A 56,791-nucleotide genomic window follows, 5' to 3' on the forward strand; every position below is an offset into this window, starting at 1 on the left:
CTTTCGGGACCGTAGGCGACATGGATGTCGCCTACGAGCCCCCATGGATGGGTTCACGGCGTGTCCCGAAAGGGCCCCGCCCCCGCAGACCGTGCACGAAACCCAAGCAGCCGACCCACATCGAAGGCCATCCCACAACCAAACGCACAGCACCCCCAAAAAACCGCAGGCCAAGAAAAAAGCCACGACACCCCTCCCCGGGTGCCGCGGCCTTCCCCACACACGCTATCGCGTGGCCGGCCTGGATCAGAAGCGATGCACGTACGCCACGCCGTAGACCAGCGGATCGATGTTCACCGTACCCAGCTTCTGCCCATCCAGCTTCACCTTGCTGTCGATATCGATCCACCGCACGTCCACGCGGACCGAGCTCTTGTCGGCCACCTTGAAGTCCAGGCCCGCGTGCGCCGCCAGGCCCCACGAATCTTCCAGCTTGAGCTTGCTGCCCGCCAGCGCGCCGCTCGTGTCCTCGCTGAAGAAGGTCGTGTAGTTGATGCCCGCGCCCAGGAACGGCGACACCTTGCCCTGGCTGTTGAAGTGGTACTGGATCGACACCACCGGCGGCAGGTGCTTGGTGCTGCCCACCCGGCCCAGCCCGTCGATGTTGATGTCGTGCTTGAACGGCAGCGCCGCCAGCACCTCGATGCCCACGTTGTCGGCGATGAAATATTCGCCGGTGATCGTCGGCTTCACGTCGCTGTCCACGTCCACCGCCAGCGTGCCGCCGGCCAGCTTGCCGTTGTCGGACTTCGGGTTTACCTGGTGCACGCCCACGCCGAGGGTCCAGTCGCCCTTGGACTGTGCCAGGGCGGGGGTGGCGACGGCGGCGACAGCGGCGGCCAGGGCACAGCTCAGGATCGTCTTGTTGCGCATTGTCTTGTCTTTCCGAGGGTGTTGGGGTCCGGAACGCAGTCTCCGCGCCGTCGCCCGCCCCCGCCTTGATTGGAATCAAATCCGCCCGCGCCCCCGGCGGCCGCGCGATGCCCGCCCCGCCCGGCCCACGGGCCGGGCCCCGGCGGCCACCCCTGCTAGAATGAGCGTCCCTTTCCACCCGCCGCGCTGGCGCGGCCGCAGGAGCTTGTGAACATGGCAATCAAGGTCGGCATCAACGGTTTCGGTCGCATCGGGCGCAACGTCCTGCGTTCGGCGGTGCAGAACTTCGGCAACGACATCGAGATCGTGGCCATCAACGACCTGCTGGAGCCGGACTACCTGGCCTACATGCTCCAGTACGACTCCGTCCACGGCCGCTTCAAGGGCGACATCAAGGTCGACGGCAATACCCTGCTGGTCAACGGCAAGAAGATTCGCCTGACCCAGGAGCGCGACCCGGCCAACCTGAAGTGGGACGAGGTCGGCGCGGAGGTGGTCATCGAATCTACCGGCCTGTTCCTCACCAAGGAAACCGCCGAGAAGCACCTGGCCGCCGGCGCGAAGAAGGTCATCATGTCGGCCCCGTCCAAGGACGACACGCCGATGTTCGTCTACGGCGTGAACCACGCCGAGTACAACGGCGAGACCATCGTCTCCAACGCCTCGTGCACCACCAACTGCCTGGCCCCGCTGGCCAAGGTCATCCACGACAAGTGGGGCATCAAGCGTGGCCTGATGACCACCGTGCATGCCGCCACCGCCACGCAGAAGACCGTCGACGGCCCGTCCAACAAGGATTGGCGCGGCGGCCGCGGCATCCTGGAGAACATCATCCCGTCCTCCACCGGCGCGGCCAAGGCCGTGGGCAAGGTCATCCCCTCGCTCAACAAGAAGCTGACCGGCATGAGCTTCCGCGTGCCGACCAGCGACGTCTCGGTGGTCGACCTGACCTGCGAACTGGAAAAGCCGGCGACCTACGCCGAGATCTGCGCCGAGATCAAGGCACAGAGCGAAGGCGCGCTGAAGGGCATCCTCGGCTACACCGAGGACAAGGTGGTGGCCACCGATTTCCGCGGCGAGACCTGCACCTCGGTGTTCGACGCCGACGCCGGCATCCAGCTCGACGACACCTTCGTCAAGCTGGTGAGCTGGTACGACAACGAGTGGGGCTACTCCAACAAGTGCCTGGAGCTGGCCAAGGTCGTGGCGGCGAAGTAAGCCGCGTGTAGTGACCGAACGAAAAACCCCGGCCGATGCCGGGGTTTTTTGTGGGAGCGCGCAGGCCTCACACCGCCTGCAGGATCAGCGAATGCCAGCCGGTGCGATACGTCTCGTATCCCGGCGAGGCCGCATGCGCGATGCAGTGCGGCCGCCCGCCGTACTCCACCACCTGCGCCGCGCGCGGCTGCCGCAGCAGCTGCTCGCGCCCGGCGAAGTCGATCACGTCCTGCAGCACGCGCCCGGCCGAGTCGGCCAGCACGCGGCCCTCGTCGTCGACGATGCACACGCGGCTGCGCGCCCATTCCTGTTCCGAGAGCGGCGTGCGCTGCACCACCGTTTGCGCCAGCGCGTCCCAGCGAAACACGATGCCGAGCACGCCGAGCATGCGCCCATCCACGCGGCCGCCTTCGCGCACGCTGCAGGCATACACCAGCACGCGCTCGCCGCCGGCCAGCGGCGTGGCGTGCACGGTCTGGAAACTGAACTCCTCGCCGCTGGCGGTGCGCAGCGCGCCTTCGAACCAGTCGGTGTCGCGCACGTCCAGGCCGGCCGAGGCGTACAGGCCCGGCCGGCCATTGGCCAGTACGCGCCCATCCAGCCCCACCAGCACCAGGTCGAAGTACACCGTGTACGAATCGAGGATCTGCCCCATGCGACGGGAGGCGTGGGCCAGTTCGTCCGGCGTGCGGCTCTGCCGCGCGGCCGCCACCACCGCCGCGTCGGTCGCCCACCAGCGCACGTCGCAGCTGCGCTCGTAGAGGTTGCGGTCGATCAGGTCGATGTTGACCAGCGCCAGCTCGCCCAGGCGGGTGCGGCGCACGTCGTCCTCCAGCCGCGCCAGCGTGTCGTGCATCTCCCCGCGCGTGGCCTCGGCGCTGCGGTCGATGTCGCGCGTGGCATCGGCCACGCGGCGCGAGAGTACGTCCATCTCCTGGGCGATCACCGCAAAGCCGCGGCCGGCCGCGCCGATGCGCGCCGACTCGATGCGGGCGTTCATCGAGATCACCTGCGTGGTGCGGTTGATCTCCTCGATGCGCTGCAGCGACTGCCGCAGCTGGGACAGCAGGCGTGAGGACAGGCCGGCGACCGAACGGATGTGGTCGTCGACGCTGGCCTCGGCGGGCGCGGCGGGCAGGTTCATGCGGGACATCCTTGGAGGGGGAGGGGCGGCGCTTCTTGCACCCCGTCAAGCGCTCATCGGCCTGCGGCGGCGGGACTTTAGCGGCGGGGCCCGGAAGGCGGCCGCAACCTCCGGTAGCATGCGGGCACGGCAGGCCGCCGGTCCCGGCGGCGCCCCCGAGGGATCAAGGAGCAGGACGCTTTGGAATCGATCATCGTGCTGGTGGTGCTGGCGATCCTCGCCGTGCCGGTGTTGTTGCTGGTGCTGTGGCTGTCCTTGGCGGGCCTGCGCCGCCGCGTGGGCGAACTGGAACGCGAGGTCGCCGCACTGCGCACCCGCCCGTTGGCAGAGGCTCCCGCCGCCCCGGCACGGGCGACGCCGGCCGCCGCGGCATACCCCGAGGCCGCGTCGCCGCCCCCGGTCGCCGCGCCGGCAGCGCAACCGCCGGCCTTGCCGCCCGCGCCCTGGGGGGCGGAGCGGGCTGAACCGGCCGCACGGCCCGCGCGCCCCGCCGCGCCCCAGCCGTTCATGCGCGGGCCCGGCCCGCTCGACCACTTCCTGGCGAGGGCCAAGCGCTGGTTCACCGAAGGCAACGTGCCGGTCAAGGTCGGCATGCTGGTGCTGCTGGCCGGTGTCGGCGCATTGCTCAAGTACGCCAGCGACCAAGGCTGGCTGCGCCTGCCGGTCGAGCTGCGCCTGGCGGGCATCGCCGCGGCGGCGCTCGGCGGGCTGGTGTTCGGCTGGCGCCAGCGCGTGGCACGGCCCGGCTTCGGCAAGGCCTTGCAGGGCGGGGCGATCGGCGTGTTGTTGCTGGTGGTGTTCGCCGCGTTCAAGCAGCACGGGCTGATCCCCGCCGGCGCCGCGTTCGGGTTGAGCGTGCTGCTGGTGGCCGGCATGTGCGTGCTGGCGGTGCTGCAGGATTCGCGCACGCTGGCGGTGCTCGGCACGTTGGCCGGCTTCCTCGCGCCGCTGTGGTTGTCCACCGGCAGCGGCAACCACGTGGCGCTGTTCTCCTACTACGCGCTGGTCAACGCCGGCGTGTTCGCCATTGCCTGGTGGCGGCCGTGGCGCGTGTTGAACCTGCTGGGCTTCGCCTTCACCTTCGGCATCGGCACGATGTGGGGCGTGCTGAGCTACAAGCCGGCGCAGTTCACCACCACCGAGCCGTTCCTGTTGCTGTTCTTCGCCTTCTATCTGCTGATCCCGGTGTTGTACGCGCGCCGCGAGGGCAGTGCGCGCTGGGTGGATGGCAGCCTGGTGTTCGGCACGCCGCTGGTCGCCTTCGCGTTGCAGGCCGGCCTGCTGCAGGGCGCGCGCTGGCCGCTGGCCGGTTGCGCGCTGGCCGCGGCGGCCATCTACGTGCTGCTGGCGATGTTCTGCCTGCGCGAGGAACGCACGCGCCTGCTCGGCCAGGCACACGCGGTGCTGGCGGTCGGCTTCGCCACGCTGGCGGTACCGCTGGCGTTGTCGGCGCACGCCACCGCGGGCGTGTTCGCGCTGGAAGGCGCCGGGCTGCTCTGGCTGGGGCTGCGCCAGCAACGCACGCTGCCGCAGTTCGCCGGCGTGGCCTTGCAGCTGGCGGCCATGGTGGCCTTCTCGGTGGCGATGCCGGTCAACGACGAGGCGCTGCGTGCGGTCGCCAATCCGAACTTCATGAGCGGCCTGCTGATCGCCATCGCCGGTTTCGCCATCGCCTGGAGCTGGCGCGCGCATCGCCTGTCGGAGCCGGCCGCGGTGGCCTACGTGTGGGCGCTGGTGTGGTGGACGGGCGTGGTGAACCACGAGATCGAGCGCTTCGTCGCCCCCGGCGCGCGCGCCCACGTGGCGCTGGCGCTGGCCGGCGCGACCGGCTGGCTCGCCGCCGAGGTGCATCGCCGGCGCCCCGCCTTCGCATTGGCCGCGACCACGGCCGCCGCGTTCGCGCTGGGCATTCCGTTGGCGCTGGCACAGACCGGGCTCGATCGCCCGCCGTTGGCCGGGCAGGGCGCCTGGGCGTGGCCGGTGTTCGCGCTGCTCGGCGTGCGTGCGCTGTGGTGCCTGCGCGCGGCGCCGCGCAGCCGCGCCGCCGCTGCGGCGCAGTTCGCCTGGTGGCTGCTGTGGACGTGCGTGGCGACGCTGTGCCTGCGCTGCCTGGGCTTGCACTACGCGCTGGCCGGCGGCTGGCTGCTGGCGCTCGGCACGGCGCCGTGGCTGGTGCTGCTGGCCGGCGCGCTGTTGCGCGGGCACTGGTTGTCGGCGCCGCTGGGCGAGGCCTTCTCGCCGTGGCTGCCGGCCTTGCGCGGCGTCGCCGCCGCGGTGGTGGCGGTGATCTGGCTGGTGTCGCTGGGCGCGCCGCTGTCGGCGCAGCCGTTGCCATGGTTGCCCGTGCTCAATCCTGGCGAACTGACGCAGCTGGCGGCGCTCGCGTTGCTGGTGCATGCGTTGTGGCGGCACGCGCCGGCATCGCTGTCGGCGCGCCGCGTGCCGCTGGCGGCCATCGCCGCGCTGCTGTGGATCACCGCGGCCACGCTGCGCAGCGTGCACCACTGGGCAGGCCTGCCGTGGGACTTCTCGCTGCTGTCGGCCGGCGAAAGCCAGACCAGCCTGACGATCGTGTGGAGCGTGCTCGGCGTGGCCGGCTGGATCGCCGGCTCGCGGCGCCAGCAGCGCGCGCTGTGGCTGGCCGGTGCGGTGCTGATGGCGCTGGTGCTGGGCAAACTGGTGCTGGTCGACCGCCAGCACCTGGGCAACCTGCTCGGCATCGGTTCCTTCATCGCCTACGGGCTACTGTGCACGCTGGTGGGCTATTTCGCGCCGGCGCCCCCGCGTGCGCCAGCGCCGCCGCAGGAGGACATGGCATGAGGTCAGTGGTGCGTGGCATCGGGTGCTGGTGTTGGTTCGTGCCGGCCGTCGCGCTGGCGGCGGTGGCCAACCGCCCGGCGGAATACGTGCGGCAGTGGCCGTTGCAACTGGACGGTGCCGACGCTGGCGCGTATCGCGTGCACCTGGACGAGGCGGTGTACCGCACCGCGCATTCGCCCACGCTGGCCGACGTGCAGCCGTTCAACGCGCAAGGCCAGCCGCTGCCGGCCGCGCTGGCCGAAGTGGATGCCGCGGTGCCGGCGGCCGAACTGCAGCCCTTGCCGGTGTTCGTGCTGCCCGCCGAGGGCACGGCGCGAGCGGGCGACCTCGAACTGATCGCCGAGCGCGATGCCGATGGGCGCATCCGCCGCCTGCAGGCGCGCGAACCCGGCGGCGCGCCGGCGAGCGCCACGCCACGCGCCTGGCTGCTGGACGCCAGCGCGCTGCGCGCGCCGATGCAGGCGTTGCGGCTGGAGTGGGATGCGGCCGCCGCGCCGGTGCAGGCCGAACTGCGCGTGGAAGGCAGCGAGGACCTGCGCGACTGGTACCTGCTGGACCCGCATGCCGCGGTGATGGACCTGGGCAACGGCGCGCAGCGCCTGCAGCAGCGCCGCATCGTGCTCGACAGCCATGCGCGCTACTTGCGCGTGCAGCTGCTGTCCGGCAGCCTGCCGCCACTGCGCGTGGCGCGCGCCGAACTCCCTGGCCCGCTGCGCCCGGATGCCACGCGCTGGCTGGGCCTGGATGGCCAGCCGCAGGAGCGCGGCTACGTCTACACGCTGCCGGGTCGCTTCCCGGTGGGGCAGGTGGATGTCGAAGCCGCGGACAACCAGGCCACGCGCTGGATCGTGCAGAGCCGCGACAGCGAGGATGCACCCTGGGTGAAGCGCGCCGGCCCCTGGCTCGCGTTCCAGCTCGGTGCCGGCCCCGCCGCGCAGCGTTCGGCGCCGCAGGCGCTGGCGGTGCCGAGCCGCGACCGTTATTGGCGGCTGATTCCCGACAGCGGCGAAGCCGCCGCGATGCCCAGGCTGCGCCTGGGTTATCGCCCGGAGACGCTGGTGTTCATCGCCCAGGGCGCCGCGCCGTACACGCTGGCGGCGGGCAGCGCGCGCGTGCATCGCGCCGAAGCGCCGCTCTCGCAGCTGGTGGCCACGCTGCGCCGCGCACGCGGGCCGGACTGGCAACCCGCGCGCGCCACGTTGTCGGCCCAAGCGCAGGTGCTGGCGGGCGAAGCCGCGCTGGAACCCGCGCCCCGCCCGATCGACTGGAAGACCTGGCTGCTGTGGGCGCTGCTGGTCGGCGGCGCGCTGCTCGTGGCCGGCTTCGCGCTCACGTTGTTGCGCGGCCGCGGCGCCACGCCGGCGGCCTGAGCGCGCCGCGGTTTGCCCGATCCGGCGTGACGCCGGACAATGGGAATCCGTTTTCCCGCGCCGTGCCGCGATGCGGCGTGCGCGCTTCCCCATTCCAGACCCAGCGAGTTGCGAACATGTCCATCGTCCGAATGACCGACCTCGACCTCACCGGCAAGCGCGTGCTGATCCGCCAGGATCTCAACGTGCCGATCGAGGATGGCCGCATCACGTCCGAGCAGCGCATCCTCGCCTCGGTGCCCACGCTGAAGCGGGCGCTCGAGCAGGGCGCGGCGGTGATGGTGACCTCGCACCTGGGCCGGCCGAAGGAGGGCACCTGGACCGAGGCCGATTCGCTCGCCCCGGTGGCCCAGCGCCTGTCCGAACTGCTGAAGATCGACGTGCCGCTGGTGCGCGACTGGGTCGATGGCGTGCAGGTGCAGCCGGGCCAGCTCGTGCTGCTGGAGAACTGCCGCATGAACGTCGGCGAAGGCAAGGACGACGAAGCGCTGTCGAAGAAGTACGCCGCGCTGTGCGACGTGTTCGTGATGGACGCCTTCGGCACCGCGCATCGCGCGCAGGCCTCCACGCACGGCGTGATCCGCTTCGCCCCGGTCGCCGCGGGCGGCCCACTGCTGATGGCGGAACTCGACGCGCTGGCCAAGGCGCTGGCGCAGCCGGCACGCCCGCTGCTGGCGATCGTGGCGGGCAGTAAGGTCTCCACCAAGCTGGAGCTGCTGACAAGCCTCGTGGACAAGGTGGACCAGCTGATCGTCGGTGGCGGCATCGCCAACACCTTCATCGCCGCCGCCGGTTACAGCGTGGGCAAATCGCTGTGCGAGCCGGACCTGATCGACACCGCCAACAAGATCGTCGCCGCCGCCAAGGCGCGCGGTGCCGACATCCCGCTGCCGACCGACGTCGTGGTCGCCAAGCAGTTCATGCCCGACGCGGAGGCCACCGTGAAGGCGGTCGATGCCGTCGCCGAGGATGACCTGATCCTGGACATCGGCCCGCAGACCGCCGCGCGTTACGCCGGCCTGATCGCGCAGGCCGGCACCGTGGTGTGGAACGGCCCGGTGGGCGTGTTCGAGTTCGACGCCTTCAGCCACGGCACCGAGACCCTGGCCAAGGCGATCGCGGCCTCGCCGGCCTTTTCCATTGCCGGCGGTGGCGACACCTTGGCCGCCGTGGACAAATACGGCATCGCCGGGCAGGTGGGCTACATCTCCACCGGCGGCGGCGCGTTCCTGGAGTTCCTCGAAGGCAAGACCCTGCCGGCCGTCGCCGCGCTGGAAGCGCGCGGCCAGTGAGCGCGACGCCGGCCACGCTGTTCTTCGACATGGACGGCACGCTGATCGATTCCGAACCGGGGATCGTCGGCGGCATCGTGCACACGTTCGACCGCCTCGGGCAGATGCTGCCTTCGATGGACCAACTGCGCGGCTGGATCGGCCCACCGCTGCGCGACAGCTTCCATGAACGCTTCGACGGTGACGAGGCCATGGTCGAACAGGCGCTCGCGCTGTACCGCGAGCGCTACGACGCGGTCGGCTGGACCGAGCACAGCGTGTTTCCGGGCATCGCCGAGGTGATCCCGGCGTTGCGCGCCGCGGGCCACCGCCTGGCCGTGGTGACCTCGAAGAACGAGCGTTTCGCGCGCCGCATCGTCGAACACCTGCCGTTCGGCGGATGTTTCGAGGAAGTGGTAGGCGCCAGCGACGATGGTGCCCGCCGCTTCAAGCCGGACCTGGTGGCCGAAGCCTTGCGCCGCACGCACCTCGCACCCGCCGACTGCATCATGATCGGCGACCGCCGCATGGACATCGAAGGCGCGCGCGCCCATGGCCTGCGCAGCATCGGCGTGCTGTGGGGCTTCGGCGACGAAGCCGAACTGACCCGCGCCGGCGCCGATGTGCTGGCGAAACAACCCGGCGACTTGCTCACGCTCGTCTAGCCGCTCGCGCGGCACCCCCGCGTTTGATCTGCGTCCCGACGGCGATGAACCGTCGGGCCGGTGGGGCCATGCCCTTTCCGGGACCGTAGGCGACAGGGATGTCGCCTACGAGCCTCCAGGGATGGATTCACGGCGTGTCCCGGAAAGGGCATGGCCCCGCTGGCCGCGCGCAGCACCCTGCGAGCCGAAGCCAGAATCGCAAGCAATGAACAAAGGTTCGCTCCATGCGCCCCCGCATGTTGCAGCACCCATTCCACATTCGCCCGCACGCTATATCGCAAAGCCATCCAGTCGAGCCCGCGCATGTGCTAATTTCCCGGACTTTTCCGGGGGAGCCCAACGTCATGACTGAACGCCAGCGCCGCACCAAGATTCTCGCCACCCTCGGACCGGCCACCGATCCGCCCGGCGTGCTTGAGGATCTGTTCCGCGCCGGCGTGAATGTCGTGCGCCTGAACTTCAGCCACGGCGACCCGTCCGGCCAGGCCAAGCGCGCCGCCGACGTGCGCGCCGCCGCCGCCCGCGTGGGCGCCGAGGTCGGCATCCTCGCCGACCTGCCCGGCCCGAAGATCCGTATCGAGCGCTTCGCCGAAGGCAAGATCGTCCTGAAGACCGGCGACCGCTTCGACCTCGTCGCCGACCCCAACGCCCCCGCCGGCGACCACACCCAGGTCGGCGTCAGCTACCTCGGCCTGCCGCAGGATGTCGGCCCCGGTGACGTCCTGCTGCTGGACGATGGCCTGATGCAGCTGCGCGTGATCGAAGTGCAGGGCGAGCGCATCGTGTGCACCGTCCTCAACGACGGCGTGCTGTCCGACCGCAAGGGCCTCAACAAGCAGGGCGGCGGCCTCTCGCTGGGCGCGCTGACCGAGCGCGACAAGGAATTGATCGGCATCGTGGCCAAGATCGGCGTGGACTTCATCGCCGTCTCGTTCTGCCGCAACGCCGAGGACATGAACGAAGCCCGCCGCATCGCCCGCGAGCATGGCTGCGACGCCGCTCTGGTCTCCAAGGTGGAGCGCACCGAGGCGATCGAGAACCTCGCCGAGATCGTCGAGGCCTCCGACGTGGTGATGGTCGCCCGCGGCGACCTCGGCGTGGAGATCGGCGACGCCGAACTGCCCGGCCTGCAGAAGAAGATCATCCGCGAGTCGCTGGCGCAGAACAAAGTCGTCATCACCGCCACGCAGATGCTGCAGTCGATGGTCGAAAGCCCGATCCCGACCCGCGCCGAAGTGCTGGACGTCGCCAACGCCGTCATCGACGGCACCGACGCGGTGATGCTCTCGGCCGAAACCGCCGCCGGCGCCTACCCGGTGCGCGCGGTGGAGGCGATGGCGCGCATCTGCCTGGGCGCCGAGCGCCAGTTCGAGACCGACGCGGACTTCAGCAAGGCCGCGCGCAACCTGGAGCGCGCCGACCAGGCGATCGCCATGGCCACCATGTTCCTGTCCGAGCACGTCGGCGTGCGCGCCATCGTCGCGATGACCGAATCCGGCGGCACCGCGCGCTACCTCTCGCGCTTCCGCGCCAAGGCGCCGATCTACGCGGTGACCCGCCACGACGGCGCGCGCCGCCAGATGGCGATGATGCGCGACGTGTTCCCGATCAACTTCGACAGCCGTGGCCTGACCCCGCGCGAAGCCGCGCGCGGCAGCATCCGCGTGCTGGTCGAGGCCAACCAGCTCAACGCCGGCGACCGCGTCGTGTTCACCAGCGGCGAGCACATGGAAACCCACGGCGCCACCAACACGCTGCGCCTGCTGGAAGTCGGCCCGGACGGCCGCGCCTCGGGCCTGGGCGAGCTGTAAGCCCTGCGATGACACACGGCTGTCCCGTCGCGACGACGAGGCGGTCAGTGGAAGCCATAGCTGATAAATCTGTAAACGTTTGCAGCCATTCCGTGAAGGAATGGCTGTATGCGTTCATGGCTATAATTGCGGTCTCCCCCGCTGCTGCCACAGGAAACACATGAGCATCGAACAGCTTGCCGAAACCGCCCAGGCCATGGTCGCCCCGGGCAAGGGCATCATCGCCATCGACGAGTCCACCAGCACGATCGCCAAGCGCTTCGCCGGCGTGGGAATCGAGAACACCGAAGAGAACCGCCGCGCCTACCGCGAGTTGCTGCTCACCACGCCCAAGCTGAGCGACTACATCTCCGGCGCCATCCTGTTCGACGAGACCATCCGCCAGTCCACCAAGGACGGCGTGCCGTTCGCCAAGTACATGAGCGAGCACGGCATCATCCCGGGCATCAAGGTGGACAAGGGCGCCCAGCCGCTGGCCGGCATGCCGGGCGAGCTGGTGACCGAAGGCCTGGACGGCCTGCGCGCGCGCCTGGAGGAGTACTACAAGCTCGGCGCCCGCTTCGCCAAGTGGCGCGCGGTCATCAACATCGGCGAGGACATCCCCTCCGGCACCTGCATCGAGGCCAACGCCCATGCGCTGGCGCGCTATGCCGCGCTGTGCCAGGAGCAGGGCCTGGTGCCGATGGTGGAGCCGGAAGTGATCATGGACGGCGACCACGACATCGAGACCTGCTACGAAGTGACCGAGGCGACCCTGCGTTCGCTGTTCGGCGCCCTGTACGAGCAGAACGTGGTGCTGGAAGGCACCATCCTGAAGGCCTCGATGGTCATCTCCGGCAAGGACTGCGAAGAGCAGGCCGGCATCGACGAGGTGGCCGAGTCCACCGTGATGTGCCTGAAGAGCACCGTGCCGGCGATCCTGCCGGGCATCGTGTTCCTGTCCGGCGGGCAGACCGACGAGCAGTCCACCGCGCACCTCAACGCGATGAACAAGCTGGGCAACCTGCCGTGGCCGCTGAGCTTCTCCTACGGCCGCGCCATGCAGCAGGCCGCGCTGAAGCTGTGGTCCAAGGACATGAAGGGCAACTTCGCCAAGGCCCAGCAGGTGGTCTACGAGCGCGCCCGCGAGAACGGCCTGGCCGCGCTGGGGCAGTGGAAGGGCTGATCGCCGCCCCATTGCGCCAACAAAAACGCCGGCGAACGCCGGCGTTTTTTTATCGCCGAGGCGCGGATCACGCCACTTGCGGCAGTGCCTGCGCCAGTTGCTGCTGGTATGCCTTGTACATCGCCTCGTTGAACGCCACCAGCACGATGCGCCGCGGCACCTTGTGCGACTTCTCCCAGGCCAGCGTTTCGCTCACCGCCACGCGCGCGGCCAGCTGCAGCGGATAACCGTAGATGCCGCAGCTGATCGCCGGGAAGGCGATCGAATGCAGGTCCATCTGCTCGGCCAGGCGCAGCGACTGCCAATAGCAGTTGGCCAGCAACTCCGGCTCGTGGTGCGTGCCGTCGCGCCACACCGGGCCGACCGCGTGGAAGACGTGCTGCGCCGGCAGCCGGAAGCCCGGCGTGGCGCGCACTTCGCCGGTCGGGCAGCGCACGCCCGGCCGTACCTCGGGCAGGCGCGCGCAGGCTTCCAGCAGCTGCGGCCCGGCCGCACGGTGGATCGCACCGTCGACCCCGCCCCCGCCGAGCAACGTTTCGTTGGCGGCGTTGACGATGACGTCGACGGCCAGTGTGGTGATGTCCCCTTGCCAGACTTCAATGTTCATGCGGCGATCTTCAGATGGCCCCCATGAGGGCGATGTGAGGGCCGGCAGCGCGCGCCGGGCGGAAGGCGACGATAGGGGCGCCCTGTCTCCGATCCTGCGACGTGTCAAGCCGAAAACGGATGCGGTTATGCACGCAACCCGATGATCAAGAAGAAAAATCGCATTCCGGCGGACGCGCTTCACGTGAAATGTTTCCGGCTCGTTCACCGCGCGGGCGCCGGGTCGCCATCGCGCAAGCTCCGGAGACCGTGCGATGCAGACACCGTGCTACAGAAACGTCCTGGCCGCCGCGCTGCTGCACGCGCTCGCCGGCACCGCCGCCGCCCAGTCGCCCGTGCCGCCGGTGGCCGACGAGCGCCGCGCCGGGGAGGCCATCGCCGAGCGCGAAGCCTCGGTCACCCAGTTGGACCGCGTGCAGGTCACCGCCACCGGCACGCGCATTCCGCGCGCAGGGTTCGACACGCTGGAGCCGGCGCAGGTGATCTCGCGGCAGAACCTGGACGATGCCAACATCACCAACCTCGCCACCGCCTTCGACCGCACCCCGAGTTTCAGCCTCGATGCGTCCTCGGAAGGCAGCCAGTCCGCGTTCGGGGCCGGGGTGAATTTCGCCAGCCGGTTCGGCCTGGGCTCCAACCGGCTGCTGACCCTGGTCAACGGGCGCCGCTACGTCAGCGCCAACCCGCCGACCGTCTTCGGCCCGGGCGACCCGGGCAGCCAGGTCGACCTCAACGTGATTCCCACCAACCTGATCGAGCGCACCGAGAACGTCAGCATCGGCGGCGCGCCGACCTACGGCTCGGACGCCATCAGTGGCGTGAGCAACGTGATCCTGCGCGACCACTTCGATGGCGTGGAGGTGGAACTGGGCTACGGCATGACCGAGCGTGGCGACGGCCAGCGCACCAGCGCATCCAGCCTGTTCGGCACCGATTTCGCCGACGGGCGTGGTCACTTCGTGCTGTCGCTGGACTACGAAGGCACGCAGGGCGTGCCGCAGTCGGCCCGGCGCTTCTACCGCAAGGGCTATTCGCTGCAGCCCAACCCTTCCGCCGCGGCGGTGTCGCGCTACCAGCCCGGCCGCGTCGCCGCCGAGGACGGCCGCGTGCGCACGGATATCCCCTTCAACGACGGCAACGACGATGGCGTACCCGGGCAGGTCTACATTCGCGACCGCCGCCTGCAGGCGATGACCTGGGGCGGCCTGGCGCTACCGACCGGCGCCTACACCGCTGATGCGAGCGGGCGCCTGCGCGGGTTCGGCGCCAACGCCGACCAGTACCTGCAGTTCGATCGCAACGGCCAGCTGGTGCCCTACGACCCCGGCACCAACTTCGGCGTCTCCAGCGCCTCGGGCGGCGAGGGGCTGCGCCTGTGGGACACCGGCCAGTTGCTCTCGCGCCTGGACCGCAAGATCGCCTACATGACCGGGCACTTCGATTTCACCGACCAGCTGCGCGGCTTCTGGGAGGCCTCGGCCTATGGCGGCGAAGCGCGCGAGATTCGCGCGCAGAGCGTCTACAACGCGGCCGGCTTCGGCACCGCCCAGCTGGATGGCCGCGGCGGCAAGAGCGGCATGCTGCAGATTCCCGCCAATCATCCGCTGCTGACCGCGCAGGCACGCGACACCTTGCAGGGCATCGGCGCGGAGACCTTCCAGCTCTCGCGCGCCTCGCGCGACCTGGTGACCAACAACGCCGGTGCGAACAGCAACGTGTGGCGCGTGGTCGGCGGCCTGGAAGGCCACTTCAACCTGGGCGAGCGCGGCTTCGACTGGGAAGCCAGCGGCGTCTACGGACGCGGCGATTTCAGCTATGGCGGCCAGGGCCTGGTGCAGCAGAACTTCATCAACGCGCTGAACGTCACGCGCACCGCCGACGGCCGCGTGGTATGCGATGCCTCGGCGCCGGGCACCGTGGCCGATGCCGCCTGCGTGCCGCTGGATATCTTCGGCGAGGGCCGCGCCTCGCGCGAGGCGCTGGCCTACGTGACGGTGCCCACGCGCACCCGTGCGATGCTCGCGCAGACGGTGTTCAACGCCAACCTCACCGGCGACCTGCTGGCGCTGCCGGGCGGCATGATGAGCTTCAACGCCGGTTACGAATACCGGCGCGAGCAGGGCAGCTTCGATCCCGGCAGCTTCCAGCAGCAGGGGCTGGGGCGCTCGGTCGCCATCTCGCCTTCGCGCGGCACGGTGCAGAGCAACGAGTTCTTCGGCGAGGTATTTGCGCCGTTGGTGGACGGCGAGGCCGGCCTTCCCGGCCTGCATCGATTCGACGTGACCGCCAAGCTGCGGCGGGTGAACAACTCGGTCAACGGCTGGTTCACCGCCTACACCTACGGCTTCCAGTACGAACCGGTCGCCGGCGTGCAGCTGCGCGCCAACCAGACCCGTTCGTTCCGTTCGCCGTCGCTGGTGGAGCTGTATGCGGACCAGGCAGCGTTCTATTCCGTCAACGAGCCCTGCCAGGCGGCCAACATCACCAGCGGGCCGCGCCCGGACAACCGCGCGGCGAACTGCGCCGCGTTCTTCGCCGGCTATCCCGCGGTCGATCCCGCCACCTTCCAGGGCCCGGCCAGCTCCATTCCCGGCCACCTGGTCGGCAGCCAGCAGCTGCGCAACGAGCAGGCCGATGCATGGACCGCCGGCCTGGTGCTGCAGCCCGACTGGGCCGAAGGCCTGCGCATGGCGGTGGACTACTACCGCATCGACCTGAGCGACATCATCGATTCGGTCGGCCCCAGCGACATCCTGTCCGGCTGCTTCGATGGCGATGCGTTCGATGCATCCGACGTCGCCCACGCCAATGCGTACTGCAGCATGGTGCGGCGCGATCCGGTCACGGCGATGGCCGAAAGCCTCAACACCACCTTCCTCAACGGCCCCTACATCAACTTCCGCGGCTGGACCGCCGAAGCCAGCTACCGGCTGGCGCTGGAACGCCTGGGCTGGGGCAAGGGACAGCTGGACCTGGGCGTGTACGCCTACTTCCCGCAGGTGTGGGAACGCGCCGCCGCGCCGGGCGTGCCGGCGGTGGACTCGGCCAATACCGGTAGCGGCGAAAGCCGCCAGTACCAATGGACCGCGCGCTACAGCAGTGGGCCGTGGACCCTGGGCACCTCCGCCACCTACACCCCGAGCCGGCCCGTGGCGCCCAACATCACGGTGGAAAGCCGCGACTACCTGCGCATGGACGGCTACCTGTCGGTGAACGCGAACGTCGGCTACCGGTTCAATGAGCGCTGGAGGATGAACCTCTCGGTGGACAACCTCACCGACGATATCGGGCCGTTCCCCTACGTGGTCGACGCGCTGGGCCGCCGTTACATGCTCACGGCGACGATGAAGCTGTAACCCTGCAAAGGAAAAGGGCCGCGTGGGCGGCCCTTTCTTCATCGCGCGTGGAAGCGGCTTACGGCAGCCCGGCCAGCCAGTCGTCGTCCGAGCCTTCGTTGATGTCGGCGAACAGCGGCGTGCTGAAGTAGCGCTCGCCGGTGTCGGGCAGCACGGCCAGCAGCACCGAGCCCGGCGCGGCCTTGGCCGCCACGTCCAGCGCGGTGGCCACGGTGGCACCGGCGGAAATGCCGACGAAAATGCCTTCCTCGGCCGCGAGGCGGCGCGCGACCTCGATCGCGCGGTCATCGCCGACCGCGTACAGCTCGTCGTAGACCTCGCGGTTGAGTACTTCCGGCACGAAGTCCGGCGTCCAGCCCTGGATCTTGTGCGGCTTCCATTCGTCGCCCTTGAGCAGCGAAGCGCCCGCCGGCTCCGTGGCGACGATCCGGGTTTCCGGGCGCGCCACCTTCAGCACCTCGCCCACGCCGGTGAGCGTGCCGCCGGTGCCCCAGCCGCTGACGAAGTAGTCCAGGCGATGGCCGGCGAAATCGCGCAGGATTTCCGCCGCCGTGGTGTTGCGGTGGTAGGCCGGGTTCGCCGGATTGGCGAACTGGCTGGCGAGGAACCAGCCGTGCTGCTCGGCCAGTTCCTTGGCCTTGCGCACCATGCCGCTGCCGCGCTCGGCAGCGGGCGTGAGGATAACTTTCGCGCCATAGGCGCGCATCAGCTTGCGGCGCTCGATGGAGAAGGTTTCCACCATCGTGGCGACGAACTTGTAGCCGCGCGCGGCGGCGACCATCGCCAGCGCCACGCCGGTGTTGCCGGAGGTGGCTTCCACGATGGTGTCGCCGGGCTTGAGCACGCCGCGCTGCTCGGCATCCAGGATGATGGCCAGCGCGAGGCGATCCTTCACCGAGCCGCCCGGGTTGAAGGATTCCACCTTCGCGTAGAGGGTGACGTGCTCGGGCGCGATCCGGTGGAGCTTGACGATCGGCGTGCGGCCGACGGTGTCGAGGATGCTGTCGTACAGGGCCATGTGGGAATCTCCGTGGAGGCGGTCAGGCGGCGTGCGCCAGTGTGGCGCCGTCGGGCTTTGCGGAAAGTGAGGGCGGCACGCCGAGCGGCGCCTGCCCGAACCAGTGCAGTTCGTGCGCCAGCGCGGCGACCTCGCCGAGGATCAACAGCGCCGGCGAAGCCACCTCATGCTGGCGTGCCAACGCGGCGAGCGCATCGAGCCGGCCAGTGAGCACGCGCTGCTCGGGGCGCGAGCCGTTCTCCACCAGCGCGAAGGGCGTGGCGGCGTCGCGGCCGCCGGCGAGCAGGCGGGCCTGGATCGTCTCCAGCCCGGCCACGCCCATGTAGAAGGCCAGCGTTTGGCGTTCGCGCGCCAGCGCATGCCAGTCCAGCGTGTCGAGCGAATCGCGGCAGTGCGCGGTGACCAGGCGCACCGACTGCGCATGTTCGCGATGGGTAAGCGGCACGCCGGCATACGCGGCGCAGGCCAGCGCGGCGGTGATGCCGGGTACCACCTCGAAGGGGATGTCGTGCGCGCGCAGGAATTGCAGTTCCTCGCCGCCACGCCCGAACACGAACGAATCGCCGCCCTTGAGCCGCACCACCCGGCGGCCGGCGCGGGCGTGCTCCAGCATCAGCGCGTGGATGTGCTCCTGGGCGGTGCTGTGGCCGCGCGCGGACTTGCCGACCTCGATGCGCTCGGCATCGCGGCGTGCCAGCGCCAGCACCGGGCCGCTGACCAGGCGGTCGTAGAGGATCACGTCGGCTTCGTTGAGCGCGCGCAGCGCGGCGAGCGTGAGCAGGCCCGGGTCGCCCGCGCCCGCGCCGACCAGCACCACCGCGCCGCGCGCCGGCGGTGTGGCCTGCGCAAGCTGGCTATCGAGATAGCGCGCCGCGTCGTCCTCGCGGCGCTGCCGCAGCAGGCGCGGCAGCGGGCCGGCGAGCTGGGCTTCGAAGAACCGCCGGCGGGCGCCGGTGTCGGGGAAGCGGTCGCGGATGCGTGCGCGCTGGCGGGTGAACAGGGCCACCAGCCCGCCCCAGCTGTCGTCGAGCAGGCTTTCCAGCCAGCGGCGCAGGTGCCGCGCCACCATCGGCGCACCGCCACCGCTGGAGATGGCCACCTGCAGCGCACCGCGTTCCACCACCGCCGGCACCTGGAAGCTGGACAGCGCCGCATCGTCCACCACGTTGGCGAAGATGCCCCGCGCCTCGGCGGTCGCGGCCACGGCCTGGTTGACGGCCAGATCGTCGGTCGCGGCGATCACCAGCCAGGTGCGCGGCTGCAGCCAGCCCGGCTCGAACACGCCGGCCCACCATTCGATGGCGCCTTGTTCGGCCGCCTCGCGCAAGCCGTCCGTCAACGTGGGCGCGCCGACCCGGACCTTCGCGCCGGCGTGGCGCAGGGCCTGCACCTTGCGCTCGGCCACCGCGCCGCCGCCGACCACCAGCACCGGTCGGCCACGCATGTCGGCGAACAAGGGAAACAGGGCAGGGCTCACGAGGGCGCGCTGGCGGGGAGGAGGGCTGACCGTAAACCCCGCTTATAGCCGTCGGAAATGACTTCATGCATCCTTTAAATAGCCGTCGGTTATAAGCTCGGCCTCCGGATTCCCGTACATTCGTTCAGCCGCCTCCCACGCCTGCCGCGATTGCCCCGATGACGCTGACGCAACTCCGCTACCTGGTCGCCATTGCCGACGCCGAGCTCAACATCACGTTGGCGGCCGCGCGCGTGCACGCCACCCAGCCGGGCCTGTCCAAGCAGCTCAAGCAGCTGGAGGACGAGCTGGGCTTTCTGCTGTTCGTGCGCAAGGGCCGCAGCCTGGAGACCGTGACCCCGGCCGGCAGCGAGGTGATCCACCGCGCCCGCGCCGTGCTGGCCGAGGCGAACAACATCCGCACCTACGCCGCCAACCAGCGGCGCGAGGCGCAGGGCCAGCTCACCCTGACCACCACCCACACGCAGGCACGTTTCGTGCTGCCGCCGGCGGTGGCGCAGATCAAGCACGCCTACCCGCAGGTGAGCGTGCACCTGCAGCAGGCGGCCGAGAGCGCCGCGCTGGACCTGCTCAGCCAGGGCGATGCCGATATCGCCGTGGTCAGCACCGCAGGCGGGGAGCCGAGCGCGGGCATCGCCGTGCCGCTGTACCGCTGGCGCCGGCTGGTGATCGTGCCGCGCGGCCACGAACTGGACCGCGGCGGCCGCGCGCCGGACATGCAGGCGCTGGCCACGCAGCCGCTGATCAGCTACGAATCCTCCACGCGCGCCGGCTCCTCGCTGCAGCGCGCCTTCGCCGAGGTGGGGCTGGAGCCGCGCATCGCGCTCACCGCGCTGGATGCCGACCTCATCAAGACCTACGTGCGGACCGGCCTGGGCGTGGGCCTGGTGGCGGAGATGGCCATCGGGGGCGACGACACCGACCTGCGTGCCTGGGCCGCACCGGCGCCGATCGCCGAGTGCATCGCCTGGGCGGTGCTGCCGCGCGACCGCGTGCTGCGCGATTACGCGCTGGAACTAGTCCACGTGCTGGCCCCGCAGATCGACAAGCGCGACCTGCGCCGGGTGCTCGATGGCAACCAGGCGCCGAACTGGCCCGCGCCGCCGACCTGGGAATCGCTGACCCAGACCATCACCAGCTGATCGCCCTGCCCGGGGCGGATGCGACAATCCGCCGCGCCCCGGGTCTTCACGGAGAGCGCCGGGTAGCCGGCGGCTAGAATGGCCCGGTGATCCGCTCCCGGTCCCTGCATGCGCTGATGTCCCGACTCGCCTGGGTGGCGGTCGTGCTGATGCTGTGCGCGCCGCTGCTCAGCCGCGCGCTGCAGTCGCCCGGCATGCCGCGGCTGGTGGAGCTGTGCACCAGCGCCGGCATGCAGCGGGTGGACCTGGCCACGCTGGCGCCGCCGGTCTCCCCGCATGCCGGCCACGCCGCCCCGTTGCCGGGGCCGGATGCGCCCGATGGGCACGCCGCGCATGGCGGCGAGGCGGCGGCCTGCGACTACTGCCTGCTGGCCATCCGCCTGCTGCCGCTGTTCGCCTGCCTCGTGCTGATGCTGGCGTGGCGCGCGCCGACCCGGCCGCAAGCCTCGCGCCCGGCCGCCTTCGTCACCGCTTTCGCCTGGCCCGCGCACGCCGCGCGCGGGCCGCCGCTGTACGCCTGATCCACACGGAAGAACCGCCCGCACCGGCGCCGCCGGTCGCGTCCCGTCGTGTTTCATGGAGTTCCCCATGTCCCTGTTCCTTGCGCCTTCTCCGGGCGCGAGCCTCGGCCTGCGCCCGTGCGCGCCCGCCGTCGCGATGTGTTGCCTGTTGCCCTGCCTGGCGCTCGCCGCGCCGGCCGACGCCGCTGCTGAAGACGGCATCCAGCGCCTGGAGGCCGTCCAGGTGCGCGCCGACACCGAGGCCGCCGAAGCGCCCGACAGCCCCGCCCCGCGCGCACGCATCGACGCGCAGCAGATCGACCGCATCAACGTCGCCACCAGCGAGGATGCGCTGCGCTATGCCCCCAACCTGCAGGTGCGCAAGCGCTTCACCGGCGACAACAACGCGCTGGTGGCGGTGCGCGGCACCAGCAACCGGCAATCCGCGCGCACGCTGGTGTATGCCGACGGCCTGTTGCTGAGCAACCTGCTGGGTTCGGATTTTAGCTTCGCGCCGCGCTGGTCGCTGGTCGCGCCGGGCGACCTGGACAGCGTGGACGTGCTCTACGGCCCGTATTCGGCCCGCTTTCCCGGCAACGCGCTGGGCGCGACGATCCTGATGCACACGCGCATGCCCGAGCGTTTTACCGCCGGCGGCGGCGTGCAGTTCCTGCGCCAGGATTTCCGCGAATACGGCCAGCACGACACCTACGACGGGCGACATGACGACGCGCAGCTGGGCGATCGCCACGGCGTGTTCGCCTGGCGCCTGTCGCTGGACCGGCTGGACAACCAGAGCCATCCGCTCAGCTACTACAGCGCGCTGCGTTCGACCACGCCCGCGTCCGCCGCCGATACGCCGGTGCGCGGCGCGGTGGCCTACCGCGACCCGTTCGGCCGCGACGCGCTGCTGATGGGCGTCAACAGCGAAGGCGCGACCGACACGCGCAACGACCAGCTCGCGCTGCGCATGACCTACGACGTCGCCCACGACGTGCAGCTGGCGGTTTCCTTCGCGAATTGGCGCCAGCGTGCGGACAACGCGGTCGGCAGCTGGCTGCGCACGGACGACGGGCGCACGGTCGCGCAGGGCACGGTCGCCATCGACGGCCAGCGCTACGTATTGCCAGCCAACGCCTTCGCGCCCGGCCATGGCGACAGCGCACGTCGCCTGTACGGCGCCACGCTGCGTGCCGGCGGCGACAGTGGCTGGCGCTATTCGTTTGCCGCCTCGCGGCTGGAGACGCCGCGTGACCGCATCCGCACGGCCAGCGGCAGCGGCGAGGGCCCCGGCACGATCGGCGATGCCGACGGCAGCGGCTGGACCAGCGTGGACGCCGAAGCCGGTTTTGCCGCCAGCGCCGAAGCCGCGCACCGCCTGAGTGCAGGCGCGCATGCCGACCGCTACCGGCTGGACAGCACGCTGTGGCGCACCGACGACTGGCGCCACGGCGCACCGCAGGCCCTGCAGGGCGCGTTTGCCGGCAACACCCGCACCGGCGCGCTGTACGTGCAGGACGAGTGGCGCTGGGGCGCGGGGTGGCTGCTGGTGTCCGGCCTGCGTTGGGAGCAGTGGCGCGCCGACGGGGGCGTGCGCCGCGATGCGCAGGGCGCGGCCTACTATCCCGCGCGGCGCGATGACGGCTTCTCGCCGAAGCTGTCGTTGTCGCGGCAGCTCGATGCGGGCTGGAGCGCGCGCCTGTCGCTGGCGCGCGCGCTGCGCTGGCCGACGGTGAGCGAGCTGTTCCAGGGCAGCCTGAGCGGCACGAGCATCGTCAACAGCGATCCGAACCTGCAGCCGGAAGATGCGTTCTCCAAGGACCTGACCCTCGAGCGCGCGCTGGCGCAGGGCAGCCTGCGCCTGTCGCTGTACGAGGACGACGTGCGCGACACCCTGTTCTCGCAGACCGATACCACCGTGTTCCCCAATGTCACCCGCATCCAGAACGTGGACCGCGTGCGCACGCTCGGCGCGGAGGCGGCATGGGACGCGCGCGATGTCGGGCTGCCGGGCCTGGACCTCGTCGCCAGCGTGGCCTGGAACCACGCGGTGACGATGGAGAACCGGCGCAATCCAGCGACGGTGGGCAAGGCGTTCTACCGCATCCCGGAATTCCGCGCCGACCTGCTCGCCAGTTACCGCATCACGCCGTGGCTGCGCGCATCGCTCGGGGGGCGCTACTCCGGACGGCAGTACAACTCGCTCGACGAGCGCGATGTCCATCCGGATACCTTCGGCGGCACCAGCCGCTACCTCGTGTTCGATGCACGCACCGAGTTCGTGCTGCTGGCGGGCTTGAACCTGTCGCTGGGCGTGGACAACTTCACCAATGAGCGCTACTACGTCTACCACCCGTATCCCGGGCGGACGTGGAGCGCCGAACTGCGCTACCGGTACTGAGCATGGACCCGTCCCTCGACCGACGTCGCTGGCCGCGCTACCGCACGTTGTGGCGCTGGCACTTCTATGCCGGCCTGTTTTGCGTGCCGCTGGTGTTGTGGCTGGCACTGACTGGCTCGCTCTACCTGTTCAAGCCGCAGATCGAAGCCTGGCTGGATCGCGACTACGACCACCTCCCCGTGCGCGGCCCGCTCGCCGCGCCCTCGGCGCAGGTGGCCGCGGCGCTGGCGGCGGTGCCGGGCGGCACCCTCAACGCCTACGAGTTGCCGACCGCGCGTGGCCAGGCCGCGCGCGTCCTCGTGGCCCACGATGCACGGCTGTGGCGCGTCTATGTCGACCCGCGCACGCTGCGGGTGCTCGGCAAGGTGGACGAGAACCGCCGGCCGATGCGCGTGCTTTTCTACCTGCACGGCGAACTGCTGATGGGCCGTGCCGGCTCGATGCTGGTGGAGCTGGCCGCGTGCTGGGGCGTGGCGATGCTGCTCACCGGGCTGGCGCTGTGGTGGCCGCGCCATTGGCGCGGCGCCGGCGGCGTGCTGTATCCGCGCCTGGGCCGGCAGGGCCGCCTGTTCTGGCGCGACCTGCATGCGGTGAGCGGCGTGTGGGTCTCGTTGTTCGCGCTGTTCCTGATCGTCTCCGGCTTGCCGTGGAGCCAGAACTGGGGCGGCTTGCTGAAGCAGGCGCGGGAGCTGGCGGCCGGCCACGAGGTGCGCCAGGACTGGACCGTCGGCCGTCGCCAGGCATTGGCGGCGCAGCGGCGCGAGGCGGAGGGGCAGGCGCATGCGATGCACGCGGGCATGGCGATGCCCGGTGGCGCGATGGCGCCGCCGCCGGCCGACGCCTACGCGCAGATGGATCGCTTGCTGCCGCGCGCGAAATCGCTGGCGCTGGCGCCGCCGGCGCTGCTGTCGCCGCCGGACCATCCGGGTGGACGCTGGAAACTGCGCTCGGAGGCCGGCGACCGCACGCAGCGGGTGAACCTGGCCTTCGATGCCGACGGCGCGGTGGTCGATCGCGTGGACTTCGCCCAGCGGCCGTTGATCGACCGCATGGTGGGCGTCGGCGTGGCCGCGCACGAGGGGCAGCTGTTCGGCTGGCCGAACCAGTTGCTCGGCCTGTTCACCGCCACGGGCTTGAGCCTGGTGTGCGTCAGCGCGGTGCTGCTGTGGTGGCGCCGGCGCACGCCCGGGCACCTCGGCGCGCCGCCGCCGGGGGAACGCTCGCGGCTGGCACTGGGCGCGTTCGCGTTGATCGTGCTGCTCGGCGTGTTCCTGCCGCTGTTCGGGCTGAGCCTGCTGCTGGTGCGCGCGATCGAGTGGCTGTGGCTGCGGCGCTGGCCGCGCGCGGCGCGCTTCCTCGGCCTGGCCCGCGCCTGAGCGCCGGGCCGTGGCGAGGCTAGAGGTCCTCGTGGATGCCGCATTCGCGCTTGAGCCCGAAGAAGCGCGTGTCTTCCTCGCGCATCCCCGGTTCCCAGCGCCGCGTGGTGTGGAAATCGCCGATCGACACGTAGCCCTGCTCCCACAGCGGGTGGTAGGGCAGGTCGTGCGCCTTCAGGTAGCCCCACACATCGCGGTCGCTCCAGTCGGCGATCGGGCTGACCTTGTAGCGGTCGCCGCGCTGCTGGACGATCGGCGTCTGTGCCCGGCTGGCCGATTGCTGGCGGCGCAGCCCGGTGAACCACGTGCCCACGTTCAATTCGTCCAGCGCCCGCCGCATCGGCTCCACCTTGCGCAGGCTGTTGTACTGCTCGATGCCGACCACGCCCTGTTCCCACAACCGCCCGTGTCGTGCCTCCATCCACGCCCGGCTGACCAGCGGGCGGAAGACCTTGAGGTTGAGCTGCAGGCGCTCGGTCAGTTCGTCGGCGAAGCGGTAGGTTTCCGGGAACAGGTAGCCGGTGTCGATAAGGATCACCGGGATGTCCGGCTTCTGCCGGCTCAGCATGTGCAGCGCGACCGCCGATTGCGCGCCGAAGCTGGAGGACAGCGCCGCTTCCGCCGGCCCGTTCGCCAGTGCCCAGGCCACGCGCTCCTGCGCGCTGCATCGCGCCAGACGCGCATTGAGGGCGTCGAGGTCTTGCAGTGCGTCGAGCTTGGCCGAGGTGGCGGGCAGGGCGGTCATACGAGTTCCAGTTGGACTTGGCGATGGGTGGGATACGACGGCAGTGCGACCACGCCGGCGCGGTGCAGGAAATCCCCGAAGCCTTCGGCCTCGGTGCGCTCGGCCGCGTAACGGGCGAACAGCGGATCGAGCGCGGCGAGGATCTCCGCCTCGGTGATGTTCTCGCGGTAGAGCGTGTTGAGCCGCTGGCCGCGGTGGTCGCCGCCGAGCATCAGGTTGTAGCGGCCCGGGGCCTTGCCCACCAGCGCGATCTCGGCGAGGTAGGGGCGCGAGCAGCCATTCGGGCAGCCGGACAGGCGCAGCACGATGGGCGCCTCGGCCAGGCCGTGGGTTTCCAGCAGCGGTTGCAGCTTGGCATTGAAGTCGGGCAGGTAGCGTTCGGCCTCGGCCATCGCCAGCCCGCAGGTCGGCAGCGCCACGCACGCCATCGCCCCCCGCGCCAGCGCGCTCGGCGCGCGATTGCCGGCGTCCAGCCCGTGTTCTTCGACCAGCGCATCGATACGCGCGCGCTGCGTGGCCGGCACGCCGGCGATGACCAGGTTCTGGTTCGGCGTGAGCCGGAACTCGCCCTGGTGGAAGCGCGCGATCTCGCGCAGGCCGCTCAACGCGGTGCGGCCATCGGCATCGGCGATGCGGCCGGCCGGCAGCGAGAGCGTCAGGTGCCAGCGGCCGTCCTCGCCCTCCACCCAGCCATAGCGGTCGCCGTTGTGCTCGAAGGCGAAGCCGCGCGCCGGGGCGAGCGCCAGGCCGGCGCGGCGCTGGATCTCCGCGACGATGAAATCCAGCCCCTTGTCGTCGATGGTGTACTTGAAGCGCGCGCGCTTGCGCACCTCGCGGTTGCCGAAGTCGCGCTGCGTGGTCACCACGGCGGTGGCGATGTCCAGCAGCTGCTCGCGCGGGAACCAGCCGACCACGTTGCCCACGCGTGGCCACGTCTCCGCATCGCCATGCGTGGCGCCCATGCCGCCGCCGATGACCAGGTGGTAGCCGGTCAGCACGCCTTCGTCCACCGTGCCGACGAAGCCCAGGTCATTGGCGAATACGTCCACATCGTTGATGGGCGGCAGCGCGAAGCCGATCTTGAACTTGCGCGGCAGGTAGCGCTCGCCGTAGATCGGCTCGTCTTCCTCGCCACTGGACGACACGCGCTCCTCGTCCAGCCATATCTCGTAATAGGCCCGGGTGCTGGGCAGCAGGTGTTCGGAGGTGCGCGCGGCATCGGCGTACAGCTGCGCATGCACGGGCGAGCGCAGCGGGTTGGCCGCCACCAGCACGTTGCGGTTGACGTCGCCGCAGGCGGCGAGCGTGTCGATCAACGCGGCGTTGATCGCCTGCATCGTCGCCTTCAGCTCGCGCTTGATCACGCCATGGAACTGGAACGCCTGCCGCGTGGTGACGCGCAGCGAGTGGTTGCCGTAGCGCGTGGCGATGGCGTCCAGTTGCAGCCACTGCTGCGGCGTGACCACGCCGCCGGGCGTGCGCGTGCGGATCATGAACTGGTAGGCCGGCTCAAGCTTCTGCCGGCGGCGCTCGTCGCGCAGGTCGCGGTCGTCCTGCTGGTAGCTGCCGTGGTACTTGATGAGGGTCTGGTCATCCTCGCGCAGGGCGCCGGTGACCGGGTCGGCCAGGCTTTCCAGCAGCGAGCCGCGCAGCCGGCGGCTGGCGGATTTGATGTCTTCGACGGAATGCGTGCTCATGGCGATCTGGCTGGCAGCGGAAGGAGGCGGGCGACGAACGGCGCTCGGCCGTCAGTACACATCCCGGCTGTAGCGCCCCTCCTTCTGCAACGAGGTGACGAATTCGGCGGCCGCCTCGGGCGCGAGCCCGCCGTGCTCGGCGACGATGTCCACCAGCGCGGCGTGCACGTCCTTGCCCATCGAGATCGCGCCGCACACGTACACGTGCGCGCCTTCGCGCAGCCACCCGTAGACCTCGCGCCCGCGCTGGCGCAACCGGTGCTGCACGTAGATCTTCTGCGCCTGGTCGCGCGAGAACGCCAGGTCCAGCTCGTGCAGCTCACCACGCGCCAGCGCTTGCTGCCACTCGGCCTGGTAGAGGAAATCGCGGTTGAAGTGGCGTGCACCGAAGAACAGCCAGTTGCGCCCGCGCGCGCCGCGCTCGGCGCGCTCCTGCACGAAGCCGCGGAACGGCGCCACCCCGGTGCCGGGGCCGATCATCAGGATGTCGCGCGCGTCGTCGGCCGGCACGCGGAAGCGCTCGTTCGGCTCCACGTACACCTGCGCGGTATCGCCTTCGGCCAGCGCGGCGAGGAAGGCGCTGGCCGAGCCGACATGGGCATGGCCATGCGCGTGGTATTCCAACTCGTCCACCGTGAGGTGGACCTCTTCGCCCACGCGGCGGCGGCTGGAAGCGATGGAATACAGCCGCGGCGCCAGCGGCCGCAGCGCGGCCAGCAGGCCCGCGTGGTCCCAATCCGCCGGCCAGCGACGCAACACGTCGATCACCTGGTGGTCGGCGAGCAGCGTCGCCAGGCCGGCAGTCTGGGTAGGGGCGAGCAGTTCGCGCAGTTCCGCCGCGCCAGACCGTTCGGCATGCGCGGCCAGGAACGGCCGCGACAGCTTGGTCAGTTCGCGGTGGGCAGCGAGCCACTCCGACAGCGGCAGAGTCTGCTCGGCCACGGTGACGTCGGCATGACCGTCCAGTTGCAGGACATCGAGCAGCGGGGCGACCAGTGCGTCGGGGTTGCGATGGCGGAACCCGAGCGCATCGCCGGGTTCGTAGTGCAGGCCGCTGCCGGCCAGCGACAGTTCCAGGTGGCGCACGCGCTTGGACGCCACGCCATGCTGGCGATAGGCCGGGCCCTTGAAGTCGCGGCCGCTGATGACCTGGTTGGCCAGCACTTCGGCGGCGAACGGGTGGGCGTGGTCGGCCGCGTTCGGCGCCGGGCCGCGCAGCGGGGTGACCTTGGCCCCGGCCGCCGGCACGCTGGCCAGTTGCTCGCGCGCTTCGCGCAGCACGTCCTCGCGCCAGGGCTGGGCGACGCTGTCGATATCCAGGTCGGCCTCGGCCAGGGGGCGCACGCGCTGCGCGCCGAGTTCGGCCAGCCGCGCGTCGAGGCGGCGCGCGATGCCGCAGAAATCCGCGTAACTGGAATCGCCCAGCCCGAGCACGGCGTACTTCAGCTCCGGCAGCTTGGGCGCGCGGCGGCCCTGGATGAATTCGACCAGCCCGATGGCGTCGTCTGGCGGGTCGCCTTCGCCCTGGGTGCTGATCACCAGGTACAGCAGGCGCTCGCTGGCCAGCTCGCGGGTGGGATAGGTATCGGCGCGCTGCAGGCGCACGCGCAGGCCGGCGGCTTCGGCATCGGCCACCAGCCGCTCGGCGGCGCGGCGCGCGTTGCCGGTCTGGCTGCCGTAGAGCACGGTCAGGCGGCGCTCTTCGCCGCGTTCGCCGGCCGTGGCGCCGCCCGGCACCAGGGCCAGCGAGGGCGGCGCCGCGTGGCCCTGCGCCAGCCCGGCCGCATAACCGGACAGCCACCACAGCGAGGGCGCGTCGAGCCCCTCCACCAGCCGCGTCAGCAGCGCCCGCCGCTCCTCCGGGAGGGGACTGGGGGGCAAGGCAGGGCTGACGGCGGTCATTCCCGGTCCGGTGTCTGGGGTGGGGAATCCGATGCTAGGCAAGGCCTTGCGGCGACAGAAAGGAGCAGGGGTTATCGCCTTATGCCCGCCGCTTATTTCTGCGCGTGGGCCGCGCCACCCCAGACTGCGCCTCTCCCGGTCGGTGTAGGCTTGACCGGCCACTCCGATACCTGGCGGCAATGAGTCTTCCACCCCTGTCCCACCTCGACCGGCTCGAGGCCGAAAGCATCCATATCCTGCGCGAGGTCGCGGCGGGCTTCGCCAACCCGGTGCTGCTGTATTCGGTGGGCAAGGACAGCTCGGTGCTGCTGCACCTGCTGCTGAAGGCCTTCGCCCCGGCGCCGCCGCCGATCCCGCTGCTGCACGTGGACACGCGCTGGAAGTTCCGCGAGATGATCGCCTTCCGCGACCGCCGTGCCGCCGAGACCGGCGTGGAACTGCGCGTGCACATCAACCCCGACGGCGTCGCCCAGAACGTTGGCCCGATCAGCCACGGCGCCGCCGTGCATACCGACATCATGAAGACCCAGGGCCTGAAGCAGGCGCTGGAGCAGTGGAAGTTCGACGCGGCCATCGGCGGGGCGCGCCGCGACGAGGAGAAATCGCGCGCCAAGGAGCGCGTGTTCTCTTTCCGCAACGAGCGCCACCGCTGGGACCCGAAGAACCAGCGCCCGGAGCTGTGGAACCTGTACAACACCCGCGTGCACGCCGGCGAGAGCGTGCGCGTGTTCCCGCTGTCGAACTGGACCGAGCTGGATATCTGGCTCTACATCTACCGCGAGGCGATCCCGGTGGTGCCGCTGTACTTCGCCGCCCCGCGCCCGGTGGTGGAGCGCGACGGTGCGCTGATCCTGGTGGACGACGAGCGTCTGCCGCTGCGCGAAGGCGAAGTGCCGCAACTGCGTTCGGTGCGTTTCCGCACGCTGGGCTGCTACCCGCTGACCGGCGCGATCGAATCCACCGCCGACAGCCTGGAAGCGATCATCGCCGAGATGCTGGTGGCGACCAGTTCCGAACGGCAGGGCCGGGTGATCGACCAGGACCCGAGCGAGTCGATGGAAAAGAAGAAGCTGGAGGGGTACTTCTGATGGCACGCGACCCGGCCACTCTTGAAGCCAGCCCCGCCGCGCAGGCCGCCGCGCAACCGGCGGGCGAGCAGATCGCCGCCTACCTGCAGCGCCACGAGACCAAACCGCTGCTGCGCTTCATCACCTGCGGCAGCGTGGACGACGGCAAGAGCACCCTGATCGGCCGCCTGCTCTACGACAGCAAGCGCCTGTTCGACGACCAACTCGCCGCGCTGGAGCGCGACAGCCGCCGCCACGGCACGCAGGGGCAGAACATCGACTACGCGCTGCTGCTCGATGGCCTGGCCGCCGAGCGCGAGCAGGGCATCACCATCGACGTGGCCTACCGCTACTTCGATACGGACCGGCGCAAGTTCATCGTCGCCGACTGCCCCGGCCACGAGCAGTACACCCGCAACATGGCCACCGGTGCGTCCACTGCGGACCTGGCGGTGGTGCTGGTGGATGCGCGCAAGGGCCTGCTGCCGCAGACCCGCAGACACAGCTTCATCGCCTCGCTGCTGGGCATCGGCCGCATCGTGCTGGCGGTGAACAAGATGGACCTGGTGGGCTACGACCAGGCGGTATTCGACGCCATCCAGGCCGACTACCGCGCGCTGGCCGCGCAGCTGGGGCTGGCCTCGGTGCAGGCGATCCCGCTCTCGGCGCTGGAAGGGGACAACCTGTCCACGCGCTCCACGCACATGCCGTGGTACGCCGGCCCGAGCCTGCTCGAACACCTGGAAACCGTGCCGCTGCCGGACAGCGACGGCACGCTCGCCCTGCGCCTGCCGGTGCAGTGGGTGAACCGGCCGCACCAGGGCTTCCGCGGGTTCGCCGGCACGCTGAGCGCCGGCCATGCGCGGCCCGGCGATGCAGTGGTGGTGCTGCCCTCCGGACGACGCTCGCGCATCGCGCGCGTCATCGGCCCGGATGGCGACGTGCAGCACGCGCGCGCCGGCCAGGCGGCGACGCTGACGCTGGAAGACGAAATCGACGTCAGCCGGGGCGATGTCATCGCCGCCGCCGGCGATCCGCCCGAGGTGGCCGACCAGTTCGCCGCGCACCTGCTGTGGCTGGACGACGCGGCGCTGCTGCCCGGCCGCCCGTACTGGCTGAAGATCGGCGCGCGCACCGTGGCCGCCAGCGTAAGCGAGATCAAGCACCGCATCGACGTGAACACGCAGGAGCCGCTGGCCGCCAAGCGCCTGGCGCTCAACGAGGTCGGCTACTGCAACCTGGCGCTGGACGAGCCGGTCGCCTTCGCCCCGTATGCGCGCGAGCGCGAACTGGGCGCGTTCATCCTGATCGACCGCCAGACCAACGCCACCGTGGGCGCCGGCACGCTGGACTTCGCGCTGCGCCGCGCCGGCAACGTGCATTGGCAGCACCTGGACGTGGACAACGCCGCGCGTGCGCGGATCAAGGGCCAGGCGCCGAAGGTGCTGTGGTTCACCGGCCTGTCGGGCGCGGGCAAGTCCACCGTGGCCAACCTGGTGGACCGGCGCCTGCACGCGCTGGGCTACCACACCTTCATCCTGGACGGCGACAACGTGCGCCACGGCCTCAACCGCGACCTCGGTTTCACCGACGAGGACCGCGTGGAGAACATCCGCCGCGTGGCCGAAGTGGCGCGGCTGATGGCCGATGCCGGGCTCATCGTGCTGGTCAGCTTCATCTCCCCGTTCCGCGCCGAGCGGCGCATGGCGCGCGAGCGCTTCGCGCCGGGCGAGTTCGTGGAGGTGTTCGTCGACGTGCCGCTGGCGGTGGCCGAGGCACGCGACGTGAAGGGTTTATATGCCAAGGCGCGCGCCGGCCTGATCCCGAACTTCACCGGCATCGATTCGCCCTACGAGGCCCCCGAGGCGCCCGAACTGCACCTGCTGGCCGATGGCGACAACGCCGAGGCGCTGGCGCGGCAGGTGCTGGCGCACCTGGATATCGAGCGCTGACCGGGGCCGCCAGGGCTTTTGCCTGGCGGCAAGGGTCGTTGGTCATGGGGCCCTTCGGGCTGCGTTGTCAACGCCTGTCATCCGGTGTCGTTACACTCGGGATATCCCTTGGCAGGACCCCTGATTGATGCTTTCCCGATTCCGCGCGGGCGCGGTAGCCGCGAGCCTGGCCGTGCTGGCCACGACCCTGGCCGGCTGCGACCGGCCCGCTCCCTCGGCCGCCGCCGCCGCCCCGATCCCGGTGACCGTGCAGACGGTTTCCACCCAGCCCTGGAACACCACCGTGCAGTCCATCGCCACGGTGCGCGCGCGCGAGTCGGTGGCGCTGACCGCGGCGGTGAGCGACGTGGTGGAGAAGGTGTATTTCGAGAGCGGCGACGCGGTGAAGGCGGGCCAGTTGCTGGTGACCCTGCGCGGCAACTCGCAGCAGGCTGCGCTCAACGCCGCGCAGGCGACCTTCGAGGAGGCCGACCAGTTGTATCGCCGCCAGCAGGAGCTGATCGGCCAGCAGCTCGTCGCCAAGTCCACCCTGGATACCCAGCGCGCGCTGCGCGACGCGGCGATGGCCCGCGTGGCGCAGATGCGTTCGGACATCGGCGACCGCGAAGTGCGCGCGCCGTTCGCCGGCGTGCTCGGCATCCGCCAGATCAGCCCCGGCTCGCTGGTGACTTCGAGCACGGTGATCGCCACGCTCGACGACATCGAGCGCATGCACGTCGATTTCCAGGTGCCGGAAGCCCAATTGGGCCTGGTGCGCCTGGGCAACGAGGTCAGCGGCGTGGCGGCGGCCTTCCCGGGTGAGCGTTTCCGCGGCGAGGTCTCGGCGATCGATTCGCGCGTGGACGAGAACACCCGCGCGGTGACCGTGCGCGCGGACTTCGCCAACCCCGAGCGGCGCCTGCGCCCGGGCATGCTGCTGGATGTGCGCCTGTACCAGCCGGAGCGCCAGGCACTGGTGATCCCGGAGATCGCCGTGGTGCAGGTCGGGCGGGAATCGTTCGTGTACCGGGTGAAGGCCGACGACAGCGTGGAGCGCGTGGACGTGCGCACCGGCGAGCGCCGCGACGGCAAGGTCGAGATCCTCGACGGCATCCAGGCGGGCGAGCGCATCGTGGTGGACGGCACTGGCAAGCTGCGCCCGGGCCTGAAGGTGCGCGGTGAAGCCGCCGGCGCCGCCGCGCCGCGTCCGCAGGCCGCGCGATGAAACTTTCCGATATCTCCATCACCCGCCCGGTGCTGGCGGTGGTGATGAGCCTGCTGCTCGTCGTGCTCGGCGTGATGTCCTTCACCCGGCTGACGCTGCGCGAGTTGCCGGCCATCGACCCGCCCATCGTCTCGGTGGACGTGGAGTACACCGGCGCTTCGGCGGCGGTGGTGGAAAGCCGCATCACCCAGGTGCTGGAAGATGCCCTGGCCGGCATCGAGGGCATCGAGACCATCGAGGCGCGCAGCCGCAACGGCAGCTCGGACATCAGCATCGAGTTCGTGCCCACGCGCGACGTGGAGGCCGCGGCCAACGACGTGCGCGATGCGGTGAGCCGCGTCACCGACCGCATGCCCGACCAGGCGCGGCCGCCGGAGATTTCCAAGGTCGAGGCCGACGCCGACCCGATCCTGTGGCTGAACATGAGCTCCAGCGTGATGGACACGCTGCAGCTGTCCGACTACGCCGAGCGCTACATCGTCGACCGCTTCTCCAGCCTGGATGGCGTGGCGCAGGTGCGCATCGGCGGCCGCCAGCGCTATGCGATGCGCATCTGGCTGGACCGCGACCAGCTCGCCGCGCGCGGCATGACGGTGAGCGACGTGGAAGCGGCGCTGGAGAAGGAGAACGTCGAGCTGCCGGCGGGCAGCATCGAATCGGCGCAGCGCGATTTCACCCTGCGCGTGGAGCGCAGCTACCTCAAGCCGGAAGACTTCGCCCGCCTGCCGCTGGGCAAGGGCCGCGACGGCTACGTGGTGCGGCTGGGCGACGTGGGCAAGGTGGAGCTCACCTCGGCCGAGCGCCGCGCCTATTTCCAGAGCAACGGCGTGCCCAACGTCGGCCTGGGCATTGTGCGCAATTCCACCGCCAACGCGCTGGACGTGGCACGCGAGGCGCGCGCGGAGGCCGAGCGCATCCAGAAGTCGCTGCCGGCCGGCACCAACATTTTCGTCGCCTTCGATACCACCACCTTCATCGATGCCTCCGTGGAGCGCGTGTACCACACGCTGGTCGAGGCGGTGGTGCTGGTGCTGGTGGTGATATGGCTGTTCCTGGGCAGCGCCCGCGCGGCGCTGATCCCGGCGGTGACGGTGCCGGTGTGTTTGATCGCCGCATTCATCGCGCTGTACGCGTTCGATTTCTCGATCAACCTGCTGACCCTGCTCGCGCTGGTGCTGTGCATCGGCCTGGTGGTGGATGACGCCATCGTGGTGGTGGAGAACATCCAGCGCCGCATCGATTTGGGCGAACCGCCGCTGGTCGCCGCGCGCCGCGGCACCGCGCAGGTGGCTTTCGCGGTGATCGCCACTACCGCGGTGCTGGTGGCGGTGTTCCTGCCGGTGGGTTTCCTGGAAGGCAATACCGGGCGGCTGTTCCGCGAGCTGGCGGTGGCGTTGGCCGCGGCGGTGGCGATCTCGGCCTTCGTCGCGCTGACGCTGACGCCGATGATGTCCTCCAAGCTGCTCAAGCCACACGACAAGGAGAAGCCCAACCGTTTCCACCACTGGTTCAACACCCGCATGGAGCGGCTGAGCCAGGGCTACAAGCGCTCGCTGGAGCGCAGCGTGGACCGCAGCTGGGTGTTCGGCGCGGTGATGCTGGCCGCCTTCCTGCTCAGTGGCTGGCTGGCCACGCGCATTCCTTCCGAACTGGCGCCGGCCGAGGACCGCGGCAATTTCCAGGTGATGATCGACGGCCCCGAGGGCGCCGGTTTCGACTACACCGTGGGGCAGATGCACCAGGTGGAGGCGATCCTGGCGCCGTACATCGGCCCGGACAAGCCCATCGTGCGCGCCAACCCGCGCGTGCCGGGCGGTTTCGGCAGCAGCGAGGAAATGCATACCGGCCGCGTCAGCGTGTTCCTGCAGGACTGGCACCAGCGCGAGCAGCCGACCGTGGCGCTGGCCGACGAGATCCAGAAGAAGCTCGCCGTGCTCACCGGCGTGCGTGCGCGCACGCAGGTCAGCGGCGGCCTGGTGCGCAGCCGCGGCCAGCCGTTCCAGATGGTGCTGGGCGGCCCGGACTACGCCGAGCTGGCGCAGTGGCGCGACCGCATGATGCAGCGCATGGAAGAGAACCCCGGCCTGGTGGGCGTGGATTCGGACTACAAGGAAACCCGACCGCAGATGCGGGTGAACATCGACCGCCTGCGCGCGGCCGACCTGGGCGTGTCGGTCACCGAGATCGGCGGCGCACTGGAAACGCTGATGGGCTCGCGCCGCGTCACCACCTTCGTCGACAACGGCGAGGAATACGACGTGATGCTGCAATCCGGCCGCGAGGGCCGCATGTCGCCGGAGGACCTGGCGGCGATCCGCGTCCGTTCCAGCAGCGGCGAGCTGATTCCGCTCTCCAACCTGGTGAGCTTGAGCGAGGTGGCCGAGGCCGGCACCTTGAACCGCTTCAACCGCCTGCGTTCGGTGACGCTGAGCGCGAGCCTGGCGCCGGGCTACAGCCTGGGCGATGCGATCGCCTGGACCGAGCGCATCGCCCAGGAAGAACTGCCCGAGTATGCGCAGGTCGACTGGAAGGGCGAATCGCGCGAATACCAGAAGTCCGGCAGTGCGGTGCTGCTGACTTTCGCCATGGCGCTGCTGGTGGTGTACCTGGTGCTGGCCGCGCAGTTCGAGAGCTTCGCCCACCCGCTGGTCATCATGCTCACCGTGCCGCTGGCGGTGCTGGGCGCGCTGGTGGGCCTGTGGGCGACGAACGGCACGCTCAACCTCTTCAGCCAGATCGGCATCGTGATGCTGGTGGGCCTGGCGGCGAAGAACGGCATCCTGATCGTGGAGTTCGCCAACCAGCTGCGCGACGAAGGGCGCAGCGTGCACGAGGCGATCGTCGAATCGGCCTCGGTGCGCCTGCGGCCGATCCTGATGACCTCCATCGCCACGGTGGTGGGCGCGATCCCGCTGGTGCTGGCCGGTGGACCGGGCTCGGCGAGCCGCGCCACGATCGGCGTGGTGGTGATCTTCGGCGTCTCGCTGTCCACGCTGCTGTCGCTGTACGTGGTGCCGGCGTTCTATTCGCTGATCGCGCCGTTCACCCGTTCGCCGGAAGCGCTGGCGCGCGAGCTGGAGGTGCTGGAGCAGCAGACGCCTTCGGTGGGCGGGCACGCGTGAGGTGCGCCCCCGCTTGCCCTCGCGCCGCCACTCGGCGAGCATGCAGGGGTTCCCTTCGGATTTCGCCATGGACACCGCGCCCCTCCCGCGCGGCGAAGGTTTCCTGTTGCGACGTTGGCATGCCGACGATGCGCCGGCCCTCGCCACCGCGGCCAACCCTCCCGGCATCGCGCGCTGGCTGAGCGGGCGCTTTCCGCATCCCTATAGCCTGGCCGATGCCGAGCGCTTCCTCGCCGGCGAGGTGGTGAACTTGTCCGATCCGGTCTTGGCCATCGTGATCGACGGGGCCATCGCCGGCGGCATCGGCACGCATGCCGAGCAGGCCGGTCGCGCCGAGGCCGCGCATAGCGCGCTGCTCGGTTACTGGCTCACGCCGGCGCACTGGGGCCGCGGCGTGATGAGCCGCGTGGTGGCCGCATTCGCGCCGTGGGTCATGCACACGCAGCGCCTGCACCGGCTCGCCGCCCATGTGATGCCCGACAATCTCGCCTCGGCCGCCGTGCTGCTGCGCAACGGCTTTGCCGAAGAGGGACGCATGCGCTTGGCGGTGGTCAAGGACGGCCTGCCCCAGGACTTGAGACTTTTCGCACGTGTGCGCGCGACGCTGACGGAGTGAGTGCTACGCCATGCGGCGCGGGGCGCATCGCGGGACGATGCATGCCCGCCACGCGCCGCATGCCATCGCCGGCTTCGGCACAATGGGCTGGCCCCTGGCGCAGGGGTGCCGTACCGACCAACGCCAACTGAGGGGAATGCAACGCGTGGAATCGATCATCGAGTGGATCAACGGCATCATCTGGAGCAAGGCGCTGATCGTCATGTGCCTGGGCGCCGGGCTGTACTTCAGCTTCGCCACCCGTTTCATGCAGGTGCGCGGCTTCGTCGAAATGCTGCGGCTGACGGTGCGCGGGCAGAAGTCCGATGCCGGCGTGTCCTCGTTCCAGGCGTTGGCCATGTCGATGGCCGGGCGCATCGGCATCGGCAACATCGCCGGCGTGGCCACCGCCATCGCCTTCGGTGGGCCGGGCGCGATCTTCTGGATGTGGGTGATGGGCTTCCTCGGCGCGTCCACCTCGTACATCGAATCCACGCTGGCGCAGATTTACAAGGTCAAGGATGCCGATGGCCGCTACCGCGGCGGCCCGGCGTACTACATCGAAAAGGCCATGGGCCTGAAGTGGTACGCCATGCTGTTCGCGCTGGCCACCATCGTCGCCGCCGGCTTCCTGATGCCCGGCGTGCAGGCCAACGCCATCGCCGACAGCGCGGCCAACGCCTGCGCCGGCACCGGCTGGTGCAACGGCTTCGAGGGCCAGTGGCTGGGCCTGCCCGCGCGCGATGCGTTCAAGCTGGTGCTGGGCATCGGCGTGGCGCTGATGCTGGCGGTGATTATCTTCGGCGGCGTCAAGCGCATCGCCAACTTCGCCGAGGTCGTGGTGCCGTTCATGGCCGGCGGCTTCATCCTGATGGCGGTCACCGTGATGGTGCTCAATGCCGAGCAGGTGCCGGGCATGTTCGCGCTGATCTTCAGCAGCGCCTTCGGTAGCCATGCCGCGTTCGGCGCGCTGCTGGGCCTGGCGGTGGAATGGGGCGTCAAGCGCGGCATCTATGCCAACGAGGCCGGCCAGGGCACCGGCCCGCATGCCGCTGCGGCCGCGGAGGTCTCGCACCCGGCCAAGCAGGGCTACGTGCAGGCGTTCGCCATCTACTTCGACACCATGATGGTGTGCACCTCCACCGCGTTCCTGATCCTGGCCACCGGCACGTACAACGTGTATGCGCCCGATGGCGGCGCGCCCCTGTTCGCCGGCCTGGCCGGCGTGCAGGAAGGCCCGGGCTTCGCGCAGGCGGCGGTGGAATCGGTGCTGCCGGGCTGGGGCGCGGGCTTCGTGGCGGTGGCGCTGTTCTTCTTCGCCTTCACCACCATCATGGCCTATTACTACATGGCCGAAACCAACCTCAGCTACCTCAACCACAACCGCCACCGCCCACTCACCGTGCTGGTGCTGCGGCTGGGCATCGTGGGCATGGTGATCTTCGGCGCCTTCCACAACGCCGGCGTGGCGTGGGCGCTGGGCGACATCGGCGTGGGCCTGATGGCGTGGCTGAACATCATCGCCATCTTCATCGTGCGCAAGCCGGCGCTGATCGCGCTGCGCGATTACGAGCGGCAGAAGAAGCTGGGGCTGGACCCGGTCTTCGACCCGGACGCGGTGGGCATCCGCAACGCCGATTTCTGGAAGCGGCGTGACGGCTGAAAGCCGCCGAGGGTGACGGGGGCGGCGCGGGGCGGCATCATGCCCCGGCCGAAGGCCGCGCATCCGCGCGCGGCCTTCCTCTACCGGACTATGGCAGTGAACGATCCCTGGAAATCCTACCGCTCGCCGCGCCCCGCCGAACCGCGCGGCGGCTCGCGCCCTGCCGGCCCGCGTCCGCCGCGCCCGCCGCGTGACCCTGCCGAGGGCGGGGGTGCGCCGCCACGCGGCGAGGAACTGCGGCTGTACGGCCGCAACGCCGTGCTGGCGGTGTTCAAGCGGCGCCCGGCGGCGCTGCGCAAGCTGTACCTGTCCGAGGCGATGATTCCCAAGCTGCAGCCGCTGCTGAAGTGGTGCGTGGCCCATCGCGTGGGCTACCGCGTGGTGGAAGCGGGCGACCTGGACAAGCTGGCCGCCAGCCAGCACCACGAAGGCGTCGTAGCCGACGTGCAGCGCGAACCGGTTCCCGCGCTGGCCGACTGGCTCACGATCCTCAAACCCGGCCCGAAGCTGCTGCTGTGGCTGGACGGCGTGGGCAACCCGCACAACTTCGGCGCGATCCTGCGTTCGGCCGCGCATTTCGGCGTGTCGGCGATCCTGCTGCCGGAGCACTCGCCGCTGGCGCTCTCCGGCGCGGCCGCGCGCGTGGCCGAAGGCGGCGCCGAGGCGGTGCCGCTGGTGCGCCTGCCCAAGGCCGCGCAGGCCGATGAACTGCTGCACGACGCCGGCTTCGTCATGGCCGCCACGCTGGTGGAGGGCGGGCAGGATGTATTCGCCACGCGCCTGCCGTCGCGGCTGGTCTACGTGATGGGCGCCGAAGGCGAGGGCATGGACCGCAACCTGGCCGATGCCTGCGACCTGCGCCTGTCCATTCCCGGCACCGGCGCGGTGGAAAGCCTCAATGTCGCCAGCGCCACCGCGGTGCTGCTGGCCAGTTGGCGGGCGGGGCTGCAGGCGGGCTGACGCGGACGACGTAACCGCGCAACAGCACCCACAGCGCGCAGGCCGTGCTCATCGCGAACAGGATCTTCGCCTCATCACCGGTACTCAGGCCCTGCTTGAGCAGCATCAGGCCCGACAGCACCAAGTGGTAGGCCAGATATGCCTTGAGCCAACGCGCGGGCCACTGGGTGCGGCCCGCTGGCACTTCGCGCGGCGTTGCGGTGGCGCAGCCGCGCTCGTTTTCGTCGGTGGCCAGTTCGTGCATCCGCGCGCTCCCGTGGTTAGGTTCGGTTCGCCGCCGCGCGGCGAACGATCACGAATATGCAGGGCGGACTGACTTTCTTCCATTGGATAAATCGAAGCGGCGCGACGCGTGATGCGTCGTCGCCGCGCTCGACTCACTCGTTCGGCGGCACCGTCGCCTTCGCCTCGCTGCCGAAGCCGCCATCGGCCTCCGCGGCAAGATAGGCGAACACCGCATACGCGGCCACGTTCTGCGCCAGCGCCTTCGGGTCGATCTTGTCGAGCGTGTCGTCGGCGGTGTGGTGCAGGTCGAAGTAGTCGGTGCCGTCCTGCGCCAGCCAGCCCCACGCACCACCCTTGGCCGCGATCGGGCCGATGTCCGGGCCCGGGCCGCCCTTCGCTGGCATGTATTCGATGCCGAGCGGGGCGAGCACGTCGGCGATCTGCTGGGTCGCCGCGCGCGAACCTTCCGCGTTGCCCGAACCGGTGTTGAAGCCATAGATGCGGCCGGCGCCGAAGTCGCTCTCCGCGCCGATCTGGTGCAGCGGCAGCTCACCGGCCTTGGCGCGCGCTTCGGCATACGCCTTGCCGCCGTACAAACCTTGTTCCTCGTTGGCGAAGGCCACCACGCGGATCGTGCGCTTGGGCGCCTGCTTGAGCTGGCCGATCAGGTGGCCGGCGGCCATGGTGATGCCCACGCCGGCGCCATCGTCGATCGCGCCGGTGCCCAGGTCCCACGAGTCGAGGTGGCCGCCGATCACCACGACCTCCTTAGGCTTGCTGCGCCCGGTGATCTCGCCGATCACGTTGTAGGAGGTCGCGGTGCCGTCCCAGCCGCAATCCAGCGCCACGCGCACCCGCACCGGGCCGAGCGCGACGAGGCGGGCCAGCTGGTCCGCGTCGGGCGAGGACAGCGCCGCCGACGGCACCGGGGTGAGGCCGTCATCGAAGCGGGTGATGCCGGTGTGCGGAACGCGGTGCGAATCGGTGCCGGCCGAGCGCATCAGGAAACCGACCGCGCCCTTGCGGATCGCCTCGGACGGCGCGCGCGAACGCACCGCACCGCCGATGCCGTAGTCGGCGCCGTCGCGCTTCTTGCCCATCTGGTAATCGACGAAGGCGATCTTGCCGGCCAGCGAACCTTCCGGCGCGGCCTTCAATGCGGCCAGGTCGGGGAAGCGCACGATCTCGCCCTCGACGGTGCCGGCCGGGCTGCCGCCCAGCGCGGTGACGTGCAGCGGCTGCGCATGGGCGCCGACCACCTGCGCCTGCTCGCCGCGGCGTTCCCACTTCGGGAACGTCACCGGCTCCACGTACACCTTGTCGAAGCCCAGCGCCTTGAACTTGGCCTTGGCCCACGCCACGGCGCGGGCATCGGCTTCGCTGCCGGCCATGCGCGGGCCCACCTCGGTGGTGAGCGATTCGGTGACCTTCCACGCGGTGTCGTCGGCCAGGGCCTGCTCGCGCAGCTGCGTGGCGGTGGCCAGGGACTTGGCGGGAATCGTGGTGGGTTCGGCGGCGAAGGCGCCGGAGGTGGCGAGCAGCGCGGCGATGGCGACAGCGAGGCGACGCATGAAAGGCTCCGTGGCAGGGTAGACCGCGAGCCTAGCAGCGCGCGGCCAGGGAGCCCTGTGCGGGAGGTCACCCTCCCGCCACTTGGATCACTTCTTCAGCGAATCGCGGATCTCGCGCAGCAGCAGCACTTCCTCGCTGGGCGCGGCCGGGGCGGCGGCCTTGGGGTGGTGCAGGCGGTTGATCGCCTTGACCACGAGGAAGATCGCAAAGGCGACGATGACGAACTGCACGAGCGTGTTGAGGAAGTCGCCGTAGCCGATGACCACGGCCGGGATCTCCTTGCCGTCCGGCCCGACGCGCGCCGGCGCCAGCACCCAGGCAAGCCTGGAGAAATCGATGCCGCCGATCAGCAGGCCGATGGGCGGCATGATGATCTTCTCCACCAGCGCGGTGACGATCTTGCCGAACGCCGCACCGATCACCACGCCGACGGCGAGGTCGATGACGTTGCCGCGCATGGCGAAATCCTTGAACTCCTTCAACATGCCCATGGCGTCTCCTCTGTGTGGGGTAGATGACGATCCTAGCCGGTGCGGTGTCAGGAGGCGATCACGCCGTGCCGTTCGGCCACGTTCTCCAGCCGCGCGCTGAAGCGATCGCCGGGCTTGAGGGCGGCCACGCCGGCCGGCGTGCCCATGAAGACGAGATCGCCGGCCTTGAGCGCATAGAGCTTGGACAGCTCGTGCAGGATTTCCGGCACGTTCCAGATCATCTGGTCCAGCAGCGATTGCTGGCGTACCTCGCCGTTGACCTCCAGCGAGAGGTTGAGCGCGTCCAGCGCGCCGACTTCGCCGGCATGCACCAGTTCGCTCACCGGCGCGGAATGATCGAAGCCCTTGGCGATGTCCCACGGCAGGCCCTTGGCCTTCGCGTTGGCCTGCAGGTCGCGGCGGGTAAGGTCCAGGCCCACGCCGTAGCCGTACACCAGGGCTTCGGCCTGTTCGACCGGCAGCACGCCGGCCGGGGCATCCTGGCCGAGCGCCACCACCAGCTCGACCTCGTGGTGCAGGTCCTGAGTGGCGGGCGGGTAGGGAATCTCGTCGCCGTGGCCGACCACGATGGCGTCGGCGGGCTTCATGAAGAACACCGGCTGGCCGCGCTCGGCCTTGGAGGCCGGCGCCTGCGCGCCCATTTCGCGGGCGTGGTCGGCGAAGTTGCGACCCACGCAGTAGATGCGGCGCACCGGAAACGTGCCGCCGCCCACCACGGGAATGCGCGGGATTTCGGCGGCGGGAATTACATCGGAAGTCATGCGGCACGTCCTGGGTGGGGGAACGTGCGAGTCTAGCGCGCAGTCCTGCGCGGTTGGAGCCGCCGCGCGTCCCGCGTCCCGCGGCCGGCGGCCGGCGCCTCAGCGCGAGAGCGGCAGCGCGGGCTTGCGGACGACGCGGTATTCGCCCTCGACCACATCCACGCGCGCGGCCGGCGCGCGCTTGCGGCTGAGCAGTTTCCAGGCCACGCCGGCCAGGATCATGGCCGCGCCGACGAAGATGCCGAAGAAGATCAGCACCGCCAGGATGGCCAGGCCGGCCAGGCCGGCCGCGAGGCGGACCAGCGGGTGACGGGGCTTGCGGGGTTCGAACAGCGTGCGAACGTTGCCGAACTGGAAATAGGAAGTGCGCATGGGCGATGGGTTGCCGGTGAGCCAGCCGGCAGTATCCGGGCCGTGATGGCTGCGTGAGTGAAAAATGCGTTAATTCGTGGTTGATCCGTTCACGATCAATGACTTGCGCGCGGGGAAATTTTGTCGCGCGGCCGCCCCGGGCGCGCGTGCCACAATGCCGACCCGCCCGTGCAAGCCCGCTGTCATGTCCGCCGCCGAAACTGATGCCTCCTTCCTTGCCCCTCTGGACCAGCTGCCCGACGGCGGTTTCCTGGAAGTGGAGGCGCGCGTGGACGGCGATGCCGAGTCGCTGGTGCTGTACCGGGAGGGTGCGCAGGTACGGGCCTGGTTGAACGTGTGCCCGCATGCCGGGCGCCGCCTGGACTGGGCGCCGGGGCAGTTCCTCAAGAGCGCGCAGGGGCACCTGGTCTGCGCCGCGCATGGGGCCTCGTTCGAACTGCAGCAGGGCGACTGCGTGGCCGGCCCGTGCCGGGGCGACCGCCTGCGCGCGGTGGCCGTCCAGGTGGCCGACGGCGAAGTCCGGCTGGCCTGAGTCCTACAGGCCGCCCCACCACGTCATCAGGTGGATGACGCCCACCATCACCACCACGTAGACCAGCGAGAGCGGCGCACCCACCCGCCACAACTCGCGCGGGGTGTAGTTCGCCGGGCCGGTGACCATGGAGATCACCGGGTTGGAGGCGGTCATCAGGTTGTTGGAGGCCGATAGCGCCACGATGAGCGCGAATGCGGTCGGGTTGCCGCCGGCCGCCAGCGCCAGGTTCACCGCGATGGGCACCATCACGATGGTGGCGCCGACATGGCTGATCACCAGCGAGAACGCGGTGGTCAACAGCGCCAGGGCGATTTCCAGCACCCACACCGGGATGCCCTCGGGCAGGCGTTCGATGGTGTGTCCGGCCACCCACGCCGCGGTGCCGCTGCTGTCCATCGCCCATCCCAGCGGGATGAGGCCTGCCATCAGGAACACCGTCTTCCAGTTGATCGCCGCGTAGGCCTCGTCCATGCGCAGCACGCCGGTGACCAGCATGCCGGCCACGCCGGTCATCAGCGTGAGCGAGACCGGCAGGCGCGAGGTCAGCGCGATGAGGATGGTGACGGCGAAGATGGCCATCGCGATCTTGAACTTGTGCGGCCGCTGCTCGCCCTTCGGGTAGTCGGTGACCACCACGAAGTCGCGCGTCTCGGCCGCCTGGCCCAGGTCCTGCCAGATGCTGTGGAAGACCAGCATGTCGCCGGCGCGCAGTTTTTCCTGGCGCACGTCGTCGCGGATGACCTGCTTGTCGCGGTTGATCGCCAGCAGGGAAATGCCGCTCTGCTTGCGCAGGCGCAGCTCGCCGGCGCTCTTGCCGATGAAGCGCGAGTTCGGCGGGATCAGTGCCTCGGAAATGCCGGCGCGGCTCGGGTTGAACAGATCGCCCAGGTGGCGCAGGCGCGAGGACATGCGCAGGAACTGGTTCTGCGCGAAATCGGCCACGTGCTGGCGCGCACCCATCACGCCGAGCACGCTGCCCACCCAGATGCGCATGTCCGCCGGCGGCGCCAGGCGGGTGTCGTTGCCGGTCTTCAGCGCCAGCATCAGCGGCGCGTCGTGCAGCGCTTCGGCCTCGCCCAGCGTCATGCCCACCAGCGGGCTTTCGGCGCTCACTACTAGTTCGAACACGTCGCCTTCGATGCCGTAGGTCTTGGCGAAGTAGCTTTCGGTGCGTGCCGGGGTGACGCCGTCGTTGGCGAGCGATTCTTCTTCCACCAGCTTGCGGTCGCCGTAGTAGCGGAAGTACAGCAGCGCGGCCACCAGCAGCCCCACGCCGATCGGCATCGGCGCGAACATGCGCAGCGGCTCGATGGTCGCCATGCCGGAGGGCAGGTTGTTGTTGGCCGAGATCAGCAGGTCGTTGAGCAGGATCAGCGGCGAGTTGCCGACCATGGTCAGCGCGCCGCCCATCACGATGGCCGCGGCGATCGGCAGCAGCAGGCGTTGCAGGGTCAGGCCGGTGCGCGCGGCCAGCCGCGAGGCCACCGGCAGGTACAGCGCCATCACCGAGGGGTTCTGCATGAAGGACGAGTTGAGCCCGGAGATGGCCAGGGTCATCGTCATCAGCCGCTTCTCGTTGCCGTGCGAGCGGCGCAGCAGCCAGGAGGCGAGGCGGTTCAGCGCGCCGGTGCGCTCGAGCCCGGCGCCCAGGATGGTGGTGGCGATGATGCTGATCACCGCGTTACCGGAGAAGCCGCCGAAGATCTCCTCGGGCGCGATCAGCCCGGTCACGCCGAGCACCACCAGCACGATCAACGCCACCACGTCGGCGCGGATGCGCTCGAACAGGAACATGGCCATCGTGAAGCCGACCAACGCCAGCACCAGCTTCATGTCGTTGGTCAGCGTCAGCGCGGTTTCCATGTCGCGGCGGGTTTCCTTGGGCGAGCGGGGCCGGGCTCAGGTCCGATCGTAGAGCAGATCCCACACGCCATGGCCGAGTTTCTGGCCACGGGTTTCGAAGTGGGTCTGCGGGCGCCATTCGGGGCGCGGCACGTGGCCGCGAGGGCCCGCCCGGTTGGACAGGCCTTCGGTGGCGTCGAGCACGTCCCACATCTGCTCGGCGTAGTTTTCCCAGTCGGTGGCGCAATGCAGGCGGCCCCCCGGGCGCAGCTTGCGCACCAGCAGCGCGGCGAAGGCCGGCTGCACCAGGCGGCGCTTGTTATGGCGCTTCTTGTGCCACGGGTCGGGGAAGTAGATGCGCACTTCGTCCAGCGACGCATCGGCCACTTCCTTCTCCAGCACCTCGACCGCGTCGTGGTGGTAGAGGCGCACGTTGTCGCTGCCGTCCTCGGCCAGTGCATTGAGCAGGCGGCCCACGCCGGGCGCATGAACCTCGATGCCGATGTAATCGCGGCTCGGATCCTGACGCGCGGCGAAGCGCAGCGCAGCGCCATTGCCGAAGCCGATTTCCAGCACCCGCGGCGCGCTGCGGCCGAAGGCCGCGTCGTAGTCGCGCGGCGCGCCGGTGAAATCCAGGCCGAAGCGCGGCCAGGCCTCGTCGAACGCGCGCTGCTGCGCGGGCGTGAAGCGGCCCTGGCGCAGCACGAAGCTGCGCACCTCGCGGCGGCCTTCGGTGACCGTGAACGGCTTGGGCGGGGCCTTGGATCCGCTGCTGGAGAACGGGTCGGTCATCAGCCGACCAGCCCGTCCACCGGCGAGGACGCGCTGGCGTAGCGCTTGCGCGGGATGCGCCCGGCCAGGAACGCTTCGCGGCCGGCTTCCACGGCCTTGCGCATCGCGCTGGCCATCAGCACCGGCTGGCGCGCCCCGGCGATGGCGGTGTTCATCAGCACGCCGTCGCAGCCCAGTTCCATCGCGATGGCCGCGTCCGAGGCGGTGCCCACGCCGGCATCGACGATGATCGGCACCTTGGCATCCTCGATGATCTGCAGCAGGTTGTACTTGTTCTGGATGCCCAGGCCCGAGCCGATCGGCGCGGCCAGCGGCATCACCGCCACGCAGCCGATCTCCTCCAGCCGCTTGGCCAGGATCGGGTCGTCGCTGGTGTAGACCATCACGTCGAAGCCGTCGGCCACGAGCAGTTCGGCGGCCTTGAGGGTCTGCACCACGTCCGGGTACAGGGTCTTCTGGTCGCCCAGCACTTCCAGCTTGGTGAGGTTGTGGCCGTCGAGCAGTTCGCGCGCCAGCCGGCAGGTGCGCACCGCGTCTTCGGCGGTGTAGCAGCCGGCGGTGTTGGGCAGGAGGGTGTAGCGGTCCGGCGGCAGGGCGTCGAGCAGGTTCGGCTCGTTCGCGTTCTGGCCGATATTCACGCGGCGGATCGCCACGGTGACGATTTCGGCGCCCGCGGCCTCGGTGGCCAGGCGGGTTTCTTCCAGATCCTTGAACTTGCCCGTGCCGGTCAGCAATCGGGAACGGTAGGTCTTGCCGGCGATGACCAGCGAATCGGGGGAGGTCGGGGTGCTCATCGCGCAATTATCACCCATCCCACCCCCCGGCCGCTGCATGCGGGCCGGCCGTGCGGGCTTCAGCCGCCGCCGAGCGCGTGCACGATCTCGATGCGGTCGCCCTCGGCCAGGCGGTGTTCGGCGTGGCGGCCGCGCGGCACGATCTCGCCGTTGATCTCCACCGCGACGCGGCGCTCGGCCAGGCCCTCGCTGCCCAGCAGCGCGGCCAAGGTGGTGTCGGGTGCGATGTGGCGGGGTTCGCCATTGAGCTGGATGTCCATGTCATCATTGTCGCATCGCGCGCCGATCCGGCGCGCGCTTTCGTTTCATGCCGCAGTGCAGCGTGAGCGGTCGACGGCGCGGTGGAAAGATGCACCATGCGCCTGCGTACGCTCGCAGGCAGGCGGTATCCACGATCCCCCAGGATCAAACAAAAAACAGGGAGTTCCCCGATGTCCTCGTCGTTCCGTCCGATCCGTTCCCTGATGGCGGTCGCCATCGCGCTGGCTTCCGCGCCGGCGTTCGCCGATTCGGCCTTCAACCAGACCGTGTTCTTCGGCGACAGCCTGACCGACAGCGGCTACTACCGTCCGCTGCTGCCGGCGAGCGTGCAGCCGGTGACCGGCAAGTTCACCACCAACCCGGGCTGGGTGTGGGCCGAATACGTGGCCGACTACTACGGCACCAATGCCGCGGCGCACGGCAACGGCCAGACCGGTGACAACTACGCCGCCGGCGGTGCACGCGTGAACGCCACCTCGGTGAGCGCGCTGGGCCCGGCGCCTTCGCTCGTCACCCAGGTCAACAACTACCTCACCGCCAACGGCGGCAAGGCCAACCCGAACGCGCTGTACACCGTGTGGGGCGGCGCCAACGACCTGTTCGCCGTGGCCGCCGGCGCACCGGCGCAGGCCACCATCGGCGCGGCGGTCACCGCGCAGGTCGGCATCGTCGGCCAGCTCGAAGCGGCCGGCGCCAAGTACGTGATGGTCCCGACCATCCCGGATATCGGCCTCACCCCGTCCTCGCGCGCGCTGGGCGCCGTCGGCATGGCGCAGGGCACCGCGCTGGCCACCGCCTACAACAACGCGCTGTTCTCCGGCCTGCAGACCGCCGGCCTGCGCGTGATCCCGGTCGACACCTTCCACATCCTGCAGGAAATCGTCGCCGACCCGGGCACCTACGGCTTCACCAACGTCACCGGCCAGGCCTGCACCGCGGTGCTGCCGACCTGCAACCCGACCAGCCTGGCCGCGCCGAACGCGCAGAACACCTGGCTGTTCGCCGACGGCGTGCACCCGACCACCGCCACCCACCAGATCCTGGGCGAGTACGCGCTGTCGATCCTGGAAGCGCCGCGCCTGCAGCAGGTGCTGACGCATTCGGCCGCGGTCACCGGCCGTTCGCGCGCCGACCAGGTCGCCTGGCACCTGGATGGCAAGCCGGAAGCCGACGGCACCCGTTGGTGGGGCAGCGTGCGCGGCGACATGCAGCGCTACGACCACGCCGACCTGTACGACGGCATGGCCCCGGCCGGCCTGTTCGGCGTGGACTGGAACCGTGGCGACCTGGTGTTCGGCGGCTTCGCCGGCTACGGCCGCATGGATGCCGATTTCGGCCAGAGCCGTGGCGACTTCACCCAGGACGACACCACGCTGGGCGGCTTCTTCGGCTGGTACACCGGCCCGGTGTGGGTCAACGCGCAGGTCAGCTACAGCTGGCTGAGCTACGACGTGAACCGCAAGGTCCAGCTCGGCCCGGCCACCCGCGAGCACAAGGGCTCGGCCGACGGCAGCAACCTGACCGCCGCGATCAACGCCGGCTACGAGCTGGGCGAGGGCAGCTTCAAGCACGGCCCGGTGGTCGGCCTGACCTGGCAGAAGGTGAAGATGGACGGCTACGTCGAAAGCAACGAGAGCGCCACCGCGCTCGGCTACGACGACCAGGACATCGACTCGCTGGTCGGCCGCGTGGGCTGGCAGTTCCGCCTGGATGGCGCGTCCATCAAGCCGTACCTGCAGGTGACCTACGACCACGAGTTCGAGGACAACAAGGAAGCCAGCGCGTGGCTGCAATCCATGCCGGGCGTGGGCATGTACTACGTGCCGGGCATCGACTTCGACCGCGACTACGCCACCGTCGTCCTCGGCGCGCGTACCGGCGTGTGGGGCCTGCAGAGCAACTTCGGCGTGACCTCCACCACCGCGCAGAAGAGCGCGCGCGACATGACGGTGTTCGTCAACTTCAGCGGCGCGTTCTGATCCACGATCCGCTGTGCAAGACGCGAAGGGGCCGGCCATGCCGGCCCCTTTCGTTTGCACCGGCCGCATTGCGTTCGACTGCCGCGGCCCCTAGACTTGCGCCAACGCCGCGCGGGCGTAGCTCAATGGTAGAGCTGTAGCTTCCCAAGCTACTGACGTGGGTTCGATTCCCATCGCCCGCTCCATCTTCCAGGCCGCCACGCGCGCCTGAGGCTGCACTTCACCGGGCCGGGCAAGATGCGTCCGGACCGCTCCGCGACCGGCCGCGATGAAGCTCGCCATCCTTTCCCGCAACAGCAAGCTGTACTCCACCCGGCGCCTGGTGGAGGCCGCCCGCGAGCGCGGCCACACCGTGCGCATCCTCGACCCGCTGCGCTGCTACATGCGCATCGCCGCCGGGCAGTTCTCGATGCACTACAAGGGGCGGGCGATCACCGGCTTCGACGCGGTGATCCCGCGTATCGGCGCCTCCGTCACGCGCTACGGCACGGCGGTGCTGCGCCAGTTCGAGATGATGGGCACCTATACCCCCAATCCGTCCGACGCGATCCTGCGGGGCCGCGACAAGCTGCGCGCGCACCAGCTGCTCGCCGCGCAGGGCATCGACATGCCGGTTACCGTGTTTGGCGACAACCCGGACGACACCCAGGACCTGCTTTCCATGCTCGGCCCGCCGCCCCACGTGGTGAAGCTGAACGAGGGTGCGCAGGGCACCGGCGTGATCCTGACCGAGAAGGCGAGCGCCTCGCGCGGCATCGTCGAGGCCCTGCGTGGCCTGTACGCCAACTTCCTGGTGCAGGAGTTCATCGGCGAGGCGGAGGGTGCGGACCTGCGCTGCTTCGTGGTCGGCGACCAGGTGGTGGCGGCGATGCGCCGGCAGGCGGCCGAGGGCGACTTTCGCTCCAACCTGCACCTGGGCGGCAGCGCGGCGGCGGCCGTGGCCACCGAGCAGGAGCGTGACGTGGCGGTGCGCTCGGCCCGGGCCCTGGGCCTGGAAGTGGCGGGGGTGGACCTGATCCGCTCCCGGCGCGGCCCGCTGGTGCTGGAGGTGAATTCGACCCCGGGGCTGGAGGGCGTGGAGGCCGTGTGCGGGGTGGACGTGGCCGGGGCGGTGTTGGCCCGGATCGAGGCCGCCGTGGCCGCGGGCGGGGCCAAGCCGGTTCGCCCGCGTCGCCGGGCGACTTCTTAGTGAAAATTTAACGGCTGTTTAATTGCCCGGGCGGTAGCTTCTACCAGACCGCAGCTCTGCCCTCGCAGGAAACGGTGAATCGGGATGTTTCGGCCCAGGCGCGGCCAGCGCCTGGGCCTTTTTGTTGCCTGCGGGCGGCGGAAGTGGCCGGAACGGTGCGATTTACCCGGTCAAGGCCATGGATTACAGTCGGTTCTCCTTATTACATGGATGGTTGCCCTATGAAGCGGTTCGTTCGCACGCTGTTGTTCTCCTCCCTGGTGCTGTCCGCCAGTGCGTTGGCCGCGCCGGCCCAGGCGCCGCTGGACCTGCACAACGCGCCCGACGTGGTGGCCAAGCAGCTGCAGAAGATCAACCAGGACATGGCCGACGGCGAGACCTACGCCGAAATCTCCGTGGAGAACCGCAGCAAGGTGCGCGAGGCGCTGGGCCGCATTACCGGCGCGCTGGAGACCTCCGGCGGGCGTCCGCTGACCCCGGAGGCCGAAACGCAGGCGTTCAATGACCAGGAGATCGTCAACACCCTGCTGACCGGCGCCAAGGAAGACAGCCGCGTGGTCTGCGAGCGCGAGCGCCAGATGGGCTCCAACCGCATCACCTCCAAGTGCATGACGGTTGCCGAGCGCCGCCGGCTGCGCGAGCAGGGCGAGCGCGCGGCGCGCGACCTGTCGCAGCGCCAGCTGCAGTACGACCCGCGCAACGGGGGCAGCGGCCGATAAGCCGGCAGCAGTACGACCGGACGCCGCACGCGGCGCCGGTCGCGAAGTGGAGGGCAACTTTTGGCCGCCGGCCGGGTCTGAGCTGTGGAGGACCGGCGCGCCGTCAACAGGATCTTGACGAGTGCCCGGGATGATATCCGTCTCATCCGCCGGCGCGGCGGGGCCTTCGCGGCCACGCAGTGCGACGCAACCGCAAGAACCGTAAGGAACAACCAAGTGCGAATTCTGGTAATCGAAGACAACAGCGACATCGCCGCCAACCTGGGGGACTACCTGGAGGACCGCGGGCACACCGTGGACTTCGCCGCCGATGGCGTGACCGGGCTGCACCTGGCGGTGGTGCATGACTTCGATGCCATCGTGCTGGACCTGAACCTGCCTGGCATGGACGGCATCGAGGTCTGCCGCAAGCTGCGCAACGAGGCGCGCAAGCAGACGCCGGTGCTGATGCTCACCGCCCGCGATTCGCTGGACAACAAGCTGGCCGGCTTCGATTCCGGCGCCGACGACTACCTGATCAAGCCGTTCGCGCTGCAGGAGGTCGAGGTTCGGCTCAATGCGCTGTCGCGTCGTGGCAAGGGCGTGCATACCCGCGTGCTGGAAACCGGCGACCTGGAATACAACCTCGACACCCTCGAGGTGCGCCGCCGCGGCAAGCTGTTGCAGCTCAACCCCACCGCGCTGAAGATCTTGCAGGCGCTGATGGAGGCTTCCCCCGCCGTGGTGACCCGCCAGGAGCTGGAAACCCGCGTGTGGGGCGAGGAGCTGCCGGATTCTGATTCCCTGCGCGTGCATATCCACGGGCTGCGCGCGGTGGTCGACAAGCCGTTCGACGTGCCGCTGATCCAGACCCGCCATGGCATCGGTTACCGGATCGCCTCACCCGATGCCTGAGCGCGGTAGCGCTGCCCGGCCCGCGCAGAAGCGCGGGCAGTACCGCCGGCGGCTGCGGAGTCGAATCATCCTGTCCTTCGTGCTGTTGGGCTTCTGCCTGACCAGCCTGTTCGCGTTCGCCACCAAGTGGACGCGCGCGCGCGTGGAGAACCAGCTCGTCGAAGACGTGATGGAACGCAATATCGACGAGTACGTCCGCCGCTTCTACGCAGACCCCAGCCACAACCCGCCGGTGCCGATCGACCAGATCCGTGGCTGGGTGTATTCGCGCGACCGTTTGGACCGGCTCTACCAGGAACACCCCGACTGGGTGGACCTCAAGCCGGGGGTGTACCGCATCGTCAGCGGTGTGGACGAGGAGGGGCGGCCCTTCGCCTACCGCCTGGCCGTGCGCAAGACCGACGAGGCCTGGTTCTTCCTGGCCTACGACATGACACAAGCCCAGCGCGGCGAGGTGCAGCTCAACCGTACGCTGCTGATCTCGGTGCTGGTATTCAGCCTGTTGTCGCTGGTGCTGGGCTGGTGGTCGGCCTCGAAGGTGATGCGGCCGGTGTCGGACCTGGCCGCACGCCTGCGCGCGTATCGCGGCGGCACTAGCGAGCCCAAGGCGTTGGCGCCGTACTTCACCGACGACGAGGTCGGCCAGCTGGCGAGCGCGCTGGATGACTATTCCAACCGCCTGACCGAGGTGGTGCAGCGCGACCGTGAGTTCAACGCCGACGTCAGCCACGAGCTGCGCACGCCGCTGGCGGTGATCCGCGGCGCCACCGAGCTGCTGCTGACCCGCCCCAACCTGGACGAGAAGGTGCTGCAGCGGCTGCAGCGCATCCAGCGTGCCGAGCAGCAATGCAGCGACCTCATCGGCGCGCTGCTGCTGCTCTCGCGCAACGAGCGCGGCCAGGGCAGCAGCAACGTGGCCCGCGTCGCCGAGCAACTGCTCGAGGCCCATCGCGCCCAGCTCGGCGGCAAGCCGCTGGAACTGGTGCTGGAAGGCGCCACCGACCTGGTGATCGACGCGCCGGAGTCTGCGTTGTCCGTGGCACTGGGCAACCTGATCGGCAACGCGGTGAAGTACACCCAGGAAGGGCAGGTGCGCGTCGTGGTCCACGAGGATTCGGTCGAAGTGGCCGACACCGGCCCAGGCCTGAGCGAGGAAGATGCCGCCAAGCTGTTCCAGCGCGGCTATCGCGGCACCCATGCCGGCCATTCGCAGGGCGGCGGCATCGGCCTGTCGATCGTGAGCCGGCTGTGCGACCTGTACGGTTGGCGGGTGGGCGTGCGCCCGGGCGACACCCGCGGCGTGGTGGCGACCCTGTACTTTTCCAACGACGGCATGCCCGCGCTGGAAGCGCCGCGCGAGGAACCTCCCGCGGCTTCCTGAGCGGCGCTCAGCCCTGCCGGCTCAACGCGAGGTATTCGCCGGCCAGTGCCTGGGCGCGCGCTTGCAGATGCGCCGGATCACCGTCGTTGACCACCACGTCGTCCGCCAGCGCCAGCCGTTGCTCGCGGCTGGCCTGCGCCGCGATCATCCGATCGGCCAGCGCGGCATCGATGCCGTCGCGCGCCATCAGGCGTTCGCGCTGGAGGGACACCGGCGCATCGACCACCAGGATGCGGTCCAGCCACGGATAGACCCGGCGCCCGCCGGCTTCGGCGAGCAGCGGAATGGCGGCGATGGCGTAGGGCCCGGGCGCCGCCCGGCACTGCGCCTGCAGGCGCTCTCGGATGGCGGGGTGGGTAATGGCTTCCAAGGCCAGCCGCAGTTCCTCGTCGGCGAAGACCAGTTCGCGCAGCGCGCGCCGGTCGAGCGTGCCGTCGGCCTGGAGGACGTGGCGGCCGAAGCGCTCGGCGATACGCGACAGCACGGGGCCGGGCGCCACGACCTCGCGGGCGACGACGTCCGCGTCCACCACGGTCACGCCCAGCGATTCGAACTCGCGCCCCAGCGCACTCTTGCCAGAGGCGATGCCGCCGGTCAGGCCGATGACGAAATCGCTCATCGCCGCGGGCGGGCGCTTACGCCAGCCCGGCCAGATGCATGTAGCCGCCGACGATCTGGTCGCCCCAGAAGAACACGATCCAGCCGGCGATGGCCAGGTAGGGGCCGAAGGGGATCGGTGTGGCGCGGTCGCGGCCCTTGGCGGCCAGCCAGATCGAGCCGATGATCGCCCCGACAAGGGAGGAGATCAGGATGATGGGCAGGATGCCCTTCAGCCCGCACCAGGCACCCAGCGCGGCCAGCAGCTTGAAGTCGCCATGGCCCATGCCTTCCTTGCCGGTGAGCTGCTTGAACAGCCACCACACCGCCCAGAGCGAGAAGTAGCCCACCGCCGCGCCCAGCAGGGCGGGCTTGGCGTGCATGTAGAGGTTGTCCATGGAGCCGATCAGGCCTAGCCACATCAGCGGCAGGGTGAGCTGGTCGGGCAGCAGGCGGGTGCGCAGGTCGATGCCGGACAGCGCCACCAGGAAGCAGCTGAGCACGATCGCGCCGAAACCCTGCCAGCCGAAGCCGAAGCGCCAGACGCTGGCCACGACCAGCAGCGAGGTCAGCAGCTCGACCAGCGGGTACTGGATGGAGATGGGCGTATGGCAGTGCCGGCACTTGCCGCGCAACGCGAGCCAGCTGAAGACCGGGATGTTCTCGTACCAGGACAGCTTGTGCTTGCAGTGCGGGCAGTGCGAGGGCTCGACCACGATGCCCGGCGGTGGCGGCTCGTAGATGTCCGGTTCGCCGAGGATCTCGCGCGCATCGCGCTTCCATTGCCACTCCATGCGCTTGGGCAGGCGCAGGATCACTACATTGAGGAAACTGCCCAGCAGCAGTCCCAGGCCGGCCGCGGCGGGGAAGCCGAGGCCGGGGTGCTGGTCGAGAAATGCCATGTGTTCCTTATCCGACGACGGCCGCGAGCTTGAAGATCGGGAGGTACATGCCGATCACCATGCCGCCCACGATGGTGCCAATGAACACCATGATCATCGGTTCCAGCAGGCTGCTCAAGGCGTCCACGGCGTTGTTCACTTCCTGCTCGTAGTACTCGGCGACCTTGAACAGCATGGCGTCGAGGGCGCCGGCTTCTTCGCCGATCGAAGTCATCTGGATCACCATATGGGGAAACAGATTGACCTGCTTCATCGCCATGTTGACCGGATAGCCGACAGAAACGTCATCGCGCATACGCAAGACGGCCTCTTCATACACCTTGTTGCCGGTGGCGCCTGCCACGATGCTGAGCGCTTCAACCAAGGGCACGCCCGCCTTGAAGGTTACGGCAGTAGTTCGGGCAAAACGCGCGATCGAGCTGTTATGCATGATCTCGCCGATGACTGGCACTTTGAGGATCACGCGATCCATCGTGTGCTGCATCTTGGGTGAGCGTTTATATAGGAAGAGAAGGCCGAAGATGCTGCCGACACTCACCACCAGTAATGGAAACCAGTAGGAAACCATGAACCTGGACGCGGCAACGATCATCTTGGTAAAGGCGGGAAGATCTGCGCCAAAGCCAGCGAAGACTTGCTCGAACTGGGGTACGACGAAAAGCAGCAGAATTGCACTCACGATGATGGCAACAACCACCACCATGGCTGGATAAAACAGCGCCTTCTTGATCTTGCCCTTCAGCGCTTCGATGTTCTCCTTGTAGGACGCAATCGTGTCCAGCACAGTTTCCAGGACGCCAGCGCCTTCGCCCGCTCGAACGAGGTTGCGGTAGAGCTCGTCAAACTGGACGGGGTGCTTGCTGATGGCCTCGTAGAGCGACGAGCCGCCCTCGATGTCGGAACGGATATCTCCGACCAGCTTCTTCATTCGCGGATTCTTGTGGCCGCCGCCAATGATTTCTAGGGCCCCGACGATCGGTACGCCAGACTTCATCATCGTCGCCATCTGGCGGCTGAAGAACGCTATGTCCTTGGGGCCGACAGTCTTGCCCGCGCTTCCAAACAGCGGCTTGGGCTTGGGCCTCACAACGCTCGGCGTAATCCCCTGCTTTCGAAGCTCAGCGCGGAGGAAGTTTGCATTCTTGGCGGACTGCTCTCCCTTCATCTTCACGCCACGCTTGTCTGTTCCCTCCCAGACGAACGGCAGCATCTGACTGGTATTGCGGTCGACCGGTGCTTTCTTGATGGCGCTACGCGCTACGGACATGTCGTTTCCCCTACCGACCATCCCCAGGCCGGAGTATTGCCGCATGGTAACGGGTTCCGCTGGGCGATGACACGGGGAAACAGGCAACCGTGCCGAGGGTCACGCTATCTGCGGGTATGGCTCGACTGGAGGGCTGAGCCGACTGGGTGCCGCGTACCTCAAGCGGCGGGGCAGGTCGGCCTGCCTCGAAGTGGCGAAAAGTGACCTTCTGCGTCACATCGCCGTTTTGGTCGCAATTGCGGCCTCTGGGGCTTCCAATCCTTGTGCCAGCTGCGATGATGGCGCCGGGGAGTCTTTCGGGCGGCGTCAGAAACTTGGCACGTATGTTGCGTCAGCTGTTGCGCAGGACCTCCTGCCGATAGGCCAGCTCTGCTGCCAACCCGGAAGAGCGCCTTTCACCAATCCAACCTCTAGGGGATGTACTCATGAAGAAGCAGCAGGGCTTTACCCTGATCGAACTGATGATCGTCGTTGCGATCATTGCTATCCTGGCCGCCATCGCGCTGCCGGCTTACCAGGACTACGTTGTTAAGTCCCGCGTCTCCGAGGCGATGGTTCTCGCCGACGGCCTCAAGGTTGTTGTCGCTGACAATGCCGCTCAGGGTGAGGACGATTTGGGTAAGGGCGCTACCCTCACTACCGCTGCCGATGGTTCGCCGAACGTCGACAACACCCAGATTGATGCTGCCAGCGGTGTCATCAGCGTCCAGACCACCGACAAGGCCGGCAACGGCACCGTGACCTTCACTCCGCAGGCTGGCGGCGCCGCCCTGGTGGCCGGCACTCCGCCGGAAGGCACCATCGTCTGGACCTGTGCTTCGGCCGACATCAAGCAGAAGTATCTGCCGAGCAGCTGCACCGGCGCTGCGAACTAATCGCAGGCTTGCGCTTCGCCAAGAGCCTCCGCGATAGCGGGGGCTCTTTTTTTTGGGGCTGCGCTAATAATGGCACGCTACTTGCTGCCTGTTATTCGTCTAAGTTGCTTCTTGGGGGAAGCATGAAACATCGGGCCATGAAAGGCTTTACGCTCATTGAGCTCATGATCGTTGTGGCGATCATCGCCATTTTGGCTGCCATTGCTTTGCCGGCCTATCAGGA

General features: G+C 69.5%; 47 protein-coding genes and 1 tRNA gene (1 of these 48 cut by a window edge). 28 read left to right on the forward strand and 20 right to left on the reverse strand.

Annotation, left to right across the window (positions count from 1 at the left end; all coding sequences use genetic code 11):
- Positions 1-246 precede the first annotated feature (246 nt).
- Positions 247-873 (reverse strand): OmpW family outer membrane protein, encoded by a 627-nt coding sequence (locus tag P6166_RS10325; RefSeq protein WP_277764380.1) that lies wholly within the window; start codon positions 871-873, stop codon positions 247-249.
- Between the two features lie 213 nt (positions 874-1,086).
- Between P6166_RS10325 and gap the strand changes: the two genes are divergently transcribed.
- Positions 1,087-2,091, forward strand: coding sequence for a type I glyceraldehyde-3-phosphate dehydrogenase (gene gap, locus P6166_RS10330; protein ID WP_277764381.1), 1,005 nt, complete (start codon positions 1,087-1,089; stop codon positions 2,089-2,091).
- A gap of 67 nt (positions 2,092-2,158) precedes the next feature.
- Here the strand turns inward: gap and P6166_RS10335 are convergent, their stop codons facing one another.
- A complete protein-coding gene (locus tag P6166_RS10335) occupies positions 2,159-3,235 on the reverse strand; it encodes a methyl-accepting chemotaxis protein (RefSeq protein ID WP_277764382.1) in 1,077 nt (358 codons plus the stop codon).
- A 180-nt stretch (positions 3,236-3,415) separates the two neighbouring features.
- Here P6166_RS10335 and P6166_RS10340 point away from each other — a divergent pair, with 180 nt between their 5' ends.
- The 6 genes from P6166_RS10340 (at position 3,416) to P6166_RS10365 (ending at position 12,337) form a co-directional block, all read left to right on the forward strand.
- Positions 3,416-6,055: a DUF2339 domain-containing protein gene (locus tag P6166_RS10340; RefSeq protein WP_277764383.1), complete on the forward strand. Its 2,640-nt coding sequence runs from the start codon at positions 3,416-3,418 to the stop codon at positions 6,053-6,055.
- Positions 6,052-7,425, forward strand: coding sequence for a DUF3999 domain-containing protein (locus P6166_RS10345; protein WP_277764384.1), 1,374 nt, complete (start codon positions 6,052-6,054; stop codon positions 7,423-7,425). Before P6166_RS10340 ends, P6166_RS10345 begins: the two co-directional genes overlap by 4 nt.
- A gap of 116 nt (positions 7,426-7,541) precedes the next feature.
- Positions 7,542-8,717, forward strand: coding sequence for a phosphoglycerate kinase (locus P6166_RS10350; RefSeq protein WP_277764385.1), 1,176 nt, complete (start codon positions 7,542-7,544; stop codon positions 8,715-8,717).
- The gene (locus tag P6166_RS10355; protein WP_345781871.1) at positions 8,714-9,361 is read left to right on the forward strand and encodes an HAD family hydrolase; all 648 of its coding nucleotides are present in this window, start codon (positions 8,714-8,716) and stop codon (positions 9,359-9,361) included. Before P6166_RS10350 ends, P6166_RS10355 begins: the two co-directional genes overlap by 4 nt.
- 344 nt (positions 9,362-9,705) lie before the next feature.
- Complete coding sequence (pyk, locus tag P6166_RS10360) at positions 9,706-11,172, forward strand: pyruvate kinase (protein ID WP_277764386.1); 1,467 nt, start codon at positions 9,706-9,708, stop codon at positions 11,170-11,172.
- A gap of 160 nt (positions 11,173-11,332) precedes the next feature.
- Positions 11,333-12,337, forward strand: coding sequence for a class I fructose-bisphosphate aldolase (locus tag P6166_RS10365; RefSeq protein ID WP_130318708.1), 1,005 nt, complete (start codon positions 11,333-11,335; stop codon positions 12,335-12,337).
- 67 nt (positions 12,338-12,404) lie between these two features.
- Here P6166_RS10365 and P6166_RS10370 read toward each other — a convergent pair whose 3' ends face one another.
- Positions 12,405-12,944, reverse strand: coding sequence for an O-acetyl-ADP-ribose deacetylase (locus P6166_RS10370; protein WP_277764387.1), 540 nt, complete (start codon positions 12,942-12,944; stop codon positions 12,405-12,407).
- 253 nt (positions 12,945-13,197) lie between these two features.
- Here P6166_RS10370 and P6166_RS10375 point away from each other — a divergent pair, with 253 nt between their 5' ends.
- The gene (locus P6166_RS10375) at positions 13,198-16,299 is read left to right on the forward strand and encodes a TonB-dependent receptor (protein WP_277764388.1); all 3,102 of its coding nucleotides are present in this window, start codon (positions 13,198-13,200) and stop codon (positions 16,297-16,299) included.
- Between the two features lie 58 nt (positions 16,300-16,357).
- Here the strand turns inward: P6166_RS10375 and cysK are convergent, their stop codons facing one another.
- Complete coding sequence (gene cysK, locus P6166_RS10380; RefSeq protein ID WP_277764389.1) at positions 16,358-17,317, reverse strand: cysteine synthase A; 960 nt, start codon at positions 17,315-17,317, stop codon at positions 16,358-16,360.
- A gap of 22 nt (positions 17,318-17,339) precedes the next feature.
- Positions 17,340-18,794, reverse strand: coding sequence for a siroheme synthase CysG (cysG, locus tag P6166_RS10385; protein WP_277764390.1), 1,455 nt, complete (start codon positions 18,792-18,794; stop codon positions 17,340-17,342).
- Positions 18,795-18,952: 158 nt separating this feature from the next.
- Here cysG and P6166_RS10390 point away from each other — a divergent pair, with 158 nt between their 5' ends.
- From P6166_RS10390 to P6166_RS10405, 4 genes are all read left to right on the forward strand, one after another.
- Positions 18,953-19,936 (forward strand): LysR family transcriptional regulator, encoded by a 984-nt coding sequence (locus P6166_RS10390; RefSeq protein ID WP_277764391.1) that lies wholly within the window; start codon positions 18,953-18,955, stop codon positions 19,934-19,936.
- A 116-nt stretch (positions 19,937-20,052) separates the two neighbouring features.
- Positions 20,053-20,457 carry a DUF2946 family protein gene (locus P6166_RS10395; RefSeq protein WP_277764392.1) on the forward strand — a complete coding sequence of 135 codons (405 nt, stop codon included), beginning with the start codon at positions 20,053-20,055 and terminating at the stop codon, positions 20,455-20,457.
- Between the two features lie 67 nt (positions 20,458-20,524).
- Entirely contained in the window at positions 20,525-22,837 is a 2,313-nt protein-coding gene (locus P6166_RS10400; RefSeq protein WP_277764393.1) for a TonB-dependent receptor, read from the forward strand.
- A gap of 2 nt (positions 22,838-22,839) precedes the next feature.
- A complete protein-coding gene (locus P6166_RS10405) occupies positions 22,840-24,213 on the forward strand; it encodes a PepSY domain-containing protein (protein ID WP_277764394.1) in 1,374 nt (457 codons plus the stop codon).
- A 19-nt stretch (positions 24,214-24,232) separates the two neighbouring features.
- On the opposite strand, the gene P6166_RS10410 is transcribed toward P6166_RS10405, so the two are convergent.
- The 3 genes from P6166_RS10410 to P6166_RS10420 are packed head-to-tail and all read right to left on the reverse strand — an operon-like array spanning position 24,233 to position 28,557.
- The gene (locus P6166_RS10410; protein WP_277764395.1) at positions 24,233-24,958 is read right to left on the reverse strand and encodes a phosphoadenylyl-sulfate reductase; all 726 of its coding nucleotides are present in this window, start codon (positions 24,956-24,958) and stop codon (positions 24,233-24,235) included.
- Positions 24,955-26,655 carry an assimilatory sulfite reductase (NADPH) hemoprotein subunit gene (gene cysI / locus P6166_RS10415; RefSeq protein ID WP_277764396.1) on the reverse strand — a complete coding sequence of 567 codons (1,701 nt, stop codon included), beginning with the start codon at positions 26,653-26,655 and terminating at the stop codon, positions 24,955-24,957. Before cysI ends, P6166_RS10410 begins: the two co-directional genes overlap by 4 nt.
- A 51-nt stretch (positions 26,656-26,706) precedes the next feature.
- On the reverse strand, positions 26,707-28,557 hold the full coding sequence (locus P6166_RS10420; protein ID WP_277764397.1) for an assimilatory sulfite reductase (NADPH) flavoprotein subunit: 1,851 nt from the start codon (positions 28,555-28,557) through the stop codon (positions 26,707-26,709).
- A 179-nt stretch (positions 28,558-28,736) separates the two neighbouring features.
- On the opposite strand from P6166_RS10420, the gene cysD reads away from it, so the two are divergent.
- From cysD to P6166_RS10455, 7 genes are all read left to right on the forward strand, one after another.
- Positions 28,737-29,645 (forward strand): sulfate adenylyltransferase subunit CysD, encoded by a 909-nt coding sequence (cysD, locus tag P6166_RS10425; RefSeq protein WP_277764398.1) that lies wholly within the window; start codon positions 28,737-28,739, stop codon positions 29,643-29,645.
- On the forward strand, positions 29,645-31,576 hold the full coding sequence (cysN, locus tag P6166_RS10430) for a sulfate adenylyltransferase subunit CysN (protein WP_277764399.1): 1,932 nt from the start codon (positions 29,645-29,647) through the stop codon (positions 31,574-31,576). The genes cysD and cysN overlap by 1 nt, the downstream gene beginning before the upstream one ends.
- 127 nt (positions 31,577-31,703) lie before the next feature.
- Complete coding sequence (locus P6166_RS10435; RefSeq protein WP_277764400.1) at positions 31,704-32,780, forward strand: efflux RND transporter periplasmic adaptor subunit; 1,077 nt, start codon at positions 31,704-31,706, stop codon at positions 32,778-32,780.
- Positions 32,777-35,902: an efflux RND transporter permease subunit gene (locus tag P6166_RS10440; protein ID WP_277764401.1), complete on the forward strand. Its 3,126-nt coding sequence runs from the start codon at positions 32,777-32,779 to the stop codon at positions 35,900-35,902. The genes P6166_RS10435 and P6166_RS10440 overlap by 4 nt, the downstream gene beginning before the upstream one ends.
- A gap of 67 nt (positions 35,903-35,969) precedes the next feature.
- Complete coding sequence (locus P6166_RS10445; protein WP_277764402.1) at positions 35,970-36,518, forward strand: GNAT family protein; 549 nt, start codon at positions 35,970-35,972, stop codon at positions 36,516-36,518.
- 145 nt (positions 36,519-36,663) lie between these two features.
- Positions 36,664-38,160 (forward strand): alanine/glycine:cation symporter family protein, encoded by a 1,497-nt coding sequence (locus P6166_RS10450; RefSeq protein WP_277764403.1) that lies wholly within the window; start codon positions 36,664-36,666, stop codon positions 38,158-38,160.
- A gap of 96 nt (positions 38,161-38,256) precedes the next feature.
- On the forward strand, positions 38,257-39,120 hold the full coding sequence (locus P6166_RS10455; RefSeq protein ID WP_277764404.1) for an RNA methyltransferase: 864 nt from the start codon (positions 38,257-38,259) through the stop codon (positions 39,118-39,120).
- On the opposite strand, the gene P6166_RS10460 is transcribed toward P6166_RS10455, so the two are convergent.
- From P6166_RS10460 to P6166_RS10480, 5 genes are all read right to left on the reverse strand, one after another.
- The gene (locus P6166_RS10460; RefSeq protein ID WP_277764405.1) at positions 39,056-39,364 is read right to left on the reverse strand and encodes a hypothetical protein; all 309 of its coding nucleotides are present in this window, start codon (positions 39,362-39,364) and stop codon (positions 39,056-39,058) included. The two genes, P6166_RS10455 and P6166_RS10460, sit on opposite strands and share 65 nt — an antisense overlap.
- 133 nt (positions 39,365-39,497) lie before the next feature.
- Entirely contained in the window at positions 39,498-40,916 is a 1,419-nt protein-coding gene (locus P6166_RS10465) for a M28 family peptidase (protein WP_277764406.1), read from the reverse strand.
- Between the two features lie 87 nt (positions 40,917-41,003).
- Positions 41,004-41,408, reverse strand: coding sequence for a large-conductance mechanosensitive channel protein MscL (gene mscL, locus P6166_RS10470; RefSeq protein WP_277764407.1), 405 nt, complete (start codon positions 41,406-41,408; stop codon positions 41,004-41,006).
- Positions 41,409-41,455: 47 nt separating this feature from the next.
- Entirely contained in the window at positions 41,456-42,169 is a 714-nt protein-coding gene (locus P6166_RS10475) for a fumarylacetoacetate hydrolase family protein (RefSeq protein WP_277764408.1), read from the reverse strand.
- Positions 42,170-42,268: 99 nt separating this feature from the next.
- Positions 42,269-42,541: a hypothetical protein gene (locus P6166_RS10480; protein ID WP_277764409.1), complete on the reverse strand. Its 273-nt coding sequence runs from the start codon at positions 42,539-42,541 to the stop codon at positions 42,269-42,271.
- Between the two features lie 184 nt (positions 42,542-42,725).
- On the opposite strand from P6166_RS10480, the gene P6166_RS10485 reads away from it, so the two are divergent.
- Positions 42,726-43,073, forward strand: a complete 348-nt coding sequence (locus P6166_RS10485; protein ID WP_277764410.1) for a Rieske (2Fe-2S) protein — start codon at positions 42,726-42,728, stop codon at positions 43,071-43,073.
- A gap of 3 nt (positions 43,074-43,076) precedes the next feature.
- On the opposite strand, the gene P6166_RS10490 is transcribed toward P6166_RS10485, so the two are convergent.
- From P6166_RS10490 to thiS, 4 genes are read right to left on the reverse strand one after another with little or no spacing between them, the layout of a single operon-like run.
- Positions 43,077-44,939 carry an SLC13 family permease gene (locus P6166_RS10490; RefSeq protein ID WP_277764411.1) on the reverse strand — a complete coding sequence of 621 codons (1,863 nt, stop codon included), beginning with the start codon at positions 44,937-44,939 and terminating at the stop codon, positions 43,077-43,079.
- A gap of 36 nt (positions 44,940-44,975) precedes the next feature.
- Positions 44,976-45,710: a tRNA (guanosine(46)-N7)-methyltransferase TrmB gene (trmB, locus tag P6166_RS10495; RefSeq protein WP_277764412.1), complete on the reverse strand. Its 735-nt coding sequence runs from the start codon at positions 45,708-45,710 to the stop codon at positions 44,976-44,978.
- On the reverse strand, positions 45,710-46,504 hold the full coding sequence (locus P6166_RS10500; protein ID WP_277764413.1) for a thiazole synthase: 795 nt from the start codon (positions 46,502-46,504) through the stop codon (positions 45,710-45,712). The genes trmB and P6166_RS10500 overlap by 1 nt, the downstream gene beginning before the upstream one ends.
- A gap of 59 nt (positions 46,505-46,563) precedes the next feature.
- Positions 46,564-46,764, reverse strand: a complete 201-nt coding sequence (thiS, locus tag P6166_RS10505; RefSeq protein ID WP_057647925.1) for a sulfur carrier protein ThiS — start codon at positions 46,762-46,764, stop codon at positions 46,564-46,566.
- A gap of 204 nt (positions 46,765-46,968) precedes the next feature.
- Between thiS and P6166_RS10510 the strand changes: the two genes are divergently transcribed.
- The 6 genes from P6166_RS10510 (at position 46,969) to P6166_RS10535 (ending at position 52,927) form a co-directional block, all read left to right on the forward strand.
- On the forward strand, positions 46,969-48,744 hold the full coding sequence (locus tag P6166_RS10510) for an autotransporter domain-containing protein (protein WP_277764496.1): 1,776 nt from the start codon (positions 46,969-46,971) through the stop codon (positions 48,742-48,744).
- Positions 48,745-48,855: 111 nt separating this feature from the next.
- A tRNA-Gly gene (locus P6166_RS10515) sits at positions 48,856-48,929 on the forward strand.
- Between the two features lie 83 nt (positions 48,930-49,012).
- The gene (gene rimK / locus P6166_RS10520; protein WP_277764414.1) at positions 49,013-49,933 is read left to right on the forward strand and encodes a 30S ribosomal protein S6--L-glutamate ligase; all 921 of its coding nucleotides are present in this window, start codon (positions 49,013-49,015) and stop codon (positions 49,931-49,933) included.
- Between the two features lie 221 nt (positions 49,934-50,154).
- A complete protein-coding gene (locus P6166_RS10525; protein ID WP_277764415.1) occupies positions 50,155-50,652 on the forward strand; it encodes a hypothetical protein in 498 nt (165 codons plus the stop codon).
- 216 nt (positions 50,653-50,868) lie between these two features.
- Positions 50,869-51,546 (forward strand): response regulator transcription factor, encoded by a 678-nt coding sequence (locus P6166_RS10530; RefSeq protein ID WP_057647931.1) that lies wholly within the window; start codon positions 50,869-50,871, stop codon positions 51,544-51,546.
- Positions 51,539-52,927: a HAMP domain-containing sensor histidine kinase gene (locus tag P6166_RS10535; protein WP_277764416.1), complete on the forward strand. Its 1,389-nt coding sequence runs from the start codon at positions 51,539-51,541 to the stop codon at positions 52,925-52,927. The genes P6166_RS10530 and P6166_RS10535 overlap by 8 nt, the downstream gene beginning before the upstream one ends.
- 7 nt (positions 52,928-52,934) lie before the next feature.
- Here the strand turns inward: P6166_RS10535 and coaE are convergent, their stop codons facing one another.
- Genes coaE through P6166_RS10550 form a run of 3 tightly spaced genes read right to left on the reverse strand, consistent with a single transcriptional unit; the run spans position 52,935 to position 55,693 of the window.
- Positions 52,935-53,546 carry a dephospho-CoA kinase gene (coaE, locus tag P6166_RS10540; protein ID WP_277764417.1) on the reverse strand — a complete coding sequence of 204 codons (612 nt, stop codon included), beginning with the start codon at positions 53,544-53,546 and terminating at the stop codon, positions 52,935-52,937.
- 16 nt (positions 53,547-53,562) lie between these two features.
- A complete protein-coding gene (locus tag P6166_RS10545; RefSeq protein WP_277764418.1) occupies positions 53,563-54,426 on the reverse strand; it encodes an A24 family peptidase in 864 nt (287 codons plus the stop codon).
- Positions 54,427-54,433: 7 nt separating this feature from the next.
- Positions 54,434-55,693, reverse strand: coding sequence for a type II secretion system F family protein (locus P6166_RS10550; RefSeq protein ID WP_277764419.1), 1,260 nt, complete (start codon positions 55,691-55,693; stop codon positions 54,434-54,436).
- Between the two features lie 425 nt (positions 55,694-56,118).
- Here P6166_RS10550 and P6166_RS10555 point away from each other — a divergent pair, with 425 nt between their 5' ends.
- Together P6166_RS10555 and P6166_RS10560 are read left to right on the forward strand one after the other, a co-directional pair.
- A complete protein-coding gene (locus tag P6166_RS10555) occupies positions 56,119-56,568 on the forward strand; it encodes a pilin (protein WP_277764420.1) in 450 nt (149 codons plus the stop codon).
- A gap of 137 nt (positions 56,569-56,705) precedes the next feature.
- Positions 56,706-56,791: the start of a pilin gene (locus P6166_RS10560; protein ID WP_277764421.1), read on the forward strand. It continues 355 nt past the right edge of the window; the window shows 86 of its 441 coding nt (coding positions 1-86); it begins with the start codon at positions 56,706-56,708; the stop codon falls past the right edge of the window.

The organism is Stenotrophomonas sp. HITSZ_GD, from assembly GCF_029543105.1.
Classification (GTDB): domain Bacteria; phylum Pseudomonadota; class Gammaproteobacteria; order Xanthomonadales; family Xanthomonadaceae; genus Stenotrophomonas_A.

What these genes read in the sequence shown, in the direction of transcription:
- rimK (WP_277764414.1), top strand. Translation starts at nt 49,013, where the DNA reads ATGAAGCTCGCCATCCTTTCCCGCAACAGCAAGCTGTACTCCACCCGG.
- P6166_RS10500 (WP_277764413.1), bottom strand. Translation starts at nt 46,504, where the DNA reads ATGAGCACCCCGACCTCCCCCGATTCGCTGGTCATCGCCGGCAAGACC.
- P6166_RS10375 (WP_277764388.1), top strand. Translation starts at nt 13,198, where the DNA reads ATGCAGACACCGTGCTACAGAAACGTCCTGGCCGCCGCGCTGCTGCAC.
- trmB (WP_277764412.1), bottom strand. Translation starts at nt 45,710, where the DNA reads ATGACCGACCCGTTCTCCAGCAGCGGATCCAAGGCCCCGCCCAAGCCG.
- P6166_RS10525 (WP_277764415.1), top strand. Translation starts at nt 50,155, where the DNA reads ATGAAGCGGTTCGTTCGCACGCTGTTGTTCTCCTCCCTGGTGCTGTCC.
- P6166_RS10445 (WP_277764402.1), top strand. Translation starts at nt 35,970, where the DNA reads ATGGACACCGCGCCCCTCCCGCGCGGCGAAGGTTTCCTGTTGCGACGT.
- P6166_RS10405 (WP_277764394.1), top strand. Translation starts at nt 22,840, where the DNA reads ATGGACCCGTCCCTCGACCGACGTCGCTGGCCGCGCTACCGCACGTTG.
- cysK (WP_277764389.1), bottom strand. Translation starts at nt 17,317, where the DNA reads ATGGCCCTGTACGACAGCATCCTCGACACCGTCGGCCGCACGCCGATC.
- P6166_RS10535 (WP_277764416.1), top strand. Translation starts at nt 51,539, where the DNA reads ATGCCTGAGCGCGGTAGCGCTGCCCGGCCCGCGCAGAAGCGCGGGCAG.
- P6166_RS10465 (WP_277764406.1), bottom strand. Translation starts at nt 40,916, where the DNA reads ATGCGTCGCCTCGCTGTCGCCATCGCCGCGCTGCTCGCCACCTCCGGC.
- P6166_RS10395 (WP_277764392.1), top strand. Translation starts at nt 20,053, where the DNA reads ATGTCCCGACTCGCCTGGGTGGCGGTCGTGCTGATGCTGTGCGCGCCG.
- P6166_RS10325 (WP_277764380.1), bottom strand. Translation starts at nt 873, where the DNA reads ATGCGCAACAAGACGATCCTGAGCTGTGCCCTGGCCGCCGCTGTCGCC.
- P6166_RS10420 (WP_277764397.1), bottom strand. Translation starts at nt 28,557, where the DNA reads ATGACCGCCGTCAGCCCTGCCTTGCCCCCCAGTCCCCTCCCGGAGGAG.
- P6166_RS10510 (WP_277764496.1), top strand. Translation starts at nt 46,969, where the DNA reads ATGGCGGTCGCCATCGCGCTGGCTTCCGCGCCGGCGTTCGCCGATTCG.
- P6166_RS10345 (WP_277764384.1), top strand. Translation starts at nt 6,052, where the DNA reads ATGAGGTCAGTGGTGCGTGGCATCGGGTGCTGGTGTTGGTTCGTGCCG.
- P6166_RS10435 (WP_277764400.1), top strand. Translation starts at nt 31,704, where the DNA reads ATGCTTTCCCGATTCCGCGCGGGCGCGGTAGCCGCGAGCCTGGCCGTG.
- cysI (WP_277764396.1), bottom strand. Translation starts at nt 26,655, where the DNA reads ATGAGCACGCATTCCGTCGAAGACATCAAATCCGCCAGCCGCCGGCTG.
- P6166_RS10410 (WP_277764395.1), bottom strand. Translation starts at nt 24,958, where the DNA reads ATGACCGCCCTGCCCGCCACCTCGGCCAAGCTCGACGCACTGCAAGAC.
- P6166_RS10550 (WP_277764419.1), bottom strand. Translation starts at nt 55,693, where the DNA reads ATGTCCGTAGCGCGTAGCGCCATCAAGAAAGCACCGGTCGACCGCAAT.
- cysD (WP_277764398.1), top strand. Translation starts at nt 28,737, where the DNA reads ATGAGTCTTCCACCCCTGTCCCACCTCGACCGGCTCGAGGCCGAAAGC.
- mscL (WP_277764407.1), bottom strand. Translation starts at nt 41,408, where the DNA reads ATGGGCATGTTGAAGGAGTTCAAGGATTTCGCCATGCGCGGCAACGTC.
- P6166_RS10350 (WP_277764385.1), top strand. Translation starts at nt 7,542, where the DNA reads ATGTCCATCGTCCGAATGACCGACCTCGACCTCACCGGCAAGCGCGTG.
- P6166_RS10490 (WP_277764411.1), bottom strand. Translation starts at nt 44,939, where the DNA reads ATGGAAACCGCGCTGACGCTGACCAACGACATGAAGCTGGTGCTGGCG.
- thiS (WP_057647925.1), bottom strand. Translation starts at nt 46,764, where the DNA reads ATGGACATCCAGCTCAATGGCGAACCCCGCCACATCGCACCCGACACC.
- P6166_RS10335 (WP_277764382.1), bottom strand. Translation starts at nt 3,235, where the DNA reads ATGAACCTGCCCGCCGCGCCCGCCGAGGCCAGCGTCGACGACCACATC.
- cysN (WP_277764399.1), top strand. Translation starts at nt 29,645, where the DNA reads ATGGCACGCGACCCGGCCACTCTTGAAGCCAGCCCCGCCGCGCAGGCC.
- coaE (WP_277764417.1), bottom strand. Translation starts at nt 53,546, where the DNA reads ATGAGCGATTTCGTCATCGGCCTGACCGGCGGCATCGCCTCTGGCAAG.
- P6166_RS10370 (WP_277764387.1), bottom strand. Translation starts at nt 12,944, where the DNA reads ATGAACATTGAAGTCTGGCAAGGGGACATCACCACACTGGCCGTCGAC.
- P6166_RS10460 (WP_277764405.1), bottom strand. Translation starts at nt 39,364, where the DNA reads ATGCACGAACTGGCCACCGACGAAAACGAGCGCGGCTGCGCCACCGCA.
- gap (WP_277764381.1), top strand. Translation starts at nt 1,087, where the DNA reads ATGGCAATCAAGGTCGGCATCAACGGTTTCGGTCGCATCGGGCGCAAC.
- P6166_RS10555 (WP_277764420.1), top strand. Translation starts at nt 56,119, where the DNA reads ATGAAGAAGCAGCAGGGCTTTACCCTGATCGAACTGATGATCGTCGTT.
- pyk (WP_277764386.1), top strand. Translation starts at nt 9,706, where the DNA reads ATGACTGAACGCCAGCGCCGCACCAAGATTCTCGCCACCCTCGGACCG.
- P6166_RS10440 (WP_277764401.1), top strand. Translation starts at nt 32,777, where the DNA reads ATGAAACTTTCCGATATCTCCATCACCCGCCCGGTGCTGGCGGTGGTG.
- P6166_RS10475 (WP_277764408.1), bottom strand. Translation starts at nt 42,169, where the DNA reads ATGACTTCCGATGTAATTCCCGCCGCCGAAATCCCGCGCATTCCCGTG.
- P6166_RS10480 (WP_277764409.1), bottom strand. Translation starts at nt 42,541, where the DNA reads ATGCGCACTTCCTATTTCCAGTTCGGCAACGTTCGCACGCTGTTCGAA.
- P6166_RS10485 (WP_277764410.1), top strand. Translation starts at nt 42,726, where the DNA reads ATGTCCGCCGCCGAAACTGATGCCTCCTTCCTTGCCCCTCTGGACCAG.
- P6166_RS10365 (WP_130318708.1), top strand. Translation starts at nt 11,333, where the DNA reads ATGAGCATCGAACAGCTTGCCGAAACCGCCCAGGCCATGGTCGCCCCG.
- P6166_RS10545 (WP_277764418.1), bottom strand. Translation starts at nt 54,426, where the DNA reads ATGGCATTTCTCGACCAGCACCCCGGCCTCGGCTTCCCCGCCGCGGCC.
- P6166_RS10400 (WP_277764393.1), top strand. Translation starts at nt 20,525, where the DNA reads ATGTCCCTGTTCCTTGCGCCTTCTCCGGGCGCGAGCCTCGGCCTGCGC.
- P6166_RS10390 (WP_277764391.1), top strand. Translation starts at nt 18,953, where the DNA reads ATGACGCTGACGCAACTCCGCTACCTGGTCGCCATTGCCGACGCCGAG.